This is a genomic window from Lysinibacillus sphaericus, from assembly GCF_000600105.1.
GTDB classification, from domain to species: Bacteria; Bacillota; Bacilli; order Bacillales_A; family Planococcaceae; genus Lysinibacillus; species Lysinibacillus sphaericus.
This window is the reverse complement of the sequence record NZ_CP006837.1, coordinates 3,517,961-3,575,631: the sequence shown is the minus strand read 5'-3', so window position 1 is coordinate 3,575,631 and position 57,671 is coordinate 3,517,961. Positions and strand designations below refer to the sequence as shown.

At 37.5% G+C, this 57,671-nt stretch carries 53 protein-coding genes, 1 pseudogene, 1 riboswitch and 1 other annotated feature (2 of these 56 running past the window's edge); of the genes and pseudogenes, 34 read left to right on the top strand and 20 right to left on the bottom strand.

The annotated features are described in order from the left end of the window. A protein-coding gene (locus T479_RS17215; RefSeq protein ID WP_025220359.1) for a transglutaminase domain-containing protein crosses the window boundary here: on the top strand, positions 1 to 206 show its 3' portion. 970 nt of this gene lie to the left of the window's left edge; the window shows 206 of its 1,176 coding nt (coding positions 971–1,176); the start codon falls outside the window, past its left edge; it ends in the stop codon at positions 204 to 206. 22 nt (positions 207 to 228) lie between these two features. On the opposite strand, the gene T479_RS17210 is transcribed toward T479_RS17215, so the two are convergent. The 4 genes from T479_RS17210 to ytzI all read right to left on the bottom strand — a co-directional run bounded on the left by T479_RS17210 (position 229) and on the right by ytzI (position 2,013). Then, a complete protein-coding gene (locus T479_RS17210) occupies positions 229 to 1,299 on the bottom strand; it encodes a metal ABC transporter solute-binding protein, Zn/Mn family (protein ID WP_025220358.1) in 1,071 nt (356 codons plus the stop codon). Positions 1,300 to 1,404: 105 nt separating this feature from the next. After that, a complete protein-coding gene (gene yidD, locus T479_RS17205; RefSeq protein ID WP_024363696.1) occupies positions 1,405 to 1,638 on the bottom strand; it encodes a membrane protein insertion efficiency factor YidD in 234 nt (77 codons plus the stop codon). Beyond that, positions 1,635 to 1,796: a hypothetical protein gene (locus T479_RS23965; protein ID WP_162832724.1), complete on the bottom strand. Its 162-nt coding sequence runs from the start codon at positions 1,794 to 1,796 to the stop codon at positions 1,635 to 1,637. The genes yidD and T479_RS23965 overlap by 4 nt, the downstream gene beginning before the upstream one ends. Positions 1,797 to 1,866: 70 nt before the next feature. Further along, entirely contained in the window at positions 1,867 to 2,013 is a 147-nt protein-coding gene (gene ytzI, locus T479_RS23595; RefSeq protein ID WP_103976058.1) for a YtzI protein, read from the bottom strand. A 133-nt stretch (positions 2,014 to 2,146) separates the two neighbouring features. Between ytzI and T479_RS17200 the strand changes: the two genes are divergently transcribed. Next, the gene (locus T479_RS17200; protein ID WP_025220357.1) at positions 2,147 to 2,464 is read left to right on the top strand and encodes a hypothetical protein; all 318 of its coding nucleotides are present in this window, start codon (positions 2,147 to 2,149) and stop codon (positions 2,462 to 2,464) included. Between the two features lie 48 nt (positions 2,465 to 2,512). Here T479_RS17200 and T479_RS17195 read toward each other — a convergent pair whose 3' ends face one another. Beyond that, entirely contained in the window at positions 2,513 to 3,979 is a 1,467-nt protein-coding gene (locus T479_RS17195; RefSeq protein ID WP_025220356.1) for an L-lactate permease, read from the bottom strand. Between the two features lie 223 nt (positions 3,980 to 4,202). On the opposite strand from T479_RS17195, the gene T479_RS17190 reads away from it, so the two are divergent. The 3 genes from T479_RS17190 to T479_RS17180 are packed head-to-tail and all read left to right on the top strand — an operon-like array spanning position 4,203 to position 6,049. Further along, a complete protein-coding gene (locus T479_RS17190; protein WP_024363699.1) occupies positions 4,203 to 4,763 on the top strand; it encodes a helix-turn-helix domain-containing protein in 561 nt (186 codons plus the stop codon). A gap of 58 nt (positions 4,764 to 4,821) precedes the next feature. Then, the gene (locus tag T479_RS17185; protein WP_025220355.1) at positions 4,822 to 5,298 is read left to right on the top strand and encodes an NUDIX domain-containing protein; all 477 of its coding nucleotides are present in this window, start codon (positions 4,822 to 4,824) and stop codon (positions 5,296 to 5,298) included. Then, on the top strand, positions 5,273 to 6,049 hold the full coding sequence (locus T479_RS17180) for an alpha/beta hydrolase family protein (protein WP_024363701.1): 777 nt from the start codon (positions 5,273 to 5,275) through the stop codon (positions 6,047 to 6,049). Before T479_RS17185 ends, T479_RS17180 begins: the two co-directional genes overlap by 26 nt. Before the next feature lie 77 nt (positions 6,050 to 6,126). Here the strand turns inward: T479_RS17180 and pckA are convergent, their stop codons facing one another. Continuing rightward, positions 6,127 to 7,713 carry a phosphoenolpyruvate carboxykinase (ATP) gene (gene pckA / locus T479_RS17175; RefSeq protein ID WP_024363702.1) on the bottom strand — a complete coding sequence of 529 codons (1,587 nt, stop codon included), beginning with the start codon at positions 7,711 to 7,713 and terminating at the stop codon, positions 6,127 to 6,129. Positions 7,714 to 7,915: 202 nt separating this feature from the next. Continuing rightward, positions 7,916 to 8,034: riboswitch (SAM riboswitch) on the top strand. Between the two features lie 257 nt (positions 8,035 to 8,291). Between pckA and metK the strand changes: the two genes are divergently transcribed. Then, complete coding sequence (gene metK / locus T479_RS17170; RefSeq protein WP_025220354.1) at positions 8,292 to 9,488, top strand: methionine adenosyltransferase; 1,197 nt, start codon at positions 8,292 to 8,294, stop codon at positions 9,486 to 9,488. Between the two features lie 362 nt (positions 9,489 to 9,850). Here metK and T479_RS17165 read toward each other — a convergent pair whose 3' ends face one another. Continuing rightward, entirely contained in the window at positions 9,851 to 10,363 is a 513-nt protein-coding gene (locus T479_RS17165; protein WP_024363704.1) for a gamma carbonic anhydrase, read from the bottom strand. A 135-nt stretch (positions 10,364 to 10,498) separates the two neighbouring features. Here T479_RS17165 and T479_RS17160 point away from each other — a divergent pair, with 135 nt between their 5' ends. Next, the gene (locus T479_RS17160; RefSeq protein ID WP_024363705.1) at positions 10,499 to 11,305 is read left to right on the top strand and encodes an alpha/beta hydrolase; all 807 of its coding nucleotides are present in this window, start codon (positions 10,499 to 10,501) and stop codon (positions 11,303 to 11,305) included. Between the two features lie 129 nt (positions 11,306 to 11,434). Next, on the top strand, positions 11,435 to 12,943 hold the full coding sequence (locus T479_RS17155) for an alanine/glycine:cation symporter family protein (protein ID WP_024363706.1): 1,509 nt from the start codon (positions 11,435 to 11,437) through the stop codon (positions 12,941 to 12,943). Positions 12,944 to 12,984: 41 nt separating this feature from the next. On the opposite strand, the gene T479_RS17150 is transcribed toward T479_RS17155, so the two are convergent. Beyond that, positions 12,985 to 13,611: a tRNA 5-(aminomethyl)-2-thiouridylate-methyltransferase MnmM gene (locus tag T479_RS17150; RefSeq protein WP_025220353.1), complete on the bottom strand. Its 627-nt coding sequence runs from the start codon at positions 13,609 to 13,611 to the stop codon at positions 12,985 to 12,987. Further along, a complete protein-coding gene (locus T479_RS17145; protein ID WP_025220352.1) occupies positions 13,608 to 14,564 on the bottom strand; it encodes a tRNA modification radical SAM protein MnmL/YtqA in 957 nt (318 codons plus the stop codon). Before T479_RS17145 ends, T479_RS17150 begins: the two co-directional genes overlap by 4 nt. A gap of 293 nt (positions 14,565 to 14,857) precedes the next feature. Here T479_RS17145 and T479_RS17140 point away from each other — a divergent pair, with 293 nt between their 5' ends. The 3 genes from T479_RS17140 (at position 14,858) to T479_RS17130 (ending at position 18,345) form a co-directional block, all read left to right on the top strand. Next, positions 14,858 to 16,045, top strand: coding sequence for an MDR family MFS transporter (locus T479_RS17140; RefSeq protein WP_025220351.1), 1,188 nt, complete (start codon positions 14,858 to 14,860; stop codon positions 16,043 to 16,045). A 137-nt stretch (positions 16,046 to 16,182) separates the two neighbouring features. Next, a complete protein-coding gene (locus T479_RS17135) occupies positions 16,183 to 16,530 on the top strand; it encodes an ArsR/SmtB family transcription factor (protein ID WP_024363710.1) in 348 nt (115 codons plus the stop codon). Positions 16,531 to 16,605: 75 nt separating this feature from the next. Further along, positions 16,606 to 18,345 (top strand): SulP family inorganic anion transporter, encoded by a 1,740-nt coding sequence (locus T479_RS17130; RefSeq protein ID WP_025220350.1) that lies wholly within the window; start codon positions 16,606 to 16,608, stop codon positions 18,343 to 18,345. Between the two features lie 51 nt (positions 18,346 to 18,396). On the opposite strand, the gene T479_RS23350 is transcribed toward T479_RS17130, so the two are convergent. Next, complete coding sequence (locus tag T479_RS23350; protein ID WP_227665372.1) at positions 18,397 to 18,981, bottom strand: transposase; 585 nt, start codon at positions 18,979 to 18,981, stop codon at positions 18,397 to 18,399. A 251-nt stretch (positions 18,982 to 19,232) separates the two neighbouring features. Then, positions 19,233 to 19,451, top strand: a binding site (T-box leader). 92 nt (positions 19,452 to 19,543) lie between these two features. Between T479_RS23350 and leuS the strand changes: the two genes are divergently transcribed. The 3 genes from leuS to T479_RS17115 all read left to right on the top strand — a co-directional run bounded on the left by leuS (position 19,544) and on the right by T479_RS17115 (position 23,901). Then, positions 19,544 to 21,958, top strand: coding sequence for a leucine--tRNA ligase (leuS, locus tag T479_RS17125; protein ID WP_025220349.1), 2,415 nt, complete (start codon positions 19,544 to 19,546; stop codon positions 21,956 to 21,958). A 496-nt stretch (positions 21,959 to 22,454) separates the two neighbouring features. Then, positions 22,455 to 22,976 carry a sigma-70 family RNA polymerase sigma factor gene (locus T479_RS17120; protein ID WP_024363713.1) on the top strand — a complete coding sequence of 174 codons (522 nt, stop codon included), beginning with the start codon at positions 22,455 to 22,457 and terminating at the stop codon, positions 22,974 to 22,976. Then, entirely contained in the window at positions 22,963 to 23,901 is a 939-nt protein-coding gene (locus tag T479_RS17115; protein WP_025220348.1) for a hypothetical protein, read from the top strand. Before T479_RS17120 ends, T479_RS17115 begins: the two co-directional genes overlap by 14 nt. 55 nt (positions 23,902 to 23,956) lie before the next feature. On the opposite strand, the gene T479_RS17110 is transcribed toward T479_RS17115, so the two are convergent. From T479_RS17110 to T479_RS17085, 6 genes are all read right to left on the bottom strand, one after another. Continuing rightward, positions 23,957 to 25,225, bottom strand: a complete 1,269-nt coding sequence (locus tag T479_RS17110; protein ID WP_024363726.1) for a TRAP transporter large permease — start codon at positions 25,223 to 25,225, stop codon at positions 23,957 to 23,959. Next, positions 25,206 to 25,703, bottom strand: coding sequence for a TRAP transporter small permease (locus T479_RS17105; RefSeq protein WP_024363727.1), 498 nt, complete (start codon positions 25,701 to 25,703; stop codon positions 25,206 to 25,208). The genes T479_RS17110 and T479_RS17105 overlap by 20 nt, the downstream gene beginning before the upstream one ends. 153 nt (positions 25,704 to 25,856) lie before the next feature. After that, a complete protein-coding gene (locus T479_RS17100) occupies positions 25,857 to 26,903 on the bottom strand; it encodes a DctP family TRAP transporter solute-binding subunit (protein ID WP_024363728.1) in 1,047 nt (348 codons plus the stop codon). A gap of 56 nt (positions 26,904 to 26,959) precedes the next feature. Next, positions 26,960 to 28,003, bottom strand: a complete 1,044-nt coding sequence (locus tag T479_RS17095) for a DctP family TRAP transporter solute-binding subunit (protein ID WP_052599529.1) — start codon at positions 28,001 to 28,003, stop codon at positions 26,960 to 26,962. Between the two features lie 374 nt (positions 28,004 to 28,377). After that, positions 28,378 to 29,046, bottom strand: coding sequence for a response regulator (locus tag T479_RS17090; protein ID WP_024363730.1), 669 nt, complete (start codon positions 29,044 to 29,046; stop codon positions 28,378 to 28,380). Continuing rightward, on the bottom strand, positions 29,043 to 30,530 hold the full coding sequence (locus tag T479_RS17085) for an ATP-binding protein (protein WP_080653365.1): 1,488 nt from the start codon (positions 30,528 to 30,530) through the stop codon (positions 29,043 to 29,045). The genes T479_RS17090 and T479_RS17085 overlap by 4 nt, the downstream gene beginning before the upstream one ends. Before the next feature lie 983 nt (positions 30,531 to 31,513). Here T479_RS17085 and T479_RS17080 point away from each other — a divergent pair. Together T479_RS17080 and T479_RS17075 are read left to right on the top strand one after the other, a co-directional pair. Further along, positions 31,514 to 32,785 carry an L-lactate MFS transporter gene (locus tag T479_RS17080; RefSeq protein WP_025220346.1) on the top strand — a complete coding sequence of 424 codons (1,272 nt, stop codon included), beginning with the start codon at positions 31,514 to 31,516 and terminating at the stop codon, positions 32,783 to 32,785. Positions 32,786 to 33,139: 354 nt separating this feature from the next. Further along, complete coding sequence (locus T479_RS17075; RefSeq protein WP_024363733.1) at positions 33,140 to 33,832, top strand: AIM24 family protein; 693 nt, start codon at positions 33,140 to 33,142, stop codon at positions 33,830 to 33,832. A gap of 221 nt (positions 33,833 to 34,053) precedes the next feature. On the opposite strand, the gene T479_RS17070 is transcribed toward T479_RS17075, so the two are convergent. Then, positions 34,054 to 35,307, bottom strand: a complete 1,254-nt coding sequence (locus tag T479_RS17070) for a BaiN/RdsA family NAD(P)/FAD-dependent oxidoreductase (protein ID WP_025220345.1) — start codon at positions 35,305 to 35,307, stop codon at positions 34,054 to 34,056. Between the two features lie 197 nt (positions 35,308 to 35,504). On the opposite strand from T479_RS17070, the gene asnB reads away from it, so the two are divergent. The 4 genes from asnB to T479_RS17050 all read left to right on the top strand — a co-directional run bounded on the left by asnB (position 35,505) and on the right by T479_RS17050 (position 41,631). Next, complete coding sequence (asnB, locus tag T479_RS17065; RefSeq protein WP_024363735.1) at positions 35,505 to 37,352, top strand: asparagine synthase (glutamine-hydrolyzing); 1,848 nt, start codon at positions 35,505 to 35,507, stop codon at positions 37,350 to 37,352. A gap of 255 nt (positions 37,353 to 37,607) precedes the next feature. Continuing rightward, a complete protein-coding gene (locus T479_RS17060) occupies positions 37,608 to 39,221 on the top strand; it encodes a putative polysaccharide biosynthesis protein (protein ID WP_025220344.1) in 1,614 nt (537 codons plus the stop codon). Positions 39,222 to 39,229: 8 nt separating this feature from the next. Beyond that, positions 39,230 to 39,943, top strand: a complete 714-nt coding sequence (locus T479_RS17055; RefSeq protein ID WP_024363737.1) for a pseudouridine synthase — start codon at positions 39,230 to 39,232, stop codon at positions 39,941 to 39,943. Positions 39,944 to 40,110: 167 nt separating this feature from the next. Beyond that, positions 40,111 to 41,631, top strand: a complete 1,521-nt coding sequence (locus T479_RS17050) for a GGDEF domain-containing protein (RefSeq protein WP_025220343.1) — start codon at positions 40,111 to 40,113, stop codon at positions 41,629 to 41,631. A 62-nt stretch (positions 41,632 to 41,693) separates the two neighbouring features. On the opposite strand, the gene T479_RS17045 is transcribed toward T479_RS17050, so the two are convergent. Both T479_RS17045 and T479_RS17040 read right to left on the bottom strand, forming a co-directional pair. Beyond that, positions 41,694 to 42,857: an MDR family MFS transporter gene (locus T479_RS17045; protein ID WP_029747347.1), complete on the bottom strand. Its 1,164-nt coding sequence runs from the start codon at positions 42,855 to 42,857 to the stop codon at positions 41,694 to 41,696. 140 nt (positions 42,858 to 42,997) lie between these two features. Further along, positions 42,998 to 43,219 (bottom strand): DeoR family transcriptional regulator, encoded by a 222-nt coding sequence (locus tag T479_RS17040; protein WP_025220342.1) that lies wholly within the window; start codon positions 43,217 to 43,219, stop codon positions 42,998 to 43,000. 358 nt (positions 43,220 to 43,577) lie between these two features. On the opposite strand from T479_RS17040, the gene pepV reads away from it, so the two are divergent. The 8 genes and pseudogenes from pepV (at position 43,578) to T479_RS17000 (ending at position 52,432) form a co-directional block, all read left to right on the top strand. Beyond that, the gene (gene pepV, locus T479_RS17035; RefSeq protein ID WP_025220341.1) at positions 43,578 to 44,981 is read left to right on the top strand and encodes a dipeptidase PepV; all 1,404 of its coding nucleotides are present in this window, start codon (positions 43,578 to 43,580) and stop codon (positions 44,979 to 44,981) included. Positions 44,982 to 45,154: 173 nt separating this feature from the next. After that, the gene (gene dat / locus T479_RS17030) at positions 45,155 to 46,006 is read left to right on the top strand and encodes a D-amino-acid transaminase (protein WP_025220340.1); all 852 of its coding nucleotides are present in this window, start codon (positions 45,155 to 45,157) and stop codon (positions 46,004 to 46,006) included. Positions 46,007 to 46,215: 209 nt separating this feature from the next. Continuing rightward, entirely contained in the window at positions 46,216 to 47,223 is a 1,008-nt protein-coding gene (locus tag T479_RS17025; protein ID WP_025220339.1) for a nuclease-related domain-containing protein, read from the top strand. A 3-nt stretch (positions 47,224 to 47,226) separates the two neighbouring features. After that, positions 47,227 to 48,180: a diacylglycerol/lipid kinase family protein gene (locus T479_RS17020; RefSeq protein ID WP_025220338.1), complete on the top strand. Its 954-nt coding sequence runs from the start codon at positions 47,227 to 47,229 to the stop codon at positions 48,178 to 48,180. A 76-nt stretch (positions 48,181 to 48,256) separates the two neighbouring features. After that, positions 48,257 to 48,904, top strand: coding sequence for a tRNA (guanosine(46)-N7)-methyltransferase TrmB (gene trmB, locus T479_RS17015; protein WP_024363744.1), 648 nt, complete (start codon positions 48,257 to 48,259; stop codon positions 48,902 to 48,904). A gap of 21 nt (positions 48,905 to 48,925) precedes the next feature. Next, a complete protein-coding gene (locus tag T479_RS17010) occupies positions 48,926 to 49,789 on the top strand; it encodes a YtnP family quorum-quenching lactonase (RefSeq protein ID WP_025220337.1) in 864 nt (287 codons plus the stop codon). 288 nt (positions 49,790 to 50,077) lie between these two features. Further along, positions 50,078 to 51,106: pseudogene (locus tag T479_RS17005) on the top strand (PTS transporter subunit IIC). 99 nt (positions 51,107 to 51,205) lie between these two features. Beyond that, positions 51,206 to 52,432, top strand: coding sequence for a carboxylate--amine ligase (locus tag T479_RS17000; protein ID WP_025220336.1), 1,227 nt, complete (start codon positions 51,206 to 51,208; stop codon positions 52,430 to 52,432). A 650-nt stretch (positions 52,433 to 53,082) separates the two neighbouring features. Here the strand turns inward: T479_RS17000 and T479_RS16995 are convergent. Further along, positions 53,083 to 53,397 (bottom strand): peptidase M4, encoded by a 315-nt coding sequence (locus T479_RS16995; protein WP_024363748.1) that lies wholly within the window; start codon positions 53,395 to 53,397, stop codon positions 53,083 to 53,085. A 166-nt stretch (positions 53,398 to 53,563) separates the two neighbouring features. Between T479_RS16995 and T479_RS16990 the strand changes: the two genes are divergently transcribed. The 6 genes from T479_RS16990 to T479_RS23345 form a co-directional block, all read left to right on the top strand. Then, positions 53,564 to 54,640 carry a M42 family metallopeptidase gene (locus tag T479_RS16990; RefSeq protein ID WP_025220335.1) on the top strand — a complete coding sequence of 359 codons (1,077 nt, stop codon included), beginning with the start codon at positions 53,564 to 53,566 and terminating at the stop codon, positions 54,638 to 54,640. A gap of 58 nt (positions 54,641 to 54,698) precedes the next feature. Beyond that, a complete protein-coding gene (locus T479_RS16985) occupies positions 54,699 to 55,220 on the top strand; it encodes a DUF84 family protein (RefSeq protein WP_024363750.1) in 522 nt (173 codons plus the stop codon). Positions 55,221 to 55,314: 94 nt separating this feature from the next. Further along, the gene (locus T479_RS16980) at positions 55,315 to 55,833 is read left to right on the top strand and encodes a hypothetical protein (RefSeq protein ID WP_025220334.1); all 519 of its coding nucleotides are present in this window, start codon (positions 55,315 to 55,317) and stop codon (positions 55,831 to 55,833) included. 70 nt (positions 55,834 to 55,903) lie between these two features. Further along, positions 55,904 to 56,728: a DUF1444 domain-containing protein gene (locus T479_RS16975; RefSeq protein WP_081769926.1), complete on the top strand. Its 825-nt coding sequence runs from the start codon at positions 55,904 to 55,906 to the stop codon at positions 56,726 to 56,728. Next, complete coding sequence (ytpR, locus tag T479_RS16970; protein ID WP_025220332.1) at positions 56,725 to 57,339, top strand: YtpR family tRNA-binding protein; 615 nt, start codon at positions 56,725 to 56,727, stop codon at positions 57,337 to 57,339. The genes T479_RS16975 and ytpR overlap by 4 nt, the downstream gene beginning before the upstream one ends. Before the next feature lie 207 nt (positions 57,340 to 57,546). Beyond that, on the top strand, positions 57,547 to 57,671 hold the 5' end (the start) of the coding sequence (locus T479_RS23345; protein WP_025220331.1) for a DNA translocase FtsK. It continues 3,301 nt past the right edge of the window; 125 of the gene's 3,426 nt are visible here — the first part of the coding sequence; the start codon lies at positions 57,547 to 57,549; its stop codon lies beyond the right edge, outside the window.

Sequence of the window (57,671 nt, the reverse complement as noted above, 5' to 3'; positions counted from 1 at the left end):
TTTTATATGAACAACAGGATAAAGTTGTCCTACAGAGCGCTCTTGCAGTTCGTCCGGTTATTGTCAAGACAAAGATAAACGGGGATGCCAGGATAAAGAGGCTTCCTCGCTTTGACAAAAATGAAAAGCGTATGCCGCAAGAAAAGTACGTCATAATAAAGGAGGTGTCCCTTATGCATTACGGGGCACCTCCTTCTTCATCTTAAACAGGTAATTCGTATCGTTGTTTTACTTGTGTTCATTTAGAGCTGTTTCTAAAGTTTGCATATTTTTTTTCATGAGAGTAAAATACGTTTCATTATTTTTCACATCATCACTTGTTAACACGCTTAAATTATGTAGGACAAGTGATTGAGCGCCAACTTCTTTTTGAATGACTTCGGCTAATTTAGATGAAACATTTTGCTCGAATAAAATATAATGAATATTTAAGTCTTTTGCTTTATCTACAATCGCTGTTAATTCCTTTTGAGACGGTTCATTTTGCGAGTTTAACCCTGCAATTGGAACTTGTGTTAAGCCATATTGACCCGCGATGTAGCCAAATGCAGCATGCGATACAAAGAATGTTTTGTTTTGCGTTGTGTCAGCCATCGCTTTATATGCAGTGTCTAAATCTTGTAGCTCTTTTATGAGCCCTTCATAATTTGCTGTAAATGTCGCTTCTTGAGCTGGCATTTTTTCAACTAATGCATTTTTAATGGATAATGCTAAATCTTGACTAATAACAGGCGACAGCCATACATGGGGATCGACACTACCGTGAGCATGATCTCCATGATCAGCCTCCTCGTCATGCGCGTGATTATCTTCCGTAGTCGCATCTTCGTGCTCGTCATGTGCGTGGTCATCTTCTGTAGCGGCAGCTTCATGCGCATAATCAGCTTCATCTTCTTCGTCATGCGAATGACCAGTACTAACGGCTAATTTTTCATCAGGTATTTGAGATGCCGTAGCAACCATAGTGACATCTTCGTTGGCTAATGTCTTTTTCGTATTTTCTACAAAACCTTCAAGTCCTAAGCCAATATAGAAAAATAGATGCGCGTCAGCTAATTTCATCATATCCTTTTGCGTTGGCTCAAAGGTATGCTCGTTAGCACCAGGAGGATATATAGAAGATACTTCTACATAATCGCCACCAATCCGCTCCGTAAAGTAGCTTAAAGGATAGACGGTTGTGTACACAGTTAATTTATCTGTTTTCTCCGTCTGTTTCGACGATGATGATTGATCACCACAGGCAGCTGTAAATACGGCTAGTACAGCAACTAAGAAAAATAGAAATATTTTTTTCATATAATGGATACCTCTTTCAAATAGTAATGATTACGATTTGTTTTTTAACAGTATCTATAATAACGCACATCGAATAAAAGTACAAGAAAAAATGACCTTCGAAAATTATTTCTTTTTCGAAGGCCATTTTTCAGGCACAGGATCAAAGCCACCAGGATGAAGTGGTTGGCATTTTAAAATACGTGTGACGGTCAAAATTAGACCTTTAATAGCGCCATGCTTTTGAAAAGCTTCTAGACCGTAAGAAGAGCATGTTGGATAGAAGCGACACGATGGTGGCGTCATTGGTGAGATAAATTTTCTGTATAACTGAATGAGCCATATAAAGGGATATTTCATGCTTGTCCATCCTTGTGATGTGAATTATTTTGTTTTGGTTTTGCATCGATTGTTTGTGTAAAAAAATCGCCTTTTTTCTTGAGAATAACGATTACGGAAACACCAAACATTAGCATCATCATTGCAATCATAATGATGATTGGTAATGGAACACCCATTGTTTTCACTCCAAATTCTATTTGATATTGTTATTATAAGTGATATTGCTATAAAAGGGTTAAATTTGAACTACTCGTCATGCTGCTGAAAATTTTGCTTCGGTTTTTCATCGACCGTATGTTTAAAAGCATAGGCGCGATTTACACTTAGAATGGTTGCGACTGTTACTAATATCACGATAATGATTGCAACCGTGATTAGCGAGGTTAAACTCATTGTATTCACTCCGTTCTTGTTCGTTATATCTATTATAAATTAGAAGCTCTAACTTAGTTGTGAAGGAAGTTTGACATTCCAGCGAATAAAATAGGCACTTAACCACCATACTATGGAAAAAGGAGTGTTATCTATGGATCGTCAACGTGTTTATTTTTCACTTGCCCATAAAACGTATTATACAAATCCTTACGAAGGGCAATGGAATTTCGAACTTAATGTAGACCGGCAAGCATTAGATGTTTTTGAAAAAATATTTCAACAAATGCAACTATTAGAAATTGCGAGCGGTTGGCGCGCACAATTGCCTTATTTGCAATATCATTTGGATCGAGAAAATGACGAGTTAGATTTACGTTTGAAGAAAATTTATGCACTTATACATGAGTATGGGGATGATGATACAAAGCAATTTGTAGAACAACTTCCCTATTTCAATAAACGTGTCTAGCTATTGGCTAGACATTTTTTATATTTGCACAACCTGTATAACATTATGCTAGTGGAAGCGTGATAGAAAAATAATTTCTAGAAAAATAATAGCAAGTGTACTAAGTCCAACTAGCGCCATTTTTCTTTGAATAATATTTTCAAATGAATGTATTTTACATACTGAACAACTTAATGCCACTCTAGATGGGTTGACCATTGTCATGAACGAAGAACTAACATTTTGAATGCAAGCAAGTATAGTAGGTGACAGACCTATGTGCGTAGCAGTTTCTGTTTGTAGTCGAATAAACATAGTATTGGACGCAGTATTACTGCCAGTTAAAAAACCACCTGTTGCGCCAATTAAAGGTGTTATGAATACAAAGTATGAACCAAATGTGTTGGCAGCAGTTACGGATAGTAGCTGAATCATCTCGGCCTCTGCCATCATTTCGGAAACCACAATATATAAAAAAGTCGTTAGCAATACAGGATAACATTTATTGATTGTTAATTTGATACTATCGAAAATGGATGCCTTATTTAAACGGAAGAGCGTACAAGTAAAGAGACAAACAATAAAGAGAAAAAATCCAGGCGAATAAAGAAACGATAATTGGAATTGATAAGACGCAATCGTTACGGTAAGCAGGCTCGTTAAAAAATCTTTAATCGGATTAATAGTTCTTGATGCGATTAATAGAGCGATTAACAATAAATAAGGAGAAATATTTTTTAAAAAGATATTAGAATAATATTGTTTGTTTCTATTTTGCAAAGAAATTATAATAAAAATAGCCGCCATCACCGTTAAAGAGCCCACTACTCCGGCAAGTTCTACACTGATGAAACGATTACAAATCCACACGCTTAAACCTAAAACTAATCCCATCGATAGTATCCGCCATTTTTTCTTTTGCATTGCATCTTTTCCGACGCCTATGTATATAACTAAGAAGGCAAAGTAGATATAAATAGGAATGCACATCAGAGCGCTTCCAATACCTAAATCCTCTAAAGGAATGTTTCCTAATGATGCACCAATAATTGTCCCCATTGCTAACGTGCCCCAAGGTATGATACATAAACTAATTAATGCAATGAAGGAAGATTGTAAGGAATTGAAACCTAGAGCCATTAAAATAGGTGCAATAACAATGACCGCTAGACCAAAGCCGCTAACGGATTCAATTAAAGGAGAGAGCCCCAAGGCTAATAATAATACTTGGTCAATCCGATTATCAGTAGAGGTGGCAATAGAAGAAGCTATTTTTTGGATGGACCCTGATTTTTCCATTAGATGATATAATAATATTCCAAAAAATAAAACATAGGTAACTGGCAATGTTATAAGAAAACTGTTGATAAAAGGTTTAGGCAGTAATGCGATGTTTAGGTGAAAAACAGGAGAAGTAGAAATCACTGTTGTAAGTAGGCAAGCAAAAATGCCAGTGAAAATAGAAGATTTCTTTAAAATAAAAATCATAAATAAAATACTAACAAGAGGGAATAGCGCTAATACGACTTTTAACATAAAACAACACTCCTATACTCGGTTATTCACTATAGTATATTTTATTTTCGCTAAAGTGTAAATATCTTATCTTGCATGAAATGATTCAAACATCTTCTAGGTTGATTGTGATTGATAATGTACAATATCATAGTAGAAGGGCTAACGAAGATAAGTTTTTAATTACATTTCACTATAGTAAAAATAATAGTAGGCGAACAAAGTAGTGAAAGGAGCTTTATTCATGGGATTTGGAAAGCAAGTAAATGTAATGAGGAAGAAAAACAAAATGACATTACAGGAGCTTTCAGCCGCAAGTAATGTGAGTGCCTCGATGCTATCTCAAATTGAAAGAGAGGAAAAAAATCCAACGATACAAGTAGCTTGTCAAATTGCAGAAGCTTTAAATACAACACTTTCAGCTTTATTAGATCAGCAGGAAAAAAGGGAGGTTGTCGTCATAAGAAAAGATGAACGACCCATTTATGTTGATGAAAAATCGGGTTTTCAACGACATTTATTATCACCTTCCGTTCCATCACGAGGTATTGAGTTTGTGTTAAATATTATTCCACCAAACAAAGAATCAGGCATATTTCCCGCGCATAAAGCAGGCGTAAAAGAGTATATTTTTGTTAAAAGCGGAAAGTTACGAGTTGAATTGGGGCATGGTGCTTTTTCTGAAGAATTAGAAGCAGGCGATTCTCTTTTTTTTGAAGCAGATACAGCGCATAGATTTATCAATATGACGAATGACGAATGCCACTATTTTCTTGTAATTGATTCCTCACAGTACATGAAATAATAAGACGAATAACATAATGAATACATTCGTGACAATATAATACGAGGAGTTGAATGGAATGTTTTCATTTCAAGATTTGAATGGATTTCAAGTGGATTTAAGCTTTACAAGAGGGGAGTTTCAAGTTGAACCAAAGCATGTCCTTGTCTTTTTAAAACATGAACAGAAATGGCTATGTACGATTCATAAGCGTCGTGGCGTGGAAGTGCCAGGAGGGAAGGTAGAATTAGGCGAAACATTAGAGCAAGCTGCTGTTCGGGAAGTATTTGAAGAGACGGGTGTGCATGTGAAAAATCTTCAATGGTTTGCAGAATATGCTGTTCACGGTGAACTATTGTTTTGTAAAACAGTCTTCACTGCGGAATTTGTCAGTCAGGAGAAGATAGATTTTGATTTGGAAACTTCGGGTATGGTCTGGTTAACCGATGAAGAGTTTGCAAGCCATCCAAATTTAAGCTTCCATATGAAAGATGAAGGCATGCAAAAAATGCTAGAGGAGCTGAAGCGCTTTGACAATCAATGGAGAAATAGTTGAAAAACGTCCATATCCTTCACCGAATCCAGCTATTCGATTATCAGAAATTACGTATCTATCCCTTGGATTACGTGTCAAAGGCTTACTAGCAGAGCCTAAAGCAGAAGGTACATATGACGGTTTTTTATATTTGCGTGGGGGTATGCAAAGTATCGGCATGGTAAGACCAGCACGTGTTGCACAATTTGCAGCCCAAGGTTTTATCGTGTTTGCCCCTTATTATCGGGGGAATAGAGGTGGAGAAGGCCGTGATGAGTTTGCAGGTCAAGATCGTTTTGATGCAGTGCATGGGGTAGATGTGCTAAAACAATTTTGCAACGATCATATCCATGTGTTTGGTTTTTCACGTGGAGGTATTATGGCGCTCTGGACAGCCATTTTACGGAAGGATATTACATCCGTTGTGACTTGGGCAGGCGTTTCGGATGCCACAGCTACATACTGGGAGCGAACCGATATGCGTCGAATGATGAAACGGGTTATTGGCGGGACACCTAATCGTGTTCCAGAAGCCTATGATGCACGCACACCTTTATTTCAAGTCGATCAGATTACAGCCCCAGTGCTAATTATCCACGGCTATCGGGATGAAAATGTAGATATTGAGCATGCAAGGCAGTTAGCATTTTACTTAGAAGATGCCAATAAAGTGTATGAAACTTGGTATGATCAACGTTTTGCCCACCAATATCCACCTGCCCAAAATCGTGAAACGGTTCGTGCATTATGCGAATGGATGAAGAAGCAGTGAAAATTGTTTGAGTGCCTGACACTAAAAAAAGACACTAAAAAAAAGGGAACGAATACATCGTTCCCTTTTTGTATGCATTATTTTAATGGCCCACCAAGATTAGTGATTGCTTCAGAAACATTTGAGAATTTCTTGAAGTTGTCGTTGAATAGACCAGCAAGTTCAGCAGCTTTCACATCGTAAGCAGCTTTGTCTGACCAAGCATCACGTGGGTTCAGCACTTCTGTTGGTACACCTTCAACTGCTGTAGGGATGTGTAAACCGAATACAGCATCTTGAATTGTTTCAACATTGTTTAGTTTTCCGTCGATTGCTGCGCGTACCATTGAACGAGTATAAGAAAGCTTCATACGGCTACCTGTACCGTATTCGCCACCAGTCCAACCAGTGTTTACAAGGAATACTTGTGCGCCATGCTCATCGATTTTTTGACCTAACATTTCTGCATAAACAGTTGCTGGAAGTGGAAGGAATGGAGAACCGAAACATGTAGAGAATACTGGTTCTGGCTCTGTTACACCACGTTCAGTACCTGCAAGTTTAGATGTGAAACCACTTAGGAAGTGATACATTGCTTGCTCTTTTGTTAATTTACTGATTGGAGGTAAAACACCAAATGCATCAGCAGTTAAGAAGATGATTGTTTTTGGGTGACCTGCAACAGATGGATCAACGATATTTTCGATATATTGGATTGGATAAGCAACACGTGTATTTTCTGTTAATGAACCATCATCGTAGTCGCAAACACGAGTTTCAGGGTCTACAGCTACGTTCTCTAGTACAGAACCGAAGCGGATTGCGTTGTAGATTTCAGGTTCTTTTTCAGCAGAAAGGTTAATTGTTTTTGCGTAGCAACCACCTTCAATGTTAAATACGCCGTTGTCAGACCAACCATGCTCATCGTCACCGATTAATTTGCGGTCAGGATCAGCAGATAAAGTCGTTTTACCAGTACCAGATAAACCGAAGAATAATGCTACGTCACCAGCTTCCCCAACGTTTGCTGAACAGTGCATTGATAAGATGCCTTGTTGTGGTAATAGGTAGTTCATAATACCGAAAATTGATTTTTTAATTTCACCAGCATATTCAGTACCACCGATTAGGATGATTTTCTTTTCAAGTGATACAATGATGAATGTTTCAGAAGCTGTACCATCAACAGCTGGATCTGCTTTAAAGTTAGGAGCTGAAATAATTGTGAAATCAGCAACGTGAGAAGCTAATTCTTCTTCAGTTGGACGGATAAATAATTGATGGGCGAAAAGATTGTGCCAAGCATATTCATTGATTACTTGAATACTTAATTGTGAATCTTTGTCAGCACCAGCAAAACCTTTAAATACAAATAATTCGTCACGTTCTTTTAAGTATTTAACTACTTTTACATATAAGTTATCGAACACTTCAGAAGAAATTGGTTGGTTTACTTTACCCCAGTCAATTTTATCTTTTGTGCTTTCTTCTTCTACCGTATATTTATCTTTAGGTGAACGACCAGTGTATTTGCCAGTTTCTGCACGAACTGCGCCATCTACTGTTAACATTGCCTCACCACGAGATGTAGCTTTTTCAGCTAATTGTGGTACTGAAAGTTGAACGTTAATGTTCCCGCCGTTTAATAATTCCTTCAGTTCGTTTGCAATTTCTACTGAATTCATCGATTAAATACCATCCTTTTTTATAGTATTCCCTTGAGTTTGAGGGAGTTTTTCTTAATTTCAAAAATAGTATAACACAATTGCTTTAATAATCTATACTAATTCAAAAATTATTTTCGAGTTTTAAATACTTTTCAACAAAACGACATAAAATAATTGACATTGTTCTACCTTTTACGTAAGATGAGGAATTGAACGGATACTCTTATCCCGAGCTGGTGGAGGGTCAGGCCCTGTGAAACCCGGCAACCTGCATGAACTATTTCACGACATGCGTTGGTGCCAACCTGATGCAAGGGGATACCCCTTGAACGATAAGAGTGAAAGGTTACGAAGTCATTATTCCTTTCCTCATGTTAAGTACACGTGAGAAAAGGATTTTTTTTATTTTTAAAATGAATGTAAAGGTAAGTATGTGCAATTCTTTCCTTATTATAATGACGGATCTTTCGAAATCCTCATGTTAAAAGCAACAACGGCTTGAGAGTTCAATCCTTTAGGAGCGGACTTGACATGGGTAATGAGTACCGTATTAATTTCGCAAATACTATTTGTAAGAGTAATAGGAGGAAAACCAAATGACAAACCGTCGATTGTTTACATCAGAGAGTGTAACAGAAGGACATCCCGATAAAATTTGTGATCAAATCTCGGATGCTATTTTAGATGCTATTTTAACAGAAGATCCTAATGCCCGTGTAGCGTGTGAAACAACGGTCACAACAGGCTTAGTATTAGTAGCAGGAGAAATTACTACTTCTACTTATGTAGATATTAAAGGCATTGTGCGTGATACAGTAGCAGAAATCGGCTATACACGAGGCAAGTATGGCTTTGATGCTGAAAACTTAGCTGTACTAGTCGCAATCGGAGAGCAATCACCTGATATTGCCCAAGGTGTAGACCAAGCATTAGAAGCGCGTGAAGGTTCAATGACAGATGCGGATATTGAAGCAATTGGTGCAGGTGACCAAGGATTAATGTTCGGTTATGCATGTAATGAAACACCTGAATTAATGCCTCTACCAATTAGTTTAGCGCATAAATTGGCTCGTCGTTTAACAGAAGTACGTAAATCAGGTGAATTAGCATATTTACGTCCAGATGGTAAAACGCAAGTAACAATTGAGTATGATGAAAACAATGTCCCTGTTCGTGTTGATACGATTGTTATTTCAACTCAGCATGATGAAGAAGCAACACTTGAACAAATTCAAGCAGATTTAAAAGCATTAGTAATTGCTCCAGTAGTTCCTAGTGAGTTATTAGATGCACAGACGAAATACTTCATCAACCCAACTGGTCGTTTTGTTATCGGTGGTCCAAAAGGAGATGCTGGACTTACTGGTCGTAAAATCATCGTTGATACATACGGTGGTTATGCACGTCATGGTGGTGGTGCATTCTCTGGTAAGGATGCTACGAAAGTGGACCGTTCAGCAGCCTATGCAGCACGTTATGTAGCGAAAAATATTGTTGCAGCTGGTTTAGCAGAACGTGCAGAAGTACAGCTTGCTTATGCTATCGGTGTAGCACAGCCAGTATCGATTGCCGTTGATACGTTTGGTACAGGACGAGTAAGTGAAAGTGAAATCGTAAAATGGGTTCGCGAACTTTTCGATCTACGTCCAGCAGGCATCATTAAAATGCTTGATTTACGTCGTCCAATTTATAAACAAACGGCTGCATACGGTCACTTTGGCCGTACAGATTTAAATGTACCTTGGGAAAATACGGACAAGGCAGATGCACTAAGAGAAAAAGCTAGTTTATAATCTGTTTTGTCAAGAACATTCGATTTGGTAATGAACAAACGTAAATGTTTTTTTGAAAGGGGCTAGCTAGTGGCCCCTTTTTATCTTGCCTTTCGCATTTCTTCTTACTTGCTGCTAAGTCGGGGAGTAATGCACCTTCTATTTAAATCGTGAAGGCAACTAGTGCTCTTTAATCGAGTGAAAGATTTAAGCGGACTTTACGTAAGTAATTGAAAAAATTCGCTTTCTTCCCGTACGTCTACATACAAGATGTACTGTAGGCGGTTAGTGGAAGGAAATTGCGAATTTTTTTTATAAAGAGTTGTTACGTATGCAAACATCTACAACTTATAGGGGCAATTCGCCCGTTTTGTAAGCATCCATTATTTTTGAAGAGATTTGTAATATTGTCCTTTTTCCGCGTATTCTCTAACGATACGTTCCATATCTTCCTTATCTTCAGCATTTAATTCACGTACAACTTTGGCTGGACGTCCTAATGCTAAACAATTGGGAGGTATGACTTTACCTGGAGGGACAAGACTACCCGCACCGATAAATGCACCTTCTCCTATCTCTGCCCCATCTAACACAATTGATCCCATACCAATTAAGGCATTTTTTCGAATTGTACAGCTATGTAAGGTTACTTGGTGTCCAACTGTTACTTCATCTTCGATTATTAATGGATATTTTGGACTTTGATGTAGACAACAAAGATCTTGGATGCTTACTCGTTTACCAATAATTGTAGGAGATACATCGCCTCGAATCACTGTATTAAACCATATTGTTGTCTCTGCTCCAATCGTTACGTCTCCCGTAACGGTTGCATAGTCAGCAATAAAAACCGATGGATCGATTGTAGGTGTTTTGTCTTTAAAAGGATAAATCATGCTAATCGCCTCTTTTCTTTCTTTGATGTAGTATTATCGTATCAAATACGCAATTTTATGCAAATATAATTTTATAATGGTACGAATATTTCGTTATAATTATTGTGTAACTAATTATTTAGGAGGACTATGTGAATGTGGAAATGGGAAGCTGATGGACAAGCGAAGGCTGTGATTGCTATTGTTCACGGTGCATATGAAAACCACCGTTGGTACGCATGGCTGATTGAAAAACTTAGAATGGAAGGCTTCCACGTAGTCATGGGCGATTTACCGAATCATGGGGCAAATGCGAAACTATCACGTGTCCATGATGAGGACTTTAAAGAATACAACAAGTATACTAGGCATTTAATTGAAAATGCCTTTTCATATAATTTGCCAGTATTTTTAATAGGGCATGGACTAGGAGCAACGTTAATACTGCATACCATGCATAAGAGAAAATATGAATGTGCAGGAATTGTCTTGACCTCACCTTGGTTGCAATTGAACTTACAGCCTGGGAAATTATCGAATGCATTAACGAGCTTAAGTGCTTTGACGGCAAGTGTGAAGATGACACATGATATTACTTTCGACAAGTTATCACGTAGTGTCGAAGGTCGCGATGAAATGAAAGACGAGTTTCCTTTTATGTCTGTCATTTCAGTAAAATGGTATCGTGAGTTACAACAAATGATGCGCAATTTAGTAATTATGCCGAAAGCAGAGTTTCCAAATACCCCTATGCTTATTATGACTGGAGAAAGAGATAGCATTACAGAAACTAGACAAACACGTAATTGGTTGCATCAGCAGGAGTTTGCTGAATTCCAATTTAAAGAATGGGCAAAATGCTACCATAATCTGTACCATGAAATAGAGAGAGATGAGATTTTTTTCTATATCCGTGATTTTATTAATAATGCTTTGCGTAGAATTGGCTATATAATTCGATAGAATGTTTCCCCTCCGAAAAATATTGTTGAATAAGATGTATAGTAACTTAAAAATAATGTTGTAATTTTCAGAAAAATGTAATACTATAATGTCTTAAAGAACGAATATTCATATTTTGGGAGGGGTAAGATGGAAAGTATTGTTAGCTTTATGAACAGTATTTTATGGGGACCGTGGTTTATTTATGGTATTTTATTGATCGGTTTATTCTTTTCAATTATTACAAGGTTCCTACAAATAAGACATATTAAGGACATGTTTGTCTTAATGTTTAAAGGGGAAAAATCAGAAAAAGGAATTTCTTCTTTCCAAGCAATGTCGATTGCATTATCTGGGCGCGTTGGTACAGGGAACATTGCTGGTACAGCAACTGCCATTGCAATGGGGGGACCTGGTGCGATTTTTTGGATGTGGGCAATTGCCTTCATCGGTGCAGCGACAGCTTATGTGGAGTCAACATTAGCGCAAATATATAAAGAAGAGAAAGAAACAGAATATCGTGGTGGTCCAGCCTTTTATATTGAAAAAGGGATGGGGCAGAAGTGGTTTGCAATCATTTTTGCAATTGCAGCGTTAATAGCCATGTTAATACTAATGCCTGGTGTTCAATCAAATGCAATAGCAGGTGCCGTTGAAAACGCTTTTGGAATGGAATCTTGGATTACAGGAATTATTATTGTTGTATTATTAGGTGCTATTATTATCGGTGGGGTTAAATCCATTGCAAATGTTGCACAAGTAGTTGTCCCATTCATGGCTTTAGCTTATATTCTAATGGCAATCGTCATTATTTTTATGAATATTTCAGAAGTACCTGCTGTATTTTCGCTAATTTTCTCTAGTGCTTTTGGTGCACAAGAAGTATTTGGGGGAATTATTGGTTCAGCAATCGCTTGGGGGGTTAAGCGTGGTATTTATTCTAACGAAGCGGGTCAAGGAACTGGTGCGCATCCAGCGGCGGCAGCTGAAGTTTCACATCCTGCTAAACAAGGTATTGTGCAAGCGGCATCTGTGTACATTGATACATTATTAGTTTGTTCGGCTACAGCATTTATGATCTTATTTACAGGTATGTATAATGTTCAGAATGAGAAAGCTGCGGAAGGTACAGATCCGTTTATTTACGTTGGTGAATTCAATGAAAATGGCCTTACTGGTGAGGAGCAAATTACCTTTGCGAAAAGTATTAAAGAAGGTGCTGCATATACACAATGGGCAGTGGAATCTTCATTGCCAGGTATAGGTTCAAGCTTCGTAGCAATCGCTTTATTCTTCTTCGCATTTACGACAATTATGGCGTACTACTATATAGCAGAGACGAATGTGGCCTATTTATTCTCAGGGAAAACCGAAAAGATTTTCATTTGGATAGCTAAAATCGCCTTTTTAATTGCAACATTTTTTGGAACGATTCGTACATCTGACCTTGCATGGGCAATGGGTGACGTTGGCTTAGGATTAATGGTATGGATTAACGTTATTGCCATTTTAATTATTATGAAGCCTGCGATTCTCGCATTAAAAGATTACGAGAAACAGAAAAAAGAAGGCAAAGACCCTGTGTTTGATCCTCGTAAACTAGGAATTAAAGGTGCGGATTTCTGGGTTGATTACAATGATAAACGCAAAAATAAATAATGTATAAAAAGTCCTCTCAATATTGAGAGGACTTTTTTATTTTAATGGCCGTCGCAAGCGGCTGCTTGTGCGTTCAGAATTGTTTGCGTGACTGGCACCGGGAAATCTTTCATTTTTTCTAATGCAATAACAAATGGTGGGTCGTTTTGTTGGTTTAGAAATTCGTATTTTAACACATGGACATATTTTTGTGGTAACTGACTAACAAAGTCGATAACAGCGTCACGTTCTTCTTTACCGCCTGGATGGCCATGGTAAATGACAAGGACAATTAATCCGCCGATTTTTAGCAGTTGCAATAAATCTTGAATTGCAAGAATCGTTGTATTTGGTTTTGTTACGATATCATGGTTACTGCCAGGCAAATAGCCAAGATTGAATATAGCAGCCGCAACTGGTTTTTGAACATGCTTGGCTATATTTTCGTGCCCCGTATGTAACACAAGGGCACGGTGTTCTAATGCATTATCTAGCAGACGGTGCAAAGTAGCATCGACTGCATTTTTTTGCACGTCAAAGGCATAAACTTGTCCGTTATCACCAACAAGTTGAGCTAAAAATAATGTATCATGGCCGTTTCCAGCCGTAGCATCGACAACAGTATCGCCTTCTTGTATCGAGTCTATTAATAATTGCTGTGCATATTGTAAGACGCGTTGAAGCTTCATTTTGTGACCTCGGTATTATAAAATTTACCTTGCCAACTGCCCCGACGTTCTAACTCTGCATCAATACCGTTCAATACTTCCCACTTATTAACACTCCACATTGGTCCAATCATTAAATCAATTGGTCCATCACCTGTTATACGATGGATAACCATTTGCGGTGGTAAAATTTCTAACTGATCTGCAACTAGTTTTGTATAAACGTCTTGATCTAAAAATTCTAGCATGCCTTTTTCATATTGCTTAACCATAGGCGTCCCTTTTAATAAATGCAGTAAATGGATTTTAATGCCTTGGACATCCAGTTTAGCTACTGCACGTGCCGTTTCCATCATCATGTCATAATCTTCAAGTGGAAGGCCGTTGATAATATGTGAGCACACACGAATCCCATGCTTACGCAGCTTTTCAACACCTTCTACATAGGTTGCATAATCATGTGCACGATTAATCAGGTTTGCCGTTTTTTCATGGACGGTTTGTAGTCCCAGTTCAATCCATAAATAGGTGCGTTTATTTAGTTCTGCTAAATATTCTACAACATCATCTGGTAAGCAATCTGGGCGTGTTGCAATGGACAGTCCGACTACACCTTCTTGTGCTAACGCAGCCTCAAATTTTTCCTTTAAAACTGGCAGTGGCGCATGGGTATTTGTATATGCTTGGAAGTAAGCCATATACTTGCCATCTTTCCATTTTTGATGCATTTTGTCTCGAATTTCCGCAAATTGCACATCAATAGGATCGACTTTATTTCCGGCAAAGTCACCTGACCCTGCAGCACTACAAAATGTACAACCTCCGAATGCGACTGTACCATCTCGGTTCGGGCAATCAAAACCTGCATCGAGCGCTACTTTAAATACTTTATGACCGAAGTGATCACGTAAATAGCGATTCCATGTATAGTATCTTTTCCCCTCTGTGGGAAAAGGAAAGTTTGTTTCTGTCATGTATTTCACTCCTCTAACATTGTATTTTATCATGTGCGTAAGGTTCCGTCATGGAGTAAGAATATAAATAGACAGAGACAAATATTAGGCGGCTTTGTTTACTTAAATAAATATTTTATTTTTGTAGTAAAGGAACAGAACTGTTGGCTACTATAACGCATGCATAAAGCACAAAAAAACGGCTTATTTAAGAAGTTTTTTATGAAGAAAGGGTAAATTTATTTTCCTTGTACTTTTTTATTTTTCATCATAAACTAGCTATTTAGAGAAACGAAATAATGGGGGTCAAGGATATGCCAAAAAGTGTTTGGTTTTTAATTATCGGTATGCTTGTGAACACGACGGGCAACTCTTTTTTATGGCCTTTAAATGCCATTTATATGCACGATTATTTAGGGAAATCACTTGCAATGGCTGGCTTTATTTTAATGTTGAATTCGGCTGCGGGTGTATTAGGCAATCTATTAGGTGGTTTTTTATTTGATAGAATTGGCGGCTATAAATCTATTATGCTGGGCATTTTATTGACCGTTGCTTCGTTAATAGGATTAACAATCTGGCATGGCTGGCCACATTATGTTTGGTTTTTAACCATTCTTGGATTTAGTGGAGGAATTGTATTTCCAGGGATGTTTGCGTTAGCAGGAGCGGCTTGGCCTGAAGGTGGTCGTAAGGCATTTAATGCGATTTATTTAGCGCAAAATTTAGGTGTTGCCGTAGGGCCGGCATTAGCTGGGATTGTGGCGGATTATCAATTTGATTATGTGTTTATTGTTAATTTAGCGATGTATATTTTATTTTTCTTTATCGCATTGATTACATTTAGAGGAATAGATGCGGAAAGTATAGCATTGAAAAATGTAGTAAGTGAAAGTAAACGTATTACAAATAAGGCACCATTTTATGCCTTGTTAATTTTAAGTTCATCCTCCGTGTTATGCTGGCTTGCCTATTCGCAATGGAGTGCAACTATTTCATCCTATACGCAAGATTTGGGCTTAGGGTTAAAACAATATAGTTTACTTTGGACGATTAATGGGCTTCTTATTGTTGTTGGGCAACCATTAATCGCACCGCTTGTGCGCCGTTGGGAACATCAACTAAAACGTCAACTAGTATTTGGCATTACGCTTATTGCAGCGTCGTTTGGCATTGTAGCATTTGCTGGAGATTTTAAAATGTTTGCTGCTGCAATGGTTGTATTAACTTTTGGCGAAATGTTTTATACACCAGCTTTACCGACCATTGCAAATCAGCTTGCACCAAAGGGACGCGAAGGTTTTTACCAAGGTATTATTAATAGTGCGGCTACAGCAGGTCGGATGATCGGTCCATTGTTTGGCGGCATTATGGTGGATCAATTTGGTATGATTGCCCTTGTTTCAATTTTAGTAGTTATTGTATTAATAGGCATTTTCCCATGTCTGATCTATGACCGCCCATTATTGGGTGGCAGGCACGCAAACAATTCTGAAAATTAAAGGCGATTTACTTATAAGCGAATGCTATAGCATTCGCTTTTTTATTTTTTTGGATTGAAATAGTTGACGCAAAAGGATACAATCATACATATTCAAATATTTGAATATGTGAAAATGAATGATATGGGGGGATTAACGTGGAAGAAGGCTTACAACAGTTTAAAGCCGATTTTTTTAAAGCCTTAGCACACCCGTTACGGATAAGAATTCTTGAGTTATTAGTCGATGGCAAGAAAAGTGTGAATGAGATTCAAAGTTGCCTAGAAAAAGAAGGCTCGGCAGTTTCCCAGCAGTTAAGTGTTTTACGGGCAAAAAATATTGTTTATGGGACAAAAGAAGGTAAAAAAGTTTACTATTCTTTAAGTGATCCAATGATTGTTGAATTGTTGCGTGTTGCAAAAGATATCTTTGACAACCATTTAATTCATACAATTTCAAGATTAGAAGAAATGACCGTCAGTGAAAATGACGAAGAGTGCATGTAGGGGATGTAATACATTTACCACCCCTTACTGAACTGGATTCGAAAAACTTAATTATTTCGAAGGGAAGATTATTGTATGAAATCACTGTTTACAGGTCGGTATGAAGGGTATTCAGTTGATCATTTTAAAAAGGACTTATTATCTGGCATAATTGTTGGGATTGTTGCAATTCCACTAGCGATGTCTTTTGCCATTGCTTCCGGTGTAAAACCAGAATATGGGATCTATACAGCGTGTATTGCGGGCATACTTATTTCACTATTTGGAGGTTCAAAATTCCAAATCGGTGGACCAACAGGTGCTTTTGTGCCAATTCTTTTAGGCATTGTCTTATCATATGGCTATGAAAATTTATTAATTGCGGGGTTAATGGCGGGAGTGCTGCTATGTTTAATGGGCCTTTTCAAGCTAGGTACTCTTATAAAATTTATACCACGTCCTGTAACGATAGGCTTTACTGCGGGTATTGCGGTTATCATTTTTACTGGGCAAATAGCTAATTTTTTAGGTTTAACAAATATTACACGTCATGAATATTTTATCGCAAATATGAAAGAGTTGTTCGTGCATATAGGAACAATTAATTATTATAGTATTTTCATAGCGGTTATTTGTCTTGTAATTATCCTTTTAACACCTAAATTTTTTCCAAAAGTACCTGGCGCATTAGTAGGCATTGTTGTTTCTACACTTGTTGCTACCTTCTTTTTTTCAGGACAGGTTGCAACAATTGCTACGGCTTACGGTCAAATTCCTAATACGTTACCGAAGTTTTCAATACCAGAAATCACCTTGGAACGATTACAATTATTGATTGGACCTGCCTTTGTAATTGCCATTTTGGGCGGGATTGAGTCGCTCTTATCAGCAGTTGTTGCTGACGGTATGACCAATACGAAACATAATAGTAATCGTGAGCTTGTAGGACAGGGCATAGCGAATATTATTACACCATTATTTGGCGGGATTCCTGCTACAGGGGCGATTGCACGTACGGCAACCAATATTAAAACGGGTGCTGCATCACCAATGTCAGGTATTATTCATGGTGTGTTTGTATTAGTCACATTATTGTTATTAGCGCCCTTTGCTTCGCATATTCCGTTAGCAAGTATGGCACCAGTACTAATGGTCGTTGCGTGGAATATGAGTGAACAAAAACATTTTGCTCATATTGTAAAAGCGAAATCTGGAGATTCACTTGTATTAATTATTACTTTTTTGCTTACCGTTTTCGCTAGCCTAACGATTGCTGTTGAAGTAGGTCTTGGCTTAGCCGTTGTGTTGTTTGCTAAACGAATGAGTGAGAAGTTGGTTATAGATAAAGTATTACCTGACCATACAAAAAAGAATGGAAAGGTACAACCTTATGTGGTCAATCAAAAGCATGATTGTCCACAAATTAGTATTTATACGATTGAGGGTCCACTGTTTTTTGGTGCAGCGCAAACGTTTGAAGAGACATTACTGCATTCTATGCAAGAACAACCAAGCGTCCTGATTTTACGTATGGGAAAAGTGCCATTTATGGACTCCACAGGTGAGTCTTATTTTAGCAATATCGTGGAGAACTTTACAAAGCGTGGTGGCAAGGTCTTCGTCACGGGTATACAAGAGGACTTAAAACTAGCGCTTATGCGTAATGGATTATATGCTCAAATTGGACAAGATCATTTTTTTGAACATACAGGAGAAGCTATAAATAGAGCATTGACACATTTAGATATGAATAAATGCCTTGGTTGTAAACATTTCGCTTTCCATGAATGTGCTGACTTTTCGAGTGACAGGCACGGAAAAGATTCTGACAATTGATGACGATTGAACAGAAAAGCTCCACACGATGGATTGTCGTGTGGAGCTTTCCTATTGGGGTGCTACATTACATGATTTGCTTTCATGTTGCTCGCAATATTGGCAGTAAGATAGTGAGTGGCGTTGTGATGTTTGAAGAAAAAAGCTATTGAGAATACTTGTATCAAAGAAGGGGAAGTTTGAAGACATAGGATGCTTGTAGAGATAATACGAGCTATAAGGATAGTCCTCCATTTTGTCAACCATAGGGGGAGACGTTGAGATAGGATTGCGGTGAATATAGCGACTAACACTAAGCATGTCGAGTTGTGAGGGAACAAGGTCTGCAAAATATCGACTCTCATATAGATGACCGCAATAGTTGTACTTCTTTTTAAAGTAATTGCTGTAACGCCAATTAACATTGGCCATCACTTTGCCTAGTGGCACTTTGGGTGAACGAATCAGCAGGTGATAGTGGTTAGTCATAACGCAATAGGCAACAATCGTAAACGAATATTTGTGATAAGCATATTGTAATACACGAAAGAAAGCTTCGTAATCTGCTACATTGTGAAAAATAGTTTGACGATTGTTACCGCGTACTACTACATGATGATAATGATCTGGGGACCAAAGCCGTTTTTTTCTTGGCACACGCTATTGCCTCCTTTACTTTTTTCTTTAGCATAAAAAAGCATGTAAAGAACGTCAATTAGACGGGAGTTACGAAAGTAATGACTATTTTTATTTTTCATGTGCATAGAAGGTTGAAATGAAAAATTGTTGGTGAAAATAATCATAGAAAAAATTTTTTTGATAATTGTGTGGAAATTGTGTGCGTGTCAGGCACCATAAAAAGATGCTTGTGCTTTTCAGAACTTTCCATTAGAATAAATGCAATACATGTAAAGACATTGATGAGGAATAGTAAATTTGTGGTTCTTTTTAGAGAGCTAGCGGTTGGTGGAAGCTAGTAAGGATGCAAATTGAACTCGCCTGCTGAGTCTGCATACGTAATATGAAATTTTACGTTTGCCGTTATTTCCGCGTTAAGGAAGCTTGAGCCGAGTGTAATCACTAATTTGGGTGGTACCGCGGGAGTTAAGAATACTCTCGTCCCTTTCTAACAAAGAAAGGGGCGAGTTTTTTTATTTTTTAAATATTTTGTCAATTCTTACGATAAGTGGTACTGCACATACTATAAGGAGGAAAAATAATGAGCTTTAATCATCAACAAATTGAAAAAAAGTGGCAACAGTATTGGGATGTCAACAAAACATTCAAAACAGAAAATGAAATGGATAAACCGAAATTTTATGCGCTTGATATGTTCCCTTACCCATCAGGTTCGGGACTTCACGTAGGACATCCAGAAGGTTATACAGCGACAGATATCCTTTCACGTTTCAAACGTATGCAAGGCTTTAATGTTCTACATCCGATGGGATGGGATGCATTTGGATTACCTGCCGAGCAATATGCACTTGATACTGGGAATGACCCAGCAGAATTTACAGCAAAAAATATTGCGACATTTAAACGTCAAATTCAAGAGTTAGGCTTTAGTTATGACTGGGATCGTGAAATTAACACTACAGATCCAGAATACTACAAATGGACACAATGGATTTTCATTCAATTATATAAAAAGGGCTTAGCTTATGTAGATGAAGTGGCGGTAAACTGGTGCCCAGCTCTAGGTACAGTGCTTGCGAATGAAGAAGTTATCGATGGGAAGTCTGAACGTGGCGGACATCCAGTAGAACGTCGTCCAATGAAACAATGGATACTTAAAATTACAGCTTATGCGGATCGTTTAATCGACGATTTAGAAGAAGTAGATTGGCCAGAATCCATTAAAGACATGCAACGTAACTGGATTGGTCGTTCGGAAGGTGCAGAAGTAACATTTAGCATCGAAGGGTCGGACAAAAACTTTACGGTATTTACAACACGCCCTGATACGCTATTCGGTGCAACATATACAGTTCTTGCACCAGAGCATAAACTAGTGGCTGAAATTACAACAGCTGAACAACAAGCTGCTGTCAATGCATATCTTGAAAAAGTAAAAATGAAATCAGACTTAGAGCGTACAGATTTAGCCAAAGAAAAAACAGGTGTATTTACAGGCGCTTATGCAGTAAATCCGATTAACGGCAAAAAAGTACCAATTTGGATTGCTGATTATGTGTTAGCGACGTACGGAACTGGTGCGATTATGGCTGTTCCTGCGCATGACGAACGTGATTATGAATTTGCTAAAGAGTTTGGTTTAGACATCGTTGCTGTACTTGAAGGTGGAGATATCGACAAAGAAGCATTTACAGGTGACGGTCAGCACATTAACTCTGATTTCCTTGATGGTTTAAATAAAGCAGATGGTATTGCAAAGGCGATTGAATGGCTAGAGGAAAAAGGTGTAGGGGAGAAAAAGGTATCTTATCGTCTTCGTGACTGGCTATTCTCTCGTCAACGTTATTGGGGTGAGCCAATCCCAATGATCCATTGGGAAGATGGTACAACAACTCCAGTTCCAGAAGCGGAGTTACCATTAATGCTTCCAAAAACAGATAATATTCGTCCATCTGGAACAGGGGAATCACCATTAGCGAATATTAAGGATTGGGTAAATGTTGTAGATCCTGAAACAGGCAAAAAAGGTCGTCGTGAAACCAATACAATGCCACAATGGGCAGGCTCTAGCTGGTACTTCCTACGATATATTGACCCTAACAACAAAGAAGCGATTGCTGATCCAGAGTTACTAAAACGTTGGTTACCGGTTGATATTTATATTGGTGGAGCAGAGCATGCAGTATTGCATTTACTATACGCGCGCTTCTGGCATAAAGTATTATACGATTTAGGGGTAGTGCACACGAAAGAGCCATTCCAAAAATTATTTAACCAAGGTATGATTCTTGGTGAAGGTAATGAAAAAATGTCTAAATCAAAAGGCAATGTCGTGAACCCTGATGAAATCATAGAGTCACACGGTGCAGATACACTACGACTTTATGAAATGTTCATGGGTCCATTAGAGGCTTCAGTTGCATGGTCTACTAATGGTTTAGACGGTGCTCGTCGTTTCTTAGACCGCATCTGGCGTTTGTTTGTCAACGAAGAAGGTACGCTATCAGCGAAAGTGCAAACTTCAGACGATAAGTTTTTAGAAAAGTCATATCACCAAACAGTGAAAAAAGTGACAGAAGACTACGAAGGGATTCGCTTCAATACTGCTATTTCACAAATGATGGTCTTTATTAATGACTGCTACAAAGCAGAAGTACTTCCAACAGCCTATGCTGAAGGATTTGTGAAAATACTAGCACCAATCGCTCCGCATATTGCTGAAGAGCTATGGCAACTATTAGGTCATGAAAATACATTATCTTATGAAGAATGGCCAGCGTATGATGAGTCTAAGCTTGTGGACGATGAAGTGGAAGTTGCTGTTCAAGTGGCAGGTAAAGTACGTGCGAAAATTATCGTAGCAAAAGATGCTTCAAAAGAAGAAATTGAAAAAGTAGCATTAGCCGATGAAAAAGTACAAGAATATATGGCGGGCAAAGACTTGGTAAAAATTATTGTTATCCCAGGAAAGCTTGTTAATATTGTTGTTAAATAATTAAACAAGAAGCCGTGAAATACGTTGTAAGAAGCGTACTTCACGGCTTTTTTAAATGTCGTTGGTAATAGGAACATTACATGCATTGCGATAAACGAGCCACGTATATAGGGATTGAGCGGAAAGGAAGCAAACAGTATCTTGCTAACAATGAAGAGGTCGATACGTAATGGAAGACATAGTGGCAGGAATTCAAACGTATGGTAGATGCTACATCAAGTAAAAGCATCAACGCCAACAGATAAAATCATATCGAGCGAAAAATATGGCACAAGCATGTAACCTAAAAGGCAAATGTTTAGGAGTTAACGTTAGTTATGGACGAAATAGAAAACAGCTCTAAGCAAATTAAAATGTAAGAAATAAGGTCGATTCTAAAGTTTTAAAACGATGCTACGAAAAAAAGTGTCCGAAGCGGGGGCACTTTTTTTGTTAAAGTGAAACCAACTTTAAAAATTTTACGACTATAGGATGAATGGATAAAGGAGGGGCTCAAGTGAGTGAGCATTTAACAGCCATTATGGAAGAGCACGGCGAGTATTGCCTTCGTGTGGCCTATTTATATGTACGAGATTGGTCGATTGCAGAAGAAATCGTACAAGATGTATTTCTCGCCTACTATTTGCAACAGCATCGCTTTGAACAAAGAGCTTCGCTTAAAACTTATTTAGTAAAAATTACAGTACATAAAAGTCATGATTATTTAAGAAGCTGGAAAAATAAACGTCATCAATTACTTAGCAAATTTCATTTTGGTATTAGTAAAAGAACGCCAGAAAGCGATGTCATTAAAGCGGCGGAACGAGTTACATTGCAAGCGGCATTATTTGAGTTACCTATTACTTATCGGGAAGTATTGATTCTTTATTATTATCAGGAATTAAAAGTACGTGAAATTGCAGATGTACTAGGTAGTACAGAAAATACAGTGAAAACGAGGTTGCGTAGAGCGAGACAACTGTTACAAAACAAACTCGAACGAAGCGATTGGGAGGTGCTAGGCGATGACATCTTTTAAAAAGAAGCTGAATGAGGAAATAGGCGAAACACCACGTTTTACAAAAGGATTAAAGGAGCGCATTGTGCACCAAGCCGCACAACAACAGTACAAACAAATTAGCAAATGGCAATATCCAGCAATAATTGTAGGGATAATGGTGACACTACTTTTTTTGATTGCGAGTGGGCCATGGCAGCAAACGGAATATGTACAGCATGCCTCAATTGTTGAACTAGCGCAAAATGAAGAAATACAGCAATTGTCAATTGCACAAAATTGGTATGAAGATTCATTTAAAGCGGGGAGAACAGGTTGGGTAATAGGGCAACAAGAGTACGTAAAAGGGACTGAGACAAAGCTGTTTGAGAACATGCTTCAAAAGGCAGTGGTAAGACAAAAATCAGAGGAGTATTACTTAATTAATAATTTATGGATAGAATTTAGTAATGGGCAAGTGGTAAAGCTCCAGATGTTTAAAAGTGATGACAAATTTGCCTTTCTCGATCTAAAAACCAATAAATTTTATGAGGTCAATGATGGGGAGGCTATATCCGCATTTACAGACTTTAATTTTAAGAAATTGGACTTTAACTTTTTGGTCTTTCTCGTATGGATTGGTTTCATTTGGCTAGGGGCTTGGGTAGCGGAGAGAGCCGTTCGCTGGAAATTCCATATTCCAAAAGAGCCGAAGTATGTAAATGACAATCATAAGAAAGTCGTATATCTTAATAAGTTTATCAATGTGATTGTGCTATGTATATTTAACTTAAAATCATGGATTATATTTATTGCTGCTGACTTTGTGCTCATTTTAGTTATATTGTTACCTAATTTAGCAATCGAATATTATTTTGGCAGACATGAAAAAAGACATTACGTAGCATTAACAACTACAGCTTACACATCTATTATATTTATCGCTTTCCTTATTTGGATTTTTTAAGTGGCAGGCACCGAAACGAATGTGAATATTCAGAATAATTTCGGTGCCTGGCACGTTATTTCATTTGTTCTGGTAGCCAAAGTGATAATTGTGGAAGTACGATAACGAGTGCTAAGAACACAATCATTAAAATAATAAATGGAATAACTCCTTTGACTACTTCTCCGAGTTTTTCCTTCGCAATACCACTTACTACAAAGAGATTTAGACCTACAGGAGGTGTAATCATACCAAGCTCCATATTGATTGTCATAATAATCGCAAAGTGAATAAGGTTGATATCAAAATGAACAAGGATTGGTAACAAGATTGGTAGCGTTATGAGAATAATGGATACTGCTTCTAAGAACATCCCCATGATAAAGAATAAAATATTGACGATAATCATGAAAATCCATTTGTTCAAGTCACTTTCCGCAATCCAAGCACCAACTTGTTGAGGAACTTGTGCGTTCGTTAAATATAAACCGAATAAAGACGCAGCACCGATAATTAAGAAAATCATTGCAGTAATATTAATAGACTCAACTAATACTTCACGGAAGTCTTTTAACTTCATTTCACGATAGATAAATAGTGACACGACTAATCCGTAAAATACTGCAATCACAGCCGATTCAGTAGGTGTGACAACGCCAGAATAGATCGTTCCTAAAATTAAAAACGGTAAGAAGCCACCCCAAATGGCTTTTAGTGATTTCCGCCAGCGAACTTCCCAAGATGCCGGCTCATCGCCATTAAACCCATTGCGTTTTGCATAGAAGATAGCAGCAACGATTAAAATACCAGTTAACGCAAGACCTGGAATAACCCCAGCCATAAATAATTCACCGATAGATTGCTCGGAAGTTATACCATAAATGATTAAAGGAACACTTGGAGGAATTAAAATGCCGAGTGTACCACCAGCAGCTACAAGTCCCATCGAGTAACGCTTTTTATAGCCAGCTGAAATCATGGCAGGAATCATAATGGAACCGATAGCAGCAGCCGTAGCAGGGGAAGAACCGGAAATGGCTGCGAATATCGCACAGGCAACAATGGTTACAACTGCGAGACCGCCAGGGAGATGTCCAATCCAAGCGCGTAATGCTTCTATTAAATACTTAGAAATGCCCCCACGTGCCATAAGTACACCTGCAAGAACGAATCCCGGAATAGCCATCATCGGGAATGAATCGAGAGCTGTGAAAATACGCTGTGGAATCATATTCATATTGAAATCAATTTGGAAGAACACTAAAATCGTTGAAAGCGCTAAGCTGACTGCGACAGGTACACGTAAAAATAATAAAATAAAGAAACTAAGTAAGAGGATTAGCATATTCTTCGTCCTTTCCTCTTAAAATATTGACTAATCTTTCTACAAATCGTAGTAAAAATAACACACCTGAAATTGGCAGTACTAAGTAGACTACCCACATAGGAATGCCGATGTCTAGTGATACCATACCGGATGTATAGCGGTTTTCAACTAAAATAAATCCATAGTACGTATAAATGAAACAAAAGACGATGCTTAAGCATGTTGCCACTAAATCTAAAATTCGTTTCTGGGATGGTTTTAATTTATCGTATAAAATATCTACTTGGATGTGCTGATTGTGACGAAGTGCTAAACCAAAGCCAAGAAATGTTCCCCAAATAATGGCGTAACGTGCTAATTCTTCTACCCAAGCTTGGGGTTCATTAAAAATATAACGCATCATTACACCGTAGAAAATCAGTGCAATACCAGCTACGAAAAAGAATCCAGCAAGGATTTCCTCTAGATACCCCCATAGTTTATGTAAAATATTCATGCGGATGCCTCCTTAAAATATGATGATTGTATTTTCCGATTTAAAGTAAAATGAGAATGCATTCTGTCTATCAATTTTTCAAAATATTGTAAGAGATGTACTTTAAGAAAAAGAGTGAGTGTCGATAAGTCATCGACACTCAATTTAAAGCGCTTATTTTAAATCACGAATACCATTAATTAAATCTTCAGTAATCGCTTTGCCAAACTCTTCGTAAACGGGCTCAAGTTCAGCTTTGATAGCCTCTTTTTGAGCAGCTGTTAATTCAACCACTTCAATGCCAGAGTTCTTTATGTTTTCATACGATTTGGCGTTTTCTTCAGCAGCTAAATCCCAAGCTAACGTTGTAGCCTCATTTAAAGAATCTTCAACCGCTTTTAATAAATCGCTAGGAATTTTATCCCAGAAAGGTTTGTTCACAAAGATAGCGTAGTCAAGACGACCGTGTTCAGATACAGAAAAGTACTTTTGAACTTCTTGGTATTTTTGAGTATCGAAGTTGTTGAACGTATTTTCTTGTCCATCTACAGTTCCTTGTTGCAGCGCAGCGTATGTTTCACCGAATGAAATTGTCGCTGAGCCAGCATGTAAAGCTTTAAATTGTGCTTCAAGAACTTTCCCTGCTTGTGCACGGAATTTTAAACCTTTAAAATCTTCAACATTTACAAGTGGGTGTTTGTTATTTGAAAAATGTTTAAAGCCATTTTCCCAGAATACTAAACCTTTAATATCATTTGCCGCTAATTGATCGGATTCAAGAATGGTTTTTGCTACGTCAGAATCAAAGAATTTACGAACATGCTCTTCGTTTTCAAAAAGGTAAGGCATGTCTACGTATTGCCAACGAGGGTCAATTTTCACCATTTTTGTAACAGATGGAGCAATCATATGTACGTTTCCAGATACTAATGCATCCAGTTCATCATTATCGCCATATAATTGAGAAGAAGGATAAACTTCAACTTTCACTTTACCGTCAGTTTTCTCCTCAACTAATTTTGCAAAAGCATCGGCAGCTTTTCCTTTAACACTGTCAATTGATGTAACGTGAGAAAATTTAATAACAAGTGGTTTATCTTTTGTATAACCACCATCACCTTCAGCTGCTGGAGCAGAGGCTGTTTCTTTTTTGTCGCCACCACACGCGGCTAATGCTAGTACAAGCACAGCCATCAGTGACATAAGAAGCCATTTTTTCATGTCAAATCCCCCTTAAAGTTTTGATTATAGTTAAAAGGATTCCCTTTAAACTCAAGTTAATGACGTGATTGGTTTTTTGGCAGTGCCAGTATATATTTCTTGCTATAGTTATTGGCATAATACTCATACACTGGGTCAAATGCAGATTCCCATTGCTGAACATCTTCATCTGTAAAGTAATGAATATTGATACAACTACAAGCTTCCATTTCTTGCAAACGTTCTGCTGTAAGATTTTCTGCCAGTTGCCATTCCCATTCTTGTACTTCTGCAAGCGTTTCAATAAGCAATGTTTGAACATCCTTCGGTAAGGATTGCCAGAACTCATTGTTCATCAGTAGCAAATAACCTAAATAACCATGATTACTAATAGTTAAGTAGTCTTGTAAGGAATGGAGGTTTTTACTTGTAATATTTGTTAAAGTATTTTCCTGTCCATCTACATTGCCTTTTTGTAGTTGATGGAAGACCGTGTTGAAATCTATGCGTTTTGGATAGGCACCAACACTTAAAAATTGTTCTGCTAAAATATCACTTGGCATGATGCGCATGCGTAAGTCTTTTAAGTCAGAGACATCTTGGATAGGGCGGATACTATTACTCAATTGTTTGAATCCACTATCCCAAACACCCATTGAAAACAGATTGTGGTCATTTAATTTCTTCATTAATGATTGACCCACTTCACTATCAATGTATGAATGTACTTCCTCAGCATTTTTAAATGCATAGGGTAAGTCCATCACTGACCATTCGGGAACGAGTGTAGTAATTTTTGAAATGGCTGGTGCAATCATTTGAATATCGCCACGTAAAAGCGCATTCATTTCTTCACCGTCTTTATAAAGAACACCATTTGGAAAGACTTGAATTTCTACATGACCATTACTTCGTTGTTTAATGAGCTCGGCAAACTTTACTGCCGCCATTCCCTTTGGTGTGTTTTCACCAACTACATGTGAAAAGCGAATAACAATTTGTTCTTCATGACTTAATTGCTCATTGTCTGTAGGGTAGTCTTGTTGCTGACAGGAAACTAACAGCACTGTCAGTAAAATGAGAACGCTCACAAATTGTTTAAGAATACGATTGCGCCACATATAAATTCACCTCTAATCTATTGAAGATGTGAACGCTTTTTATTGTATTGTATTTATTGAAATACTCAATATTATGGTATTAATGAACATTTTGGTATTTATGGTATATAACAATTTATTATTTTAATAAACTGTTACAAAACAGATTGCATGCTTTTTTTCTTATGTGTAAGTAAGTGAATTGAAATGCTTTAATGCTAAAAAACTTCTCAAAAGAAAAGAATCTGCACGTCTTGTATGGGAAACGATAGCATAGCAAAATCCTGAAGAGAACGTGGATATTGCTATGCTTGTTGCTTACCCACAAAAAGCGAGCAGATTCTTATTTCTTGCTATTAGTAATCACAAACGTGGAGAAATTGCGCAGGATGCCATTATTTAATGGAATAGTATTTTGTAGGCCGTCCAACAGCTCCGTATTTTAATTCGATTTGCACAGTACCTTTTGTTGCTAAAAAGTCTAGGTACTTGCGGACAGTTACTCTCGCCATGCCAACATTTTGCGCAAGCTGTTCAGAAGTAATAGGTGCCTGAAGTGTTGTTAAGTAACCTAAAATTTGTTCCATTGTAATGTTGTTCAAGCCTTTAGGCAGTTCAAGCATTTCGTGCTGGATGCCTAACCACTGATCAATATCCTCTTGGTTAATTGTCGCGGTGCTTAGTAAACTTTTTGTAGCGTTTCGATATTGTTGTAAAGCTTTTTCGAAGCGATCAAAACGAAATGGTTTTATGAGATAATCCATTGCACCAAGTCGAAGGGATTCTTGTACAGTAGGTGCATCACGAGCGGCTGTAATCATAATAATATCGGACGGAATACGCTGCGCCCGAATTTTTAAAAATAATTCCATTCCCGTCATATCTGGTAAGAACATATCAAGTAAAATGAGATTAGGTTTTTGAATAATGATTTTTTCGTAGGCATCACGTCCGTTGACAGCCTCTCCGATAAGCTGAAAACCAGTCATTTTATTTAAAAACCCTTTGTTAACCTCAAGCACCATTGGATCATCTTCTACGATAAAAACTGTGAGTTTGCTCATTGTTCGTCCATCACCCCTATATTAATTGTAATTGTTGTACCAACATGAACAGTGGATTCTACTTGAATCGTCCCCTTATTGGATTCGACAATTTGTTTGACAAGTGCAAGTCCAATACCGTGTCCATCTTTTTGTTTCGTACTAAATCCGTATTCAAAAATACGCTGTGGTATGCCTTCTATTCCTTTCCCACTGTCCTGCACTTCTATAATTAAAAAGTGCTTATCCCCAATAATCGTTAAGTGAACATCTTTATGTAGACATTCGAAGCAAGCTTCCATTGCATTGTCCAGTAAGTTGCCGATAATTGTAATAATGTCACCACACGATAAACCACTCATAAAATCTACAAGGTTGGAATCTTCATCAATTGTTAGTTCAACGCCTAGTTCCTTAGCACGTGAGTATTTGCCAAGCAATAAGCCTTGAATTGAATAGTCTTGAAATTTATCATGCAAGCTTTGAATGATTTCCTCTTCATCTGTAATTTCATCGATAATGAGGCTTAATGCATCATCATTTCGTTCCAATTGGATAAGCCCTGCAATACTATGGAGACGGTTCATATATTCGTGTTGCTGTGCACGCAAAGAATCGACAAGCATTTTAATACCCGTTAATTCTTCGGCAAGCATATTTGCTTCTTTGCGGTCAGTTAACATGATGAGATATCCGGCATTTTGCTCCATAATCCGAATTGGAAATGTTCGAACTAAATACATTTGGTCGAACATTAACAGTGGTCGATAGATTTCGTGCTGTTGAATAGTATCCTCTGCCAGCCAAGTGTTTTTAAATAATGCTTTTCTGGAAACTTTATGCCCAAAGAAATGCGTATATTGCCTAGCTAATCGGTTAATAAATGTTACATTCCCGCTTTCGTCAGTCGCCAAAATACCAATATCCATCGCTTGAATAATGCCTGAGCGTTCTTCTACTAGCCGAGCGATTTCATAAGGTTCCAAATTCAATGTTTGGCGTTTTAAATGGTTAGCAACCCATACAGACCCACCTAAACCAATTACGAGCCCCCAAAAAAGAGAGACTAAAATATCAAATTGATATTGGTCTAAAAGGTTATACCATTTTGGTGCCAGTAGCCCAACAGTAATAACGCCAACTTGTTTTGTACCTTCCTCATTCATTATTGGTACGAATGCTCGTATAGAATAGCCAAGGACACCGTGCGCCTTTGATATGTACTCATGCTGTGAAAAAGCTTCTATTTCATCGCCACCTTCAAAAACGGTACCTAGCTTACTTTCAGATGGATGGGAGTATCGAATACGTTTCATATCAATGATCACAATGTAATCAACATCCGTTGTTAATCGGATACGTTCCGCAATGGGTTGAATAACTTCAAACCCCTCTTTTGTGCCTACATTTTTTTGTACGTCTGTCAGTTGCGAAACCGTTCGTGCTATAGCTATTGCACGGGCACCGAATTCTTTTTCCAAAGCGCCTGCTAGATTATGAATCATAATTGCACCACTCGTCGTGATAGAAAAAATAACAATTATGAACGAAAAGATAAACATTTTTAGTCGCAACGATATGTTTTTCATAAGTATGTAAAAGGAATGCTAAAATGGCAGCCTTTTATCATTTCATCACCTCTGTTATTGAAGATTTCGCTAAGTAAGCGCAGTGATTATGTAGAGTAGCACACCTATTTTTCTAACAATGAACTAGGACTATCATTTTATAATAAAGTAACATAAAAGAATAGCTTGTTGTAATACAATTCAGCTTAAATGTATTCATTTCAATGGTGTACTATAACAATTTACATATACGTTCTCTGTGAAAAAATGAAAAAAGTGGGAAGTGCTATGGAGGTTTTGTTGTTCTTTTATTTGTTGCGTGTTTTCGGTAAATCAAAAAATTTATATTTGAATAATAAAAAATAATAGGTAATTTATCTTGAAAAGGTCGTTATACATATCATTTGTGTAAATTAATTTACATTTTAAATGCTTACTGGAGGAGTTTACATATGTTGTGATAGCTTGATTTTTTTTGCGCAAAGAAAATTTGCTTCGATAAGGTTTTAAAATTCTCTTTTGTTCTCAATATTTCTGTCTATCAATTATTTGTATTTTCTAACCCTTTACGTCTAGTGGTTTTGTATCTAGTGGCAGCGTAGGAGAATACATGGCTTAATATGTGAAAATATGCACAAATTTAACTATTTTAAAATAATTTATTTAGCGTAAATAAGTACGGTAGAAAAATAATAATAGCTAAAATATGTTGGTGATATTGTTTGGTAAACGCCTTTTTTTCTTAGGGACTGTAAGGATTTTGATGTTTTTAATATGCATTGATTAGTCGAAAACTTTTTGGAGAAATAATATTTTTTAGAAAAACATCTTGCATTCGAATAATTATAAGTGGTAAATTGTTTTACATGGACGTTCATAGAATTTTCACAGGTAGCAAAAGAGGGGAGAAATGAGAATTTATGAATAAAAATAGATGGTTAATTGCATTATCTGCAATCGCTATTCACCTTTCCATTGGTGGAGCCTATGCATACAGTGTATACAAGCTGCCGATTGTCACAGAAATGGGATGGAGTGAAACAGAGGTTACGATAGCCTTTACAATTATGATGGGGCTTGCTGGTTCTTCCGCAGCGCTATTTGGTAGTTTAGTAGAAAAAATGGGTCCGCGTAAATCGGCTATGGTAGCAGCAGTGCTGTTTGGAGCAGGACAAGCTGGTGCAGGTGTGGCAATCTCTATGGATTCTGTCACTTTATACTGGTTAACTTACGGCTTACTTAGTGGTTTAGGTATGGGGATTGGTTATATCGCACCTGTCTCTACATTAGTAAAATGGTTCCCAGACCGTCGCGGTTTAGCTACAGGTATGGCTGTACTAGGGTTTGGATCGGGAGCATTAATTACTGCACCGGTAGCAGCAAACTTAATGGAAGCAGTCGGAATTTCTACAACTTACTTTATTTTAGGGGCAAGTTACTTCACGTTAATGATTTTAGGGGCTTCTTATATAGCGCCGCCAAAACCAGGTTTTATGCCTGCGAATATGAAAGCGGCAGCAGAAAAAGGCAAGGATGTAGTGAAAAAAGATTTAGCAGTAATGTCAGCTCGTGAAGCTGTGAAAACAAAGCATTTCTGGATGTTATGGTCCATGCATTTAGTCAATGTAACTGCGGGTATTATGATGATTTCTGTTGCATCTCCGATGGCACAGGAAATTGTAGGTTTATCAGTTGCAGGTGCTGCAGCAATGGTAGGCGTTATGGGATTATTCAATGGTGGTGGTCGCTTAATTTGGGCTGCTGTGTCGGATTATATTGGTCGTTCAAACGTCTTTGTCATATTCTTTACAGCACAACTTATTACATTTATCGTATTGCCACATACGACAAACGTTATTATTTTCCAAGCACTTATTTTCTTAGTAGTTAGTTGTTATGGTGGCGGTTTCTCAAACTTACCTGCATTCGCAAGTGATCTATTTGGTACGAAGCAACTTGGTGTTATCCACGGTTATTTACTAACAACTTGGTCTTTAGGTGGCGTTTTTGGTCCACTTCTAGTGAGCGCTATTAAAAATGCTTATGATAGTTACATTCCTGTATTCTATGTATTTGCAGGGTTAATTGCCATTTCCTTAATTATTTCGTTAACGCTACGTGCAGATGTGCGTAAACAAACTGCGTTAAAAACAGCAGAGCAAAAGGTTGGAGACGTCTCCGCTACACGATAATTTTTACTTTCAATTCGCACTTGAAAAGTATAGCCGTATTAGTGTCATTTCGCATATGACGCTAATGCGGTTTTTTATTTGTAGCAATTGTTATACAACACTTGATTAATCTTCGTCTAACATATAACAGCTCATGTTTGATGTCAATAAGATTATGGTAAATAAAGTGATTTTGCTACTAAAAGAGAAATTTTGCAACGTTATTCTATTTATAAGTGACAGCAATTTACTATAAAAATAATCAAAATAATAGTATATAAAGTGCTATATGTCTGTAGTGGTGGACTGTGACAAAGAATGGTGAATCTTTTCATGGCAATTAACGTATATAAGGGTATAAAGGAGGCGGACGATATGGGAAAGTATTCATTAAATGAATTCATTAAGAAAACGCAACAAGATGATTATGAGAACGAATATTTTGAGTTAGAAACAGAGCGTGTATTAGAGGTTAATTTAGATGGTGAAGTCTGGTCAAAAATGGGGGCTATGATTTCATACATAGGCGACATTAAGTTTGAGCGGGAACGTGTTTTAGAGCATGGCCTTTCCAAAATGTTTAAAAAAGCATTAACAGGCGAAGGGACGCAACTTATGAAAGCAAAAGGAAAAGGGCGTCTCTATTTAGCTGATCAAGGGAAAAAAGTGACTATTTTTGATTTAAAGGATGAAAGTATTTGTGTCAACGGGAATGACTTGCTGGCATTTGAACCAAGTATTAATTGGGACATTCAATTAATGCGTAAAATGGCTGGTATTATGTCTGGCGGACTGTTTAATGTAACGCTACAAGGAAGCGGTAAAGTAGCTATTACAACACATTTTGAGCCGTTGACGTTATTGGTGAAGCCTGGTGAAACGGTTTATACAGATCCTCATGCTACAGTTGCATGGTCAGGTAATTTAACACCTGAATTTAAAACAGACATTAGCTTCCGTACATTTATTGGACGTGGCAGCGGTGAATCGATTCAAATGGCTTTCTCCGGCGAAGGGTTTGTCATAATCCAACCGTATGAAGAGGTTTATTTGTCTAACGAAAGTTAAAATAAAGTAGGGACAAAAATGCAAAAGTGTTAGATTGACTGCTATCAATCTAACACTTTTTTGTTATGCCCCGTTGATGTCCGCTTCGGCGGTGCTTTCCGCTTAGCACAGTAAGCCGCAACTCTCGCTAACGCGCGGCTTACTTTGTGTGCTGTTCCCACAAAAGTCCTACCATTGCTACTATCAACTCGTCTATTCTAAGTTGTTCAAAGTGAATCAGGTCATTCGAATGCGGCGTTCATTCCTGCAATTCGTCCTGTCACAAGCGCAGACGTAATATTATAGCCACCTGTGTAACCGTGAATATCTAATATTTCTCCGCAGAAAAACAAACCTGCCTTTTTCTTAGACGCCATCGTTTTTGGTTCGATTTCTTTCACAGAAACGCCTCCACCTGTAACGAATGCTTTGTCGAGTGATTGCGTACCGCTAACCGTCATTGTGAAATTGACTAGTAAATGTGCTAGCGCGCGAATTTTTTCTTGCGATAATTCAATGCCAGTCATTTGAACATCAATATTTGCACGGTCACATAAAAATAGCAGCCAGCGTTCTGGTGCGACGCCTTTCCAAACATTTTTCACTGCTTTTTTCGGTTCTTCTTTTATAAGCTTATTTAAATATTGCAGACATGTTTCCTCATTGAAATCTACAAGCGTTTGGATACGCATTGTGACAGGTTCATAACCCGTTTTCATTAACTCCTTGACGACAAACTGACTACAGCGTAATACCGCAGGGCCGCTTAATCCGAAATGCGTAAAGAGCATGTCCATTTGATGTGTTATTAGTGGTTTACCTTTTTTATTGAGAACGGATACCGCGACATCTCGTAATGCTAGTCCTTGTAGCTCTCTCGTTTGAATAAACTCCTCTTTTGATAAAACGGGCACTTCTGTTGGAAAGAGTGTTGTCACATTATGTCCAGCACGCTCGGCCCAAGGGTAGCCATCACCTGTTGAACCTGTTTGTGGCACTGCCTTGCCTCCAACTGCTACAATAACAGCCTTACAGCGTACTTCTGTTCCATCTTCTAAGCGCACACCAAGAATCTTTTCATCATCCATCAATAACTTGTTAACGGGTGTATTTAACCTTACTTCAACATGTAGTCGTTGCAATTGACGAATTAATGCATCGACTACATCTTGCGCTCGGTTGGACATAGGGAACATACGACCATGGTCTTCTTCTTTTAATGCAACACCTAGACCTTCGAAAAAGGCAATAATATCCTCATTGTTGTAAACAGTAAAGGGGCTATATAAAAAACGACCGTTGCCAGGAATATGTTTAACAATTTCTTCAACAGGTAGTCTGTTTGTTACGTTACATCGACCACCACCAGAGATTGCAAGCTTTTTCCCAAGCTTTGTCCCTTTTTCGAGAAGTAAAACTTTCTTTTTTCGTTCTCCAGCTGCGATGGCGGCCATTAATCCAGAGGGGCCACCACCGATAACGATTACATCATACATATATGTGAACTCACTTTCTTTTCATTATTAGGAACTTTTCCTATTATACATGAAGTCTATATAGAGGGCGGCTAGTTTACATTGAAAATTATAATAAAGTGCTTTATAATTTTTTATCTATAATGACAGCATGAAATGAACGGCTTTTCGTGCTATGATGATAGAGGTTATGCACTAAATTATGAGGTGAAAAATAGATGTGCGGATTTATTGGCTATATTAATGGAACAAATGTGATTGATCATCACCAAACAATTGAAAATATGATGAATACAATTATTCACCGTGGGCCAGATAGTGGTGGTATTCATAGTGACGATAAAGTAACGTTAGGTTTCCGTCGTTTAAGCATTATTGACTTATCAGACGTGGCAAATCAACCTCTTTATAGCCCAGATGGCAACATTGTGCTTGTTTTCAATGGGGAGATATATAATTTCCAAGAGTTGCGTAAGGACCTACAAGAAAAGGGTCATACATTTAAAACGAAATCGGATAGTGAAGTGTTAATTTTCGGCTATCTGCAGTATGGTGTAGAATTTGTCAAACAGCTTCGCGGTATGTTCGCATTCTGTATTTGGGACAAAAAGAATGATTTACAATTTATCGCGCGTGATGGCTTTGGTATTAAGCCTTTGTACTACACTGAAAACACAACGGATGGAACATTTATTTTTGGGTCAGAAATTAAATCTTTCTTGCCTCATCCAGCATTCATTAAAGAATTAAACAAAAATGCATTACGTCCTTATTTAACGTTCCAATATTCTTCAATGGACGAAACATTCTTTAAAGGTGTATTTAAATTACCACCAGCGCACTATATGGTCATTAAAAATGGACAAAAACAAATTGTCCAATATTGGGATAAAAAATTCCATGCGAAAGAAGCGCCGATTGAAAAATATGTGGAAGATATTCGTTCAACAGTAAAAGAGTCAGTAGATGCCCACCAAATTAGTGATGTAAAGGTTGGTTCTTTCCTGTCTGGCGGTATTGATTCTAGTTATATTACATCATTGCTACGACCTGATAAATCATTCTCTGTTGGTTTTTCTGACTATGAAGATATGTTCAATGAGACAAACTTAGCAAAGGATTTATCGGATACATTAAATATTCAAAACGAGCGTAAATATATTACAGCGGATGAGTGTTTTGAAGCTTTACCGAAAATTCAATGGCATATGGATGAGCCACAGTCGAACCCATCTTCTGTACCGCTTTACTTCCTATCGGAGCTAGCGGCGAAGGATGTAACAGTAGTACTTTCTGGTGAAGGTGCGGATGAGATTTTTGGAGGCTATTCGTGGTACCAAAACTCTGGTCGAATGAAAAAATACGAGAAAGTACCATTTGGTCTACGTAAAGCATTACGAGGTATAGCAGAAGCATTACCTAAAAACCAATATACGCATTTCTTAGTAAAAGGCGGGCAAACGGTAGAGGAACGCTTTATTGGTGAAGCGGTTGTATGGGATGAAGATGACGCATTAAATGTCTTAAAACCAGCATACAAAAACGGACCATCTGTTCAAACAATTACGAAACGTATTTATGATGAAGTACCTGGTGATGATGATGTTACGAAAATGCAGTATTTAGATTTGAATTTATGGATGCCTGGAGATATTTTGTTAAAGGCAGATAAAATGAGTATGGCGCACTCTATCGAATTACGTGTACCATTTTTAGACAAAGAAGTAATGGAGCTAGCTAAAAATATTCCATCAAGATATCGTGTCAATGATATTGATACGAAATATGTCCTTCGTCAAGCGGCACATCAGGAATTACCAGAAGAGTGGGCAAAGCGTCCGAAGCTTGGCTTCCCAGTGCCAATTCGCCACTGGTTGCGTGAAGAAAAGTACTATAATATGGTGAAGGACATGTTTACAACTGACTTTGCCAACGAATTTTTCGATACGAAGCAACTAGTTGGTTATTTAGATGAACATTATGAAGGCAAAGCTAATCGTGGTCGCTATATTTGGACAGCGTATGTGTTCTTAGTATGGTATAAACAATTCTTTGTTGATATGTAACACAGAAGTAGCAGTTCAAAGAATCTAGTAGATTTTTTGAACCGCTATTTTTTTGGAAATATACTAGACAATGAATATCAATTTGTTCTAATATACGGAGAATTGAGGATTTCAAAAACTTTTCAGTGTTTTTTACATCTGTTCTCTTGTAAATATGTTAAGATAACAGTTGGTTTACTTGTTTTAATGTTTGAAAAGTGATGCTGTTACATCACTTATAAAAAGCTTGATTTTACTAATGAATGGATGGATACGATGTCCAATTTAATGAAAGGTACTGCGATATTAACATTAGGGATGTTTTTATCTAAGGTGCTTGGATTAATTTATATTTTTCCCTTTTATGCGATTGTTGGGCAGGAAAATATTGCGCTGTATCAATATGCATATATTCCTTACTCAATCATGCTCGCAATAGCCATTTCAGGTGCACCGATTGCTGTATCGAAATTTGTTTCTAAATATAATGCATTAGGAGACTATCAATCAGGACGCAAGCTGATGAAGTCGGGCATCCTTATTATGATGATAACGGGTATGGTGTCCTTTGCTGCTCTTTTTATATTGGCAACACCGATTGGTGAACTTGTTATTAAAAGCGATGAACAGAAATTTACTGTCGAGCAAATTGCTTCTGTAATTCGTTGGGTAAGCTTTGCGCTTATTGTTGTCCCATTTATGAGTTTATGGCGTGGCTTTTTTCAAGGCTATGACAAAATGGAACCAACAGCAGTTTCGCAGTTGGTGGAACAAATTGTCCGAATTGTTGTTTTATTAGGTGGTTCTTTCTTAGTGGTTGTTGTTTTTAAGGGTAAACCTGAAACAGCAGTGTCCTTTGCGGTATTTGCAGCATTTATCGGGGCAATTGGTGGTTTAATGGTGCTCTATTACTACTGGAAAAAATATCAACCTGAATTTAATTTATTACGTAGTCAAAGTATTACGTCTACCCAGCTACCAATGTCGGATATTTATAAAGAAGTGATAACGTATTCCATTCCGATGGTATTTGTAGGGGTGGCTAATCCATTATTTCAATTAGTGGATATGTTAACATTTAATGGCGCTATGAGTTCCATTGGTTTAGCCAAAGTAACAGATGAATATTTATCGATGATTAACTTTACAACACATAAAGTAGTCATTATTCCAGTTATGTTAGCAACAAGTTTTTCAATGGCGTTAGTACCAACGATAACAAAATATTTTACACAAGGTGAGTATTTATCGTTACGTCATGCGATGGATAAAACGTATCAAATTTTAATTTTCATTACATTACCAGCAGTTGTGGGCATTTCATTATTAGCGAATGAAATTTACTTTATGCTTTACTCTGAAAGCGAAATGGGTGCAACGATTTTAGCTCATTATGCACCAGTGGCAATTTTATTTGCGTTGTTCCAAGTTACTGCCGCGCTGCTACAAGGTATTGACTTCCAAAAGTGGATTGTCTTCAGTCTACTATCAGGTATTTTAGTAAAGCTAGCCCTTAACATAACGTTTATTCGTTGGCTAGAAGCGGACGGAGCTATTTTAGCAACAGCGATTGGTTATAGTGTATCAATTATTATTAATTTGCTAGTGCTTCGAAAAACGCTTAATTATAAATCAGAAATGGTTATACGTCGTGTTATGCTTATTTCACTTTTAACAGCTGCAATGGCTGTCAGCGTTATAATCGTTCACAAGCTATTAGAACTTGTAATGGGTCCAGTGGATGGTAAATTCTCGGCGCTTGTCTATTCTGTTATTTGTGCAGCAGTGGGTGCTGCTGTTTATGGCTATTTGTCGTTACGCTTAGGTTTAGCACAAAAACTACTTGGTGAGCGCATAACACGAATTACAAGTAAATTAGGGTTTAAATAGGAGGAACAATGCGTTTAGATAAATTATTAGCCAATATGGGCTATGGCTCACGAAAGGAAGTTAAGCAACTCCTAAAACAAAAGGCCGTTTCTGTTGATGGCACGTATGTAAAAGATGCGGCAATGCATGTTGATCCAGAACAGCAAAGTGTTGTCGTATTCGGTGAACGTGTTGTATATACAGAGTTTGTGTATTACATGATGAATAAGCCACCAGGTGTTATTTCTGCTACAGAAGATTTACGAGATGAAACTGTCATTGACTTATTAGACCCACTACATCAACATTTTCAACCATTCCCAGTCGGTCGTTTAGATAAAGATACAGAGGGCTTGTTACTATTAACGAATGATGGTGTTTTGGCCCATAACTTACTTTCTCCAAAGAAGCATGTACCTAAGGTGTACTATGCTAAAATAGAGGGGATTGTTACGCAAGATGATGGAGAACAATTTGCGCGTGGTGTCGAACTAGATGATGGCTACGTAACAAAGCCAGGCAAGCTTGTTATTCTGAAATCTGCTCCGCAATCAGAAATTGAATTGACGATTCAAGAAGGTAAATTCCATCAGGTAAAACGGATGTTTGAAGCAGTAGGTAAACGTGTCATCTACTTAAAACGCCTTTCTATGGGGAGCTTACAACTTGATGAAAGCTTAGCATTAGGTGAATATCGCGAGTTAACGCCAGAAGAATTAGCAGGCTTACAAAATAGAGAGTAAAGAAAATCCTCGATGCTATACTTTTAGTATCGAGGATTTTTTTATACATGTTTGTCCCATTAACTGTATAATATGATATATCAATAAAATAACGTGGGAGAGGCTTGACGTACCGGAAATATTTTTTGTTCAAAAAAAGATAGTGAAGATGAGTAGAGGACATGTTAATGAAAAAACTACGGATTAAATTATTAATATCTTTAATTGCCTTTGCATTAATACTTGTTGCTGTAATTTCTTATGTCAACAGACAAATTCTTGTGACAAATATTGAAACACAAGAAGCTCGTAATCGAACATTAATTGAAAATCATATTCTTGCAGATATGCAAACTGTAGATAATGCGCACTTTTATTTTGATAAAAACATTTCGGATCAGATGGAAAAAGAGTTAAGAGCATTAGCTACTTATTATAAGCAAAATCCAAAAATAGACACTTGGAACTTACAACAAATGAAAAGTCAACATGGTATGGATATATACATATTGGATCAAACAAATACGGTAATTTATACTACATTTCCAAAAGATTTAGGTCTAAATTTTTCGCTTTGCTGTAAAAATTTTTCGGCATTATTGGATGAACGTAGAGAGAGTGGGCAATTATTTACAGATGGGATAGATATTTCGACCACTACTGGTGAGTACCGTAAATTTAGTTATTTAGCAACGCCTGATAAAAAATACTTATTAGAGCTCGGTTTGGAATTAAATGAAGTCCCTGTCTTTCAAACTTTTAACTTTGGAAAAACCGCTGCGTATTTAGTTGAAAAGTATAATGACTTACTGGATGTTCGAACGATTAGTGCAAACGGTGTTTTTTTCTCGGACACCGAATCCACTCGGGTAACTGTGAAAAATCAAACAAAAAAATTCCAGGATCATTTTAAGACTGCACTACAAACGATGAAGCCTGCTGAATATCAGCAAATTTTAGACGATGGCTATATCGAAACCTATCGTTTTTTACCGTATGAAGCAGAGACGGTGCGTGGTGCCTCAACAAAACGGGTAGTCTATGTTAAATATGGCAATCGTACAGAGTTAACTGCACTTGCCAATAACACAAAACAGTTTTGGTATGTTTTAATGATTGCATTAGTAACAGCGTTAATTATGTTAGTTGTTATTAATAGGCTATTTTCTAAAACGATACATCTTGCAACCTATGATCCACTAACAAATGTATATAATCGTGCTACATACATTAGCAAAATGGATAAATTATTGAAAAAAAGAAAAGCCAATACGCCTGGTTTATTATTAATAGATTTAGATAACTTTAAGCAAGTAAATGATCGATTTGGACATGCTGAAGGAGATAGGATTCTTATTGAAACAGCTAAAATTTTAAAAGACGTCGTAAGAACAGAAGGTTTCGTTGTAAGATTTGGTGGAGATGAATTTGCAATTGTCCTATATGATACGAACAATGAACATATGGTACAAGTAGCAAGTGCGATTTTGGAGAAAATCCGTAGATTAAAAAATGTAGAGAATCATAAATGGTCGGTTATTTCTGTTAGTATGGGTGGCGTAATTTGTGAAAAGTCAAATGAATCCGAGTTAAGTTTATTTGAACGAGCAGATAAGGCTTTATATCAGTCGAAAAAAGCAGGTAAGGACCAATATACTAGTTATCATGAAGTAGCTTCAACAGAAGAAAAATACAATCAATCAACGTAGTTTTACAACGGTTATAAGTAAAAGCACGAGTCCAGTAGGCAGCCTACTTGTCTCGTGCTTCTTTATTGTGTTTTGGGTCGATAAAATAGGGAACTACATAAAACAAGGGCAGCAATGACGATAAACATTGTATCAATATAATGTGTTAACAGCCAGCCACCTATAATAGGACCAATAAAACCGCCTAAATTTTTAAATTGTGCCGCACCTAAATATGTAGCTTTTTGGGTCTCTGGCGCAATTTCATCAATCATGACATTCATTGTTGGGAAAGTAAATATTTCACCAATTGTAAAAAGAACCATTGCACAAATAAACAACGGATAGTTTGTAGATACGCCAAATAATGTGAGCCCAACAGCAAAGAATAAAATACCGATAAGCAGTATTGTTGTAGATGTGAAGCGCTCTGAAAAAATACTAATCGGTAATTGCAGTAAAAGTACAACCGCAGCATTTAACGAAATCAGTAGCGAATAGAGCTTGGCTCCATCTTCAATTTTGAGCTCAATAAGCTGAGGAAGTGTTGAGTCGAATTGCGAGTAGCCAATATTTATTAAGATTGCGCCGAAAATAAAGCTTAGCAGTACACGGTTTGTTAAAAGAATTGTAAAGGTTTGTAGCACTTTTGTATGAACCATCGCCTTTTGCTGTTGCATTTTGTAACGATTCAACACGAAAAATAAAAATATGGCATAAACAATGTACATAGCGCCTGTCAACATAAACGGTACGCTAGGACTAGATAATGTCGCGATATATACACCAATAAGTGGTCCTATGACTGCGGCAATATTAATGGCTGTGTAACGCAATGAAAACAATCGTTTTCGTTTATCAGCAGGAGTAAAGTCAATCATTAAAGCCTGTGTAGAAGGTTCAAAGAAGGAGCGACATAACCCGTTCAATGCATTTAGAATGACGAAAAACCAAATTGTATGCGCTGTTGCAAAACCAAAGAACACAATACTCCATACGAGGATCGTAAGTAAAATAATACTTTTTCGACCAAAGCGATCTGTTAAGTAACCGCCGAAAAATCCACCTACTGTAGAAATAAGTGGCGCGATACCAATGGTTAATCCTATTTGTAAAGGGGAGGCATCAATTTCGTTATGTAAATAGATAGCTAAAAAAGGCATTGCCATAAAGCTTGCAACGCGTGTGAAAATCGTTCCACCTAAAATAATCCAAACAAGTGGATGAAACATTTTGGGAAGTTTCATAGAATTATCCTCCTCTCAACATGTAGAATGTTTCGAGTGTAACGGATAATAAAGTGCTTTGTAAATAGAAAAAAAGAATGACCCCGACGAAAGGTCATTCTTTTTCCATACAAAAATGCTTTACGCAAAGTGCGCAAAAACTAAGACGTCAATTTTACTTTTTTACTCGTCGTTGTCCATTTGCCTCGACTTGGACTCATCACCAAATCGTTAAAGGCTAACACGTTCAAATCTCTTTGAACGGTGCGAGGAGTGATGCTAAACTCTTCGACTAAATCCTGTGTAGACACGGTTCCTTTGTCTAAAATAAACATGTACACATCTTTAATACGATTAAGCATTCGATCAGTAGTTGGTTTCATAAATGAACCACTCCTTCATCTTAATTCACTTGGCAAAGACTAGCGGACGACAATATGTGCGGAGTGCACTGAGGCTATTAAGTAGCTGCCTTAGACATCCCCTTTTCTAATTTTATGTTCAGAACAAATAATTCTGATAACTCTATTATATAGAATAATGATGTGATTTTCTAGTGAATGGCGTGGAAATTTACAATTAATTCATAAAGTTTGCGCTGTATTTTGTGGAGATTAGTGAAAAAGATGCTATATGTGGTAGTGTAAAGGAAAGATAAGAAAATGATAGTTAGAAAGATGATTGAATTTTTTTTAGTAAAGAGTAGAATAATCTTATTATAAAATGGAGGAGGTACATAGGATGGATTGGTTACAGGTTGCAAAAGAAAGACAAGATGAATTAATTCAAGAGTTGCAAGAGCTTGTGCAAATTAATAGTGTACTGGATGAAAAAACAATAACTGCGGATGTGCCTTTTGGTGAAGGACCGTTAAAGGCATTGGAATGGTTGTTAGCGAAAGGGAAAGCACAAGGGTTACAAACAAAAAATGTTGATAATTATGCTGGACATATTGAAATGGGCCAAGGTGAAGAGTTACTGGGTATTTTATGTCACGTAGATGTTGTCCCTGTAGGTGATGAATCAAACTGGACGTACCCACCTTTTAGCGGCACGATTGCAGATGGAAAATTATTTGCGCGCGGTGCTATTGACGATAAGGGCCCAACAGTTGCTGCATGGATGGCAATGAAACTTGTAAAAGATGCAGGTATTCAATTAAACAAACGTGTGCGTATGATTATCGGAACAGATGAAGAAACAGGCTTCCGCTGTGTCGACCACTATTTTAAAAACGAGGAAATGCCCACAATCGGTTTCGCTCCTGATGCGGATTTCCCACTGATTAATGCCGAAAAAGGCATTGCTGCGCTTGTGTTGTCCCAAAAGCAGATTGGGGATGCAACGAAAGAACAGCTACTACTATTTAATGCTGGAAAGCGTTCAAATATGGTACCTGATTTTGCGAAAGCGACAGTTCAATTCGTATCTTCACCGTTCGAACAGAATTTTCAAACATTTTTAAGTAAAAATCAGCTAGAAGGCTCTTTATTAATGGAGGGTTCTCACTATATAATAACTATCAAAGGAAAAGCAGCCCATGCAATGGAACCTGAAAAAGGTGTCAATGCAGCTGTTTACCTTGCAGCATTTTTACAACAAGAGTTAACGACTGAAGGAAGTAAGCAATTTGTCGATTTTATCGTTGATGTATTCCATCAGGATCATTATGGTCATGCACTAGCATTACAATATGAAGATGACATGTCCGGACAAACAACATTAAATCCTGGTATTGTAACTTACGATGCAACGCAAGGTGGCAACATTGTTATTAGTTTCCGCTACTCTGTAACGTATCCATTTGATGACAAAATAACAGAAGCGCAACGATTAGCTGCAGACAAAGGATTTTCACTTGATGTTCAAGAAAACTCAAAACCTCATTATGTCAGTGAGGATGATCCGTTAATCCAAACGTTAGCTGGTGTTTATCGCCGACAAACGGGCGATAACGAAACACCTTTACTTTCAACAGGCGGTGGAACGTATGCACGCGTCTTGAAAAAAGGTGTGGCATTCGGCATGCTTTTCCCTGGTGATCCAGATGTCATGCATCGTGCGGATGAATATGTAATTGTTGATAAATTAGTACAAGCTGCTGCTATTTATGCAGAAGCCATTGCAGAATTGGCTGGGAAGTAAGTGTCATTAAGAGCGTAATGTTCTTGCCAAAGAGATCACGAAGCTTCACACGCCAAGTACTTCACTGAAAAGTTTACTTTGATTTACTGCATCTGGTCTTACTTGATCGTGTAGTGGGAATCATTGTACTTAAAAATGTGAAAATAACTTAAAAATGAAAAGGATGTATAAACATGGCATACTCATTATGGAATGACCAAATCGTTGAAGAAGGATCTATTACAATTTCACCAGAAGACCGTGGTTACCAATTTGGTGATGGTATTTACGAAGTAATCAAAGTATATAACGGGCATATGTTTACAGCACAAGAGCACATCGATCGTTTCTATGCTAGTGCCGAAAAAATTCGCCTTGTTATTCCTTATACAAAAGATGTATTACACAAATTATTGCATGATTTAATCGAAAAAAATAATTTAAATACAGGTCATGTTTACTTCCAAATTACACGTGGAACAACTTCTCGTAACCACATTTTCCCGGATGCAAGCGTACCAGCAGTGCTAACAGGTAATGTTAAAACTGGTGAACGTTCAATTGAAAATTTCGAAAAAGGCGTAAAAGCGACATTGGTTGAAGATGTTCGTTGGTTACGTTGTGATATTAAATCTTTAAATTTACTTGGCGCGGTACTTGCGAAACAAGAAGCATCTGAAAAAGGTTGCTACGAAGCCATTTTACACCGTGGAGATATTATCACAGAATGTTCTTCTGCTAATGTCTACGGTATTAATGATGGTAAACTTTATACGCACCCAGCAAATAACTACATCTTAAATGGTATTACACGCCAAGTTATATTAAAATGTGCCGCTGAAATAAATTTACCAGTGATTGAAGAGCCGATGACAAAAGGCGATTTATTAGCAATGGATGAAATTATTGTGTCTTCTGTTTCATCTGAAGTGACACCGGTTATCGATGTGGATGGTCAGCAAATTGGTGCAGGTGTTCCTGGTGAATGGACTCGTAAATTGCAAAAAGCATTTGAGGCAAAATTACCAATTTCAATTAATGCCTAATCTGTATAAATGATTAAAAAGAGCTACCTAAAACTTGGTTATTCGCCAAGTTAGGAGGGTAGCTCTTTTTTATAGAACAAAATATGCATGTATTCTCCTGAAACGTCATGTAAAATAAAAAAGATAGCGCCTTTAGTCGATATCACGGTGATACCGACTAGTAACGAGGCGAATTTGATATGGGGCAGTAAGATTGGAGTGACCTAAACATGGCACAATTAGTGAAAATACAAGATTATATTTCACGTTATCAAATTGATTTAGCTAGATATCCAACGCAATTTGTACGTTTAAAGAAAAGCCAATGGGATCGAATTAAACGTAGGTGGGAATTGGGCGAAGATATTACCGAGTGGCAGCATACTGCGAATGAAAAAGACAATGATGTATTGGAAGAAAAAGAGCGCTTCTCACTCTTTAAAAAGATTTTTGCAGGGCGACACAAAGAAGACGTGCAAGAAGATATTGAGCAAATCGACGTTACAAACGAATTGACAAATGACGAAGATATGATCCCTGAAGAAGAAACAACTTTATCATTTGAACCGAATATAGTGTACGCACCTCAGTCTATTCATGAGTTGAAGCGAATGTTTATAGATCAGTTTTTTCATTTCCAAATGAAGTGGGCGAGTTCCACTTTGCGGGAAAAATCTTATGTCGATCCTCGATTTTTACGTGATTCTTTGTTGCGAACATTGCTACAAAAATTACCAGATAATTATTTAGTTTTTTACTATCCTATTTTGCAAGTGAGAAAGGCACCAATTGAGCTAGATGTTGTGTTAATGTCACCTACAGAATGTATTTGTATTACTGTACTTGAGGCAGAGAATCAAGCAGTGTATGTAGGTGGAAGTGACCGTTTTTGGGAGAAAAAAGTGGGCACAAAAGATTCGAAAGTACTGAATCCAATGATTAATTTAAGTAGAATGGAATCTGTGTTAACTCAATTATTTAAGCAAGATCAAGTCGACATGCCGATTCGCAAAGTTATTTTAACACGCAATGGCTATTTCGATTATCCAGGCTCATCTTTTAACGTTCGATTAGTGGATCGTCGTAATTATAATGAATGGTTGCATGCTTTAAGAAATGTATCATCTCCTATGAAGCATATGCAAATCCGCGCTGCACAAACAATTTTAAATAACGTCCAAACGACTTCATTTAATCGTGATATTTGGCAACAGACACCTTCAAAAGCTGAGGACTAACAGATGCATGTATTATTTATTGTCAATGAGCGTGCAGGGAATGGCAAAGGGAAAATTGTTTGGAATAGACTACAACGACATTTAACGATTGATTATCAAGTCGCTCTGACACAATATGAGGGGCATGGTCAAGAAATTGCGAGCGAATGGGCACAAAACGGGCAAATAAAAAAGTTAATCATTGTTGTTGGTGGAGATGGCACCGTTCATGAGGTAGTTAGTGGCATTGTACATAATGATTTTGTTGTGATTGGTGTTATTAGTGCAGGCTCTGGTAACGACTTTGCACGTTATTTTCCAACATTTCAAAATGCAACACAAATTGAAGCTTACGTCAAAACGGAAATGCTTGAGCGTTCGATAGATATAGGAAAGATTCAACTAGGAACCATGCACGATGAAATATTCGTCAATAATGCAGGGCTTGGCTTTGATGCCTATGTCACAAAGCATATTAATAAGTCGCGTCTAAAATACTATTTTAATAAAATTGGATTAGGAAAACTATCTTATGCTGCCGCAGTAGTTAGGAGCCTGTTTCGTTTTACCTGTTTCGATGTAACGGTTTATGCAAACAATCAAACACAGCAATTTCAGAATGTATGGTTTGTAGCAACGAGCAATCAACCGTATTTTGGTGGAGGAATGAAAATTTCACCTATGTCTAATGCATTGGACGGCAAAATTGAATTAACCATTGTTCATAATATTGCAAGATGGAAGCTACTACTAGTTTTTGCTACTGTTTTTTTTGAGAAGCATACAACTTTCCGAGAAATAACTTTTTTACAAAGCAATCAATTTGAGATTGTTGTACATGCACAGAGCGTTGATTGTCATACAGATGGTAACTACATTGGTGCAATTGGGCAGGATACAATTGTGCGCTGTACAATCCAACAGCAAGCATGGAAATGTATAAAATTAGAAAAAACAAAAAACGTCATTTCGCAATAATATCATGCGAATATGACGTTTTTACGTTATACTATAAAAAATCAATAATTTCACTATTAAGAAATGAGGAAGAAAATTGAGATTACGAAATAAGCCTTGGGCAGAGGAAATGATTACAAATCATCCAGAGGTGATTATTCCAAATCCTGAAGACTTTAAAGGAAATTGGCAAGCGGTTTTTGGCAACAATCACCCATTACACATTGAAGTAGGTACTGGGAAGGGTCAATTTGTAACCGGAATGGCTCTGCAAAATCCAGATATTAATTATATCGGTATTGAGCTTTATGATAGTGTCATCGTTTGCGCATTAGAAAACATTCTTGAAGCTAAATCTCCAGCGAATTTACGTTTGTTAAAAGTAAATGGCGCAGATTTAAATAAATTCTTTGAAAAAAATGATGTAGACCGCGTGTATTTGAATTTCTCAGATCCTTGGCCAAAATTACGCCATGCAAAGCGTCGTTTAACGCATGAGGGTTTTTTGAAATTATATGAGTCGATTCTAGTGGATAACGGGGAAGTTCATTTTAAAACGGACAACCGTGGACTGTTCGAGTATTCGTTAGTTAGTATGTCTGAATATGGTATGTTACTGAAGTATGTATCACTCGACCTACATGCAAATATGCCAGAAGATAATATTATGACAGAATACGAGCAGAAATTTTCTGCTAAAGGTCAGCCGATTTATCGCTTAGAATCGCAATTTATTACAAAATAATAGATAGCAGGGGGAGTAAGGATGGATCAGTTAAAGTTTCACAATATGACATTATCATGGCTAAACGGGGGTGTCACTTGCCTTGATGGCGGTGCAATGTTTGGCGTAGTACCAAAACCACTTTGGTCACGTAAATATCCAGTAAACGAAAACAATCAAATTGAATTACCAACAGAGCCTATTTTAATTCAATATGGTGAAAAAAATTACCTTATTGATACGGGTGTCGGTTTTAACAAATTAAATGAAAAGCAACTACGAAACTATGGCGTAACAGAGGAATCCACGCTAGCTGATAGTTTACAAGAGCTTGGTCTAACAACCGCTGATATCGATGCAATCTTAATGACACATTTACATTTTGATCATGCGGGTGGTCTGACGCAATGGGAAGGTGAAGTTTTAGTTCCTACATTCCCAAATGCTAAAATTTATGTAACACAAATTGAATGGGATGAAATGCGTGAGCCAAATATTCGCTCAAAAAATACGTATTGGAAAGAAAACTGGGAGCCTGTACAGCATTTAGTTGAAACGTACGAAAGCTCTTTAGAGGTAGCTCCTGGCATTGAAATGATCCACACAGGTGGTCATAGTGATGGACATGCCATCATTAAGTTGTCACAAAATGGTGAGGTCATGATACATATGGCCGATATTATGCCAACGCATGCGCATCAAAATCCATTATGGGTGTTAGCATATGATGATTATCCGATGACGAGTGTATTTGCTAAGGAACGAATGATGAAAGAAGCTTTAGCAAACGGCTACAGTTTTATTTTCTACCATGATGCGTATTATCGTATGGTGAAATGGAATGAAACAGGTAAGGAAATGGTTGCTAAGTTAGAACGCAGTAGACAAGCGGTTATAACATTTTAATCATAGGTCACACATGTAAACTAGACTATAGGCAAGCGAAAGATTAGACGCTTGCCTGTAGTCTTTTTTATTTATCTTGCTGTAATTGTTTATGTGCCTGGCACCGATATTTTTTGTGCAGTTTTCAGCTAGTTGTAAACGACTACTTTCTGACTATGGATGGAATATGCTGTTTACCGATATTGGTATACAATATTCTGAATATTTTATATTGACCGATTAGTCTAATATTAATATACTGAGATAACATCAACGAGCGTTATATTGTCAGAAGGGAAATGAAATACAATGAAAAATTTTATTAATAATGTACTAACCGGTATGAGTATGGGGATTGTCGTTTGTTTAATTCCAAACGCATTAGTTGGAGAAATATTAAAATTAATTATTCCCTACGTACCTCAGTTAGAAATTATTTTAAATACATCGGTTTTAGCTATGAGTCTATTGCCAGTTGTAATAGGTGTAATGACAGGTATTTGCTTTAAATTAACGCCTGTTCAAACATGTAGCGTTGGACTAGCTGCATTTGTCGGTAGCGGTGTCTATACAATTGATCCGGATGCAGGCATTACCATCGCCGGTATTGGTGTGGTAATTAATATCGGGATTACGACAGCTTTGGCTGTACTGTTTGTGCAATTTTTAGGAAATAAGCTGAAAGATTTTACACTTCTTTTAATGCCTGCACTTGCTATGTTCGTACCTGGTTTAATCGGAAATGCCATTTTACCGTATGTGCGTACAGGATCAGGCTATGTTGGTCTGATAATTGAGCATTTAACGACATTACAACCTGTTGTAATGGGCTCGCTAATTGCCATGATCTTCTCTATCTTAATCATTTCACCAATCTCTACAATCGGTGTTGCGACAGTTATTATGTTATCAGGCATCGGTGCAGGTGCAGCAAATCTCGGTGTTTGTGCATCTGGCGTCGGAATGTGTATTGCTAGTTATAAAGCAAATAATATTGGGACAGCCATTGCCCATGTTGCGTAAGCAAAAATTCAAATGCGTAATTTTTTCATGAAACCTAAAATAGCATTTCCGATGATTATTACTGCGGGAATATTAGGGGCATTAGCAGGTCTGTTTGAAATCGTAGGTACCCCATACAGTGCAGGTTTCGGTTTAGGTGGTTTTGTGGGACCGTTGAAATATTTAAGTTTAGTCGGATGGACACCTTATACAATCACTGTAGCTGTTACATTATTTATCGCCTTACCAATTATATTAAATGTCATCTTACTGCGAATCTTCTCGATGAAATTGAAATGGATTACATCCAATGATTACAAAGTACATTATGAATAATGGAAAAGTCTCCGTATGGGGGCTTTTTTTTCGTGAACATTTTGGAAAATGTGATACACTAAAAGCTATACTAAAACACAAAAGAGAGTTGAAATAACGATGGCAACGGAGCAACCATTTTTACCAGTATTATTAGGATCAGATATGAATGCATACGGCATGGCCCGAGCATTTTATGAAGCATATGGCATTAAGCCACTTGTATTAGGACGTTCACATTTAACAGCAACACAGGATAGCCATATATTGGAGTTCCAAGAAATCGATCGTTTAAATGAACAAGACGTATTTGCACCAGCCCTTGCACAAGTTGCAAAACAATACGCTGATAAAAAATTACTGCTACTTGCTTGTGGCGATGATTATGCAAAACTAATTATTAAAAACAAACCGGCTCTACAGGAGCACTTTACAGTACCTTATATTGACGAGTCATTAATGGATGAAATATTATTGAAAGAAAATTTTTATAAAATGTGTGAGAAGTACGACTTTAAGTATCCAGGTACAACAACAGTTACAGCTAAAAACTATCAAGACTTTACACCACCATTTGACTATCCAATTATTTTAAAAGCGTCCAATTCAGTGGAATATTGGGCTTGTAAATTCCCAGGAAAGAAAAAGGTCTTCGTTGCACATGATGAAGCGGAAAAAACGGCTATCTTAAAAGCGATTTATAGCTCTACTTACCAAGATACAATGATAATTCAAGAATTCATCCCTGGTGATGATTCGTATATGCGCGTGTTAAATGCATATGTAGGAAAAGACGGGAAAGTGAAGCTAATGTGCCTAGGTAACCCAATTTTAGAAGAGCATTCACCTGAAGGAATTGGTAGTTATGCAGCAATCGTAACGACATATGATAAAGCGCTGATGGATCAAGTGCGCCACTTTTTAGAAGATATCGGCTATACGGGCTTTGCTAACTTCGATATGAAGTATGATATTCGCGATAAACAATATAAGTTATTTGAAATTAATTTACGTAACGGTCGCTCAAGCTATTATGTAACCGCAAGTGGTCATAACTTAATGAAATATGTAGCGGATGACCATATGTTAAATATTGAGCAACAGTTAACATATGTTGAGGATAAACATTTATGGATGATTATTCCGAAAGGTGTGCTATTTAAATACGCATCAAACGAAAAGCTTAAACTAGAAGCACAAAAATTGATTCGTGAAGGAAAGTGCACCAATTCACTTTACTTCGAACAAGATATGAATCCAAAGCGCTGGGTAAAGCTTACGCTAAATAATCTAAACTATTACCGAAAATATAAAAAGTATTTTAATAATAAAGGTCTAGAAGAATAAGATTACGTAAAAGGAGGTATAACACATATACCTCCTTTTATTTGATTTCTCTCGGAGTGAGGTGATTTACCTGCGGAAGGGTGAGGAATACCCGCGGAGTAAGGCGATTTACCCGCGAAAGGGAAAAATACCCGCGGAGTAAGGTGATTTACCCGCGAAAAGAGAAGGAATACCCGCGGAGTAAGAAGATTTACCCGCGAAAGGGAGAAGAATACCCGCGGAGTGAGGTGATTTACCCGCGAAAAGGTGAAGAATACCCGCGGAGTAAGGTGATTTACCCGCGAAAGGGAGAAGAATACCCGCGGAGTGAGGTGATTTACCCGCGAAAAGAGAAGAAATACCCGCGGAGCAAGAAGGTTTACCCGCGAAAGCGAGGAATACCCGCGGAGTAAGATGATTTACCCGCGAAAGGGAGAAGAATACCCGCGGAGTGAGGTGATTTACCCGCGAAAAGAGAAGGAATACCCGCGGAGCAAGAAGATTTACCCGCGAAAGCGAGAGAAACACCCGCAGAACAAAATGATTTACCCGCGAAACAACGAAAAACAACTTGAGCAGCATCGTTCATCCTGCACTACATATATGTAGTTATAAAGAAAATAGCATATGGACGTATCACAATGTCCACATGCTATTGTAACGGATTATGTTTAGACTTCGATTAGTTCTACGACAACGCCAGAGCGTGCGTCGGCAGCGAACTCGAATGTTTGCATTTCACCCTCGTGCATGCGAGAAATCCCACCACGATAAACGGGAATTGTCATAAAACCATTTGTGAAATTATCTGTTTTCATAAAGATCCAAGAACCGTCTATTGGCGCATCTTTTTTAAATTCCTTTTTTATGTTTTCAAGTACTTGTCCTGCTGGCACATACGGAGAAACTTTTTCACTGGCTTCTTTAATAATGACTGCCGCGGCGAGGCCTGTTGCAACACCAATTAAAAAATCACGTAATTTCATGGGTTTTTTCCTCCTTTTCCTATAGCTCTATTTTAGCATAGCACAAAGAGTGAATGCACGTTCATTGCAAAGGACTTTTATGAAATATATCAATATTTCGACTTCTGAAATAATTATGATACAATAAGCAAGGAAGAAAATTCTACTTCGTGGGGAGAGAGTCATCATGAATGAGGAAACATTACAATTATTTAAAACTTTAACGGAATTACCGGGTGCACCAGGCAATGAACATGCAGTACGTGCATTTATGCGTTCAGAGCTACAGAAGTACTCAGATGAGGTTATCCAAGATCATTTAGGTGGTATTTTTGGTGTCAAGCATAGTGAAGTAGCAGATGCCCCTAAAATACTTGTAGCAGGTCATATGGACGAAGTAGCATTTATGGTTACATCTATTACTGATAATGGGTTAATTCGTTTTCAAACACTTGGAGGCTGGTGGAACCAAGTGATGCTTGCACAGCGTGTAGAAGTATATACTAAAAACGGTGCAATTCCAGGTGTAATTTCATCCATTCCACCGCATTTACTTACAGATGCAGAACGTGCAAAACCAATGGAAATCAAAAATATGCTGATTGATGTCGGCGCGGACAATAAAGAAGATGCGATTGCTCTTGGCGTTCGCCCAGGACAGTCGATCATCCCAGTATGTTCATTCACGCCGATGGCCAATCCGAAAAAAATAATGGCAAAAGCGTGGGATAATCGCTACGGCTGTGGACTGGCGATTGAATTAATGAAAGAAGTGAAAGATGAAAAATTAGCTTCTCATTTATATTCAGGTGCCAATGTTATGGAAGAAGTTGGGTTACGTGGCGCTCAAGTGTCAGCAAATATGATTCAACCTGATTTATTTTTCGCGTTAGATGCATCACCTGCGAACGATATGTCTGGAGATAAAAATCAATTTGGTCAACTTGGTAAAGGGACATTATTACGAATACTTGACCGTACAATGGTCACACACCGTGGTATGCGTGAGTTTATTTTAGATACGGCAGAATCTAATCATATTCCATATCAGTATTTTGTATCTCAAGGCGGCACCGATGCTGGTCGTGTACATACATCAAATGACGGTGTACCAAGTGCTGTGATTGGTGTGTGCTCGCGTTATATCCATACGTCAGCATCGATCATTCATATTGATGACTATGCAGCAGCTAAAGCATTAATCGTAGAATTAGTGAAAAAAGCAGATCGTTCGACATTAGAAACGATTCGCGCTAATGTATAAGTAACAGAAAAGATGCCTTTAGGGCATCTTTTTTCTATGTAAAGAAAGAGGGATATCAATGGAAATAGCGATTGGGACAACGAATAAAGCGAAAATCCAAGCAGTGCAAGCGATTGTTAATCAATATTTTGAAAAAGTAAATTTTACATATTTTAAAGCCGCCTCACAAGTATCAGAGCAACCTTTAACTACGGAAGAAACAAGATTAGGGGCCATCAATCGGGCGAAAAATACAGCCCTTGCGACCGATGCAGCACTATCCTTTGGACTTGAAGGTGGCGTCACTGAAATAGATGGTGTGATGTATGTCTGCAATTGGGGAGCACTAACATTAGCTGATGGGACAACGTTTACGGCAGCAGGTGCACAAATTATTTTGCCAGAAGAAATTGCCCAGGAAATAAGGGGTGGCAGGGAGCTTGGTCCTGTAATGGAACAATATACGCAACGTCTAGATATTCGTCAAGGCGCAGGGGCTGTAGGTATTTTTACGCAAGGGATAGTGAGTAGACAGACAATGTTTGAGCATATTGTCGCGCTGCTTGTTGGACAATATTTGTTCACATTAGCACAAAGATAGTGTCTTAGAACTAGTGAGAACGAAGCAGTGAAGTTGCAACTTATCTAGAATTTTTTTAAAATAGAAAAAAGTTAGCAATGAAAGGGAGATTGAAATGTCTTATGCAAGGCTTCAAGCATTAGGTTTACTGCTATTACTTTTGGGGCTTTCGGGTTGTAATCAATCGGTTGATGAACAAATTGCTAGTGGACTTCAAATGACAGAAAAGGTATTTGCAGAAGAGCCAGAAGCGTATACCGACAAAATTGGTCAAATTCAACTTTTTTTACCGTCAAAGTTCAAAATTGAGGATAGTTCAGATGCCTATAATATTTTAATATCAAAAGGAACGAATTCCTATATTCTTTTTATCAATGATCGTGAACAAGACGATAGTAAGCTTTATTATAATCTGCTAAAAGAAGATCGTTCAAAGAAAGTCATTAATGAAACTACATATGACAAGGATGGTATTTTCGGCTTCTCTGCGGTGTCTAAAACAGATAATAAAGATGAATTTGAGTTAATTGTCAGCAGTGGTGGTGTAAAAATGACGACTATTTCACCAGCAAATAATATTGAAAATAATCTTCATGAGATGACGAAAATCGTTCATTCGGTTAAGATTAAATAATTGCATCGTTTGAAGAGCGGTTCACAAATCTATGTGAGCCGCTTCATTATGAAGAAAGGACGTGAGCGAATTGAAACAAATAAAATCAGAGCAACTTGTGTCCCTATTAAAAAAACAGTTAAATGAGCAAAAGTTTGATTTTCAATTTGATAAAAAGCAAGATAAATTACGCTTAAATCATAAAAAACTAGACAAAGGGATGGAGCTTTCTTTACCAGGTATTTTAGCAAAATATAATGAAAAGCAAGAAGCGGCGATTGCAGAAGTTGTCTATACGATTGAGCAAACTTTTTTAGCAATGGAACAGGAGCAGGAGCAAGGCTTTAAACAATCTGGGCAAATCTACCCGGTTATTCGTGCCACATCTTATCCGAAAGCTTCGAAAGAAGGACATGCTTTTATCACAACGGAGCATACTGCCGAAACACGTATTTTCTATGCACTCGATTTAGGAAAAACGTATCGCTTTATTGATGAATCCATGTTAGAAACGTTAAAATTAACTGTAGAGCAAATCCGAGAAATGGCGCGTTTTTCTGTTAAGCAACTACCAACCAATTATAAGAAAGACGAAGTAGCTGGCAATGTTTTTTATTTTATTAATGCCAATGATGGCTATGATGCCAGTCGTATTTTAAATGAAAGCTTTTTAAAAGATATGCGCTCAAAAATTGAAGGGGATATGACTGTATCTGTACCTCATCAAGATGTATTAATACTAGGTGATATTCGCAATGAAACAGGGTATGATGTATTAGCACAGATGACGATGCATTTCTTTACGGTAGGAACAGTACCGATTACGTCATTATCATTTATTTATGAAGATGGAGAGCTAGAACCAATCTTTATACTAGCAAAAAACAGAGTAAAGAAGGAGCAAGAAAAACAATGAATGTATTTTACAACAAAGAACATGTGGGAGATGTCCTATTAGTACAATTAGCAACAGAGGCAATTGTGAAAACAGAGGTAGAACGTGCTGGTGATATTGCCATTTTAAAAGAAGCACAAACAGGGGAAATAAAAGCATTTAACTTATTTAATGCAAGTAAGTATGTGCAAGTTGAGGCGCAGGGGAATGTAGAGATTACACCAGAATTTGTTGCACAGCTTGAAGCTGCTATTACGAACAATGGAGCTACAATTAGCCTGGATGTAGATTTTTCACCTAAATTTGTTGTGGGCTATGTAGAAACAAAAGAAAAGCATCCAAATGCTGATAAATTAAGTATTTGTACTGTCAATGTAGGAGAAGAAACGCTACAAATTGTATGTGGTGCACCGAACGTTGATGCTGGTCAAAAAGTAGTCGTTGCTAAAATTGGAGCTGTTATGCCATCAGGTATGCTGATTAAAGAAGGCAATTTACGTGGTGTTGACTCTTTTGGTATGTTATGCTCAGCGCGTGAATTAGCCATTCCTAATGCACCATCTGAAAAAGGTATTTTAATTTTACCTGAAGCTGCTGTAGTAGGTAGTGCATTTGAAACACCAAGCCGTTAAACGAATAAGTTTTAAGCAAAAATCGTTATGCTACCAATAGCTGGTGGTATAACGATTTTTTGTCTAGATTGAGCCTATAAATACGGGTTTCTATATCATTTTTATGGTATGCTTTTTGATGTGGACATTGAACATAGTTTTAGTACCCGATTTTAATAGTCTTAGACAATGCTATAAAAGAAGTGTAAGAGAAATGAGTGAAACAACGTGAATTGGTTTAAAAGAAAATTAGATAAAATTTTAAATAGAGATGACTATGAATATGAAGAATATTACGAAGAGTATGAGGAGCAACCGCAGCAGCAACAGCCGATAAAGGAGACGCAAGCACC

What these genes read in the sequence shown, in the direction of transcription:
- T479_RS17210 (WP_025220358.1), bottom strand. Translation starts at nt 1,299, where the DNA reads ATGAAAAAAATATTTCTATTTTTCTTAGTTGCTGTACTAGCCGTATTT.
- yidD (WP_024363696.1), bottom strand. Translation starts at nt 1,638, where the DNA reads ATGAAATATCCCTTTATATGGCTCATTCAGTTATACAGAAAATTTATC.
- T479_RS23965 (WP_162832724.1), bottom strand. Translation starts at nt 1,796, where the DNA reads ATGGGTGTTCCATTACCAATCATCATTATGATTGCAATGATGATGCTA.
- ytzI (WP_103976058.1), bottom strand. Translation starts at nt 2,013, where the DNA reads ATGAGTTTAACCTCGCTAATCACGGTTGCAATCATTATCGTGATATTA.
- T479_RS17200 (WP_025220357.1), top strand. Translation starts at nt 2,147, where the DNA reads ATGGATCGTCAACGTGTTTATTTTTCACTTGCCCATAAAACGTATTAT.
- T479_RS17195 (WP_025220356.1), bottom strand. Translation starts at nt 3,979, where the DNA reads ATGTTAAAAGTCGTATTAGCGCTATTCCCTCTTGTTAGTATTTTATTT.
- T479_RS17190 (WP_024363699.1), top strand. Translation starts at nt 4,203, where the DNA reads ATGGGATTTGGAAAGCAAGTAAATGTAATGAGGAAGAAAAACAAAATG.
- T479_RS17185 (WP_025220355.1), top strand. Translation starts at nt 4,822, where the DNA reads ATGTTTTCATTTCAAGATTTGAATGGATTTCAAGTGGATTTAAGCTTT.
- pckA (WP_024363702.1), bottom strand. Translation starts at nt 7,713, where the DNA reads ATGAATTCAGTAGAAATTGCAAACGAACTGAAGGAATTATTAAACGGC.
- metK (WP_025220354.1), top strand. Translation starts at nt 8,292, where the DNA reads ATGACAAACCGTCGATTGTTTACATCAGAGAGTGTAACAGAAGGACAT.
- T479_RS17165 (WP_024363704.1), bottom strand. Translation starts at nt 10,363, where the DNA reads ATGATTTATCCTTTTAAAGACAAAACACCTACAATCGATCCATCGGTT.
- T479_RS17160 (WP_024363705.1), top strand. Translation starts at nt 10,499, where the DNA reads ATGTGGAAATGGGAAGCTGATGGACAAGCGAAGGCTGTGATTGCTATT.
- T479_RS17155 (WP_024363706.1), top strand. Translation starts at nt 11,435, where the DNA reads ATGGAAAGTATTGTTAGCTTTATGAACAGTATTTTATGGGGACCGTGG.
- T479_RS17150 (WP_025220353.1), bottom strand. Translation starts at nt 13,611, where the DNA reads ATGAAGCTTCAACGCGTCTTACAATATGCACAGCAATTATTAATAGAC.
- T479_RS17145 (WP_025220352.1), bottom strand. Translation starts at nt 14,564, where the DNA reads ATGACAGAAACAAACTTTCCTTTTCCCACAGAGGGGAAAAGATACTAT.
- T479_RS17140 (WP_025220351.1), top strand. Translation starts at nt 14,858, where the DNA reads ATGCCAAAAAGTGTTTGGTTTTTAATTATCGGTATGCTTGTGAACACG.
- T479_RS17130 (WP_025220350.1), top strand. Translation starts at nt 16,606, where the DNA reads ATGAAATCACTGTTTACAGGTCGGTATGAAGGGTATTCAGTTGATCAT.
- leuS (WP_025220349.1), top strand. Translation starts at nt 19,544, where the DNA reads ATGAGCTTTAATCATCAACAAATTGAAAAAAAGTGGCAACAGTATTGG.
- T479_RS17115 (WP_025220348.1), top strand. Translation starts at nt 22,963, where the DNA reads ATGACATCTTTTAAAAAGAAGCTGAATGAGGAAATAGGCGAAACACCA.
- T479_RS17110 (WP_024363726.1), bottom strand. Translation starts at nt 25,225, where the DNA reads ATGCTAATCCTCTTACTTAGTTTCTTTATTTTATTATTTTTACGTGTA.
- T479_RS17105 (WP_024363727.1), bottom strand. Translation starts at nt 25,703, where the DNA reads ATGAATATTTTACATAAACTATGGGGGTATCTAGAGGAAATCCTTGCT.
- T479_RS17100 (WP_024363728.1), bottom strand. Translation starts at nt 26,903, where the DNA reads ATGAAAAAATGGCTTCTTATGTCACTGATGGCTGTGCTTGTACTAGCA.
- T479_RS17095 (WP_052599529.1), bottom strand. Translation starts at nt 28,003, where the DNA reads ATGTGGCGCAATCGTATTCTTAAACAATTTGTGAGCGTTCTCATTTTA.
- T479_RS17090 (WP_024363730.1), bottom strand. Translation starts at nt 29,046, where the DNA reads ATGAGCAAACTCACAGTTTTTATCGTAGAAGATGATCCAATGGTGCTT.
- T479_RS17085 (WP_080653365.1), bottom strand. Translation starts at nt 30,530, where the DNA reads ATGATTCATAATCTAGCAGGCGCTTTGGAAAAAGAATTCGGTGCCCGT.
- T479_RS17080 (WP_025220346.1), top strand. Translation starts at nt 31,514, where the DNA reads ATGAATAAAAATAGATGGTTAATTGCATTATCTGCAATCGCTATTCAC.
- T479_RS17075 (WP_024363733.1), top strand. Translation starts at nt 33,140, where the DNA reads ATGGGAAAGTATTCATTAAATGAATTCATTAAGAAAACGCAACAAGAT.
- T479_RS17070 (WP_025220345.1), bottom strand. Translation starts at nt 35,307, where the DNA reads ATGTATGATGTAATCGTTATCGGTGGTGGCCCCTCTGGATTAATGGCC.
- asnB (WP_024363735.1), top strand. Translation starts at nt 35,505, where the DNA reads ATGTGCGGATTTATTGGCTATATTAATGGAACAAATGTGATTGATCAT.
- T479_RS17060 (WP_025220344.1), top strand. Translation starts at nt 37,608, where the DNA reads ATGTCCAATTTAATGAAAGGTACTGCGATATTAACATTAGGGATGTTT.
- T479_RS17055 (WP_024363737.1), top strand. Translation starts at nt 39,230, where the DNA reads ATGCGTTTAGATAAATTATTAGCCAATATGGGCTATGGCTCACGAAAG.
- T479_RS17050 (WP_025220343.1), top strand. Translation starts at nt 40,111, where the DNA reads ATGAAAAAACTACGGATTAAATTATTAATATCTTTAATTGCCTTTGCA.
- T479_RS17045 (WP_029747347.1), bottom strand. Translation starts at nt 42,857, where the DNA reads ATGAAACTTCCCAAAATGTTTCATCCACTTGTTTGGATTATTTTAGGT.
- T479_RS17040 (WP_025220342.1), bottom strand. Translation starts at nt 43,219, where the DNA reads ATGAAACCAACTACTGATCGAATGCTTAATCGTATTAAAGATGTGTAC.
- pepV (WP_025220341.1), top strand. Translation starts at nt 43,578, where the DNA reads ATGGATTGGTTACAGGTTGCAAAAGAAAGACAAGATGAATTAATTCAA.
- dat (WP_025220340.1), top strand. Translation starts at nt 45,155, where the DNA reads ATGGCATACTCATTATGGAATGACCAAATCGTTGAAGAAGGATCTATT.
- T479_RS17025 (WP_025220339.1), top strand. Translation starts at nt 46,216, where the DNA reads ATGGCACAATTAGTGAAAATACAAGATTATATTTCACGTTATCAAATT.
- T479_RS17020 (WP_025220338.1), top strand. Translation starts at nt 47,227, where the DNA reads ATGCATGTATTATTTATTGTCAATGAGCGTGCAGGGAATGGCAAAGGG.
- T479_RS17010 (WP_025220337.1), top strand. Translation starts at nt 48,926, where the DNA reads ATGGATCAGTTAAAGTTTCACAATATGACATTATCATGGCTAAACGGG.
- T479_RS17000 (WP_025220336.1), top strand. Translation starts at nt 51,206, where the DNA reads ATGGCAACGGAGCAACCATTTTTACCAGTATTATTAGGATCAGATATG.
- T479_RS16995 (WP_024363748.1), bottom strand. Translation starts at nt 53,397, where the DNA reads ATGAAATTACGTGATTTTTTAATTGGTGTTGCAACAGGCCTCGCCGCG.
- T479_RS16990 (WP_025220335.1), top strand. Translation starts at nt 53,564, where the DNA reads ATGAATGAGGAAACATTACAATTATTTAAAACTTTAACGGAATTACCG.
- T479_RS16985 (WP_024363750.1), top strand. Translation starts at nt 54,699, where the DNA reads ATGGAAATAGCGATTGGGACAACGAATAAAGCGAAAATCCAAGCAGTG.
- T479_RS16980 (WP_025220334.1), top strand. Translation starts at nt 55,315, where the DNA reads ATGTCTTATGCAAGGCTTCAAGCATTAGGTTTACTGCTATTACTTTTG.
- ytpR (WP_025220332.1), top strand. Translation starts at nt 56,725, where the DNA reads ATGAATGTATTTTACAACAAAGAACATGTGGGAGATGTCCTATTAGTA.